This window comes from Bartonella sp. CM120XJJH, assembly GCF_042194715.1.
Lineage (GTDB): Bacteria > Pseudomonadota > Alphaproteobacteria > Rhizobiales > Rhizobiaceae > Bartonella.
On sequence record NZ_JBHINE010000001.1, the window covers coordinates 173,015 to 230,685 of the forward strand.

Consider the following 57,671-nt stretch of genomic DNA (forward strand, 5'->3'; position numbering starts at 1 on the left):
CCTAAAAGGTAAGCTCCTGCTACACCAGGAACAATCGAATGGGAAAGTGCATCACCAATCAATGACCAACCTTTTAACATCAAAAAAGCCGAAAGAAAGGCACAAACACACCCAACCAACCCAGAAACCCACATTGCATTCACCATATATTGATAGCTCAGTGGCTCAAGCAACCAAGAAATCATGCAACGTGCTCCACTCTTTCAATATCTTCACAAACTGCAGACTGCTTTCTTCCCATGAAAACATCATTTTTTTTTGTACTTTGAAGATCAAAAATATGGTGGTGTAAAGATCCTCCAAAAGTTTTCTCCAAATTTTCCTTTGTAAAGATTTTTTCTGTTAACCCGGAAGCTAAAACGGTCCCTTTTATTAAAACTGTATGATCACAAAATTCGCGAACAGAACCCAAATTGTGCGTTGAAACCAAGATTACTGCTCCTTCTTTACGAAGATCTTGTAACAAAGCAATGATTTTATCTTCTGTTGTAACGTCAACCCCTGTAAACGGCTCATCTAATAAAATCGCTTTTGCTTTCTGTGCAAGAGCGCGCGCTAGGAAAACACGCTTTTTTTGTCCACCAGAAAGTTCTCCAATTTGGCGCTTGGCAAAAGCCAACATATCAACGCGTTCTAAGGCAATACGAACGGCTTCATAATCTTGTGTACGGGCATAGCGAAAGAAATTCATATGACCGTACCGCCCCATCAATACAACATCTTCAACCAAGACAGGAAAATTCCAATCAACATCTTCACTTTGAGGAACATAAGCAATAAGATTTTTTTTCAAAGCTATATCAACGGGCAAATCAAACATGCGAATTTTTCCCTTTGAGGGGCGTACAAACCCCATAATCGCTTTAAATAATGTTGACTTACCGGATCCATTAACTCCAACCAATGCCGTAATAGAACCCTTTGGACTTTCAAAATTCACTTCGCGTAAAGCTGTATGTCCATTACGATACGTTACCGTTACTCCTTGGGCAAATATTCCACATTCCGTCATTGGCTTTTTACTCCCTCTAATAAAGCATTGCTAATACGCCCACTCGTGACACGTAATAAATCAATATAAGTGGGTACTTCACCATTTTTCTCACTTAAAGAATCAACATAAAGAACACCACCGTATTTAGCCCCTGTTTCTCTGGCAACTTGCTTAGCAGGAGCAGGGGAAATAGTGCTTTCAGAAAAAACAGCATGAATATTGTATTTTCGAACCATATCAATAACATGCTTGACCTGCTGTGGTGTTCCTTGTTGGTCAGCATTGATGGGCCATAAATAAAGTTCTTTTAGATCAAAATCACGCGCCAAATAGCTAAAAGCCCCCTCACTGGTCACAAGCCAACGTTTATCTTGCGGTACGGCTTCTAATTCAGCCCTAATTGGATCAATCGTTGCACGAATTTTCTGTTTATAAATTTCAGCGTTCTCTTTATAAATAGCAGCATGTTCAGGATCATATTTTACAAAAGCATCGCGAATATTATCAACGTAAATCAAAGCAGAGGTTGGTGACATCCACGCATGAGGATTGGGTTTACCGCTAAAGGGGCCATCACCAATTTTAATGGGTACAACACCTTTTGAAACAACAACACTTGGAACATCCTTGATATTTTGAAAAAACTTTTCAAACCAAAGCTCTAACTCTAATCCATTCCACAATACAAGGTTCGCTCCCTGAGCACGCATAAGATCGCGTGGGGTGGGTTGATATTCATGAATTTCCGCACCTGGTTTTGTAATGGATTCAACATCAGCGGCATCACCTGCTACATTGCGTGCCATATCAGCAATGATAGTGAATGTCGTAACAGCTTTAAATTTACCAGCACACAAAGCAAAATTGGGTGTGAAAAAAATAACACTTCCAAAAACTATGCTGAAAAACGTTCTTACGTTCATTGGTTTTCTCTTTCCTTTACATGCCTTCTTTTTATTGCAAATAATTTGCATTACCATTTAGCAATAGCAGTTATCTTTTACATTTGCAATGAAGGATTAAGAGAAAAAATAACTTTTCAAGATGTTTAAAAATAGTTTTTTCATATTGAAAAAATTGATGATTTAGGCAGCTTGTTTTGGTAAGGAGGTCCACTTTCAAGAAGCTCTATAGCTCTTGAATGCCAAGCAAAAAGGGAGCACTCAAAAATGCTCCCACTTCATGTAAAATATATCATAAAAAATGAGAATACTCAGTTGCGCAAATATGCACCTGTCATTTTGGTAACATTATCCACGATCTTTAAGGCAAGCTTTTCTAAATCTTCATCTGTTAGAGTCCGCTCTATGGGCTGAATAGTTACTTCAATCGCAACAGATTTTTTATCTTCACCAAAGCTTAAATCTTCAAAAATATCAAAAACCTGTACAGAATGAATAAGTTTTTTATCGGCTCCACTTGCCGCACGAATAATAAGAGAAGAGGCAACAGTTTTATCCGCTATAAAGGCAAAATCACGCCGCACCATTTGCAAAGGTGAGAGTTTCAAAGGAGGACGGCTTTTGGTCGTTTTTTTCTTTGATTCTGGAATTCGGTCTAGAAAAATTTCAAAGCCGCATAAAGGGCCACTGACATCTAATTTTTCTAATGTAGCAGGATGAAAAACACCAAAAAAACCAAGAATAACCTTTGATCCAAGTTTTATGACACCTGAACGACCAGGATGATACCAATCGGGCGCTCCAACTTCAATCTGCACTTTCCCAACATCTATATTGCATGCCTCTAAAATAGCTAAAGCATCTGCTTTGGCATCAAAAACATCAACGACGGCTGCATTTCCATTCCAAAAACGCCCAGCCCCTTTAAATTGCTCTGTTCCACGACGAATCCCACTAACAACACGGTATTGTTTATCAGGGGTATCGCCCTCATAAATACTGGAAACTTCAAACAAAGCAAGATCGGAAAAACCACGATCAGCATTTCTCTGTGCCGCCATAATCAAACCAGGTAAAAGGGAAGGACGCATCATTGACATATCAGCAGCAATAGGATTAACCAATTTAAGCTCTTCTTGACCTCCTCCAAAAGCAAGAGCTTGATTTTCAGAAATAAAAGACCATGTTACCGCTTCTTTCATACCACGTTGCACTAAAGCCAAACGTGCAGCACGTGAGCGAATTTGTGCGCATGTTAAAGTTTGATCTTTTCCTTCTGTGAAGTTGTCCAAAGGAATAGGTTTAATTTTATCTAACCCATAAATCCTCATGACCTCTTCCACCAAATCGGCTTTACCCATAATATCAGGGCGCCATGATGGTACTTTTACCGTAACGACATCTCCTTTTCCTTCAACGAAAAATCCAAGTTTTGTTAAAATAGAGATGACTTTTTCAGGCTCTATTTCCAAATTTGTTAAACGTTTAATTTCAGAAAAAGGAAAAACGATCTGTTTGATTTCTTGTTGCTGATAGCCAGCGATCCTTTTCTTAGATGCTTCACCACCACAAAGACTTAAGACCAATTCTGTTGCAATCTCAAGCCCTGTTTCCATAAAAGCCGGATCAACACCTCTTTCAAATCGATAACGCGCATCACTGATAAGACCTAACGCTCTTCCTGTTTGTGCAATGCTTTTCGCATCCCAAAGCGCCGATTCAATAATAACACGATGTGTTGTTTCATCACAACTCGTTCTTTCACCGCCCATGATACCGGCAATCGAAACAATCCCATCGTCATCTGCAATGACACAATTCTTAGCGCCCAAACGATAGATTTTTTCGTTCAGTGCTTGAAGCTGTTCTCCTTCACGAGCACAACGTACACACAAATTACCTTTAATTTTATCAGCATCAAAAACATGGAGTGGACGACCAAGGTCAAAACTGATGTAGTTGGTCATATCAACAAGCGCATTAATCGGTCTCAAACCAATTGCATTCAAACGCTGTTGCATCCACTGTGGCGATGCACCATTTTGAACATTGCGAACTTCACGCCAAGCAAAACCTAAACATAATGATGAATCTTGTGAAAAATCTAATGAAACATCGAGAGGTGTTTCAAAGGAAGGTTCAAATTTTGACAAGGATAATTCTTTTAATTTTCCCATTCCGGCGGCAGCAAGATCACGTGCAATACCACGAACACCTGTACAATCAGAGCGATTAGGGGTCAAACCAATATCAATAATCGGATCATCTAAACCAGCATAAGCTGCAAATGAATCTCCAATAGGTGCATCTTCTGGAAGTTCGATAATCCCGTCATGTTCATTTGATAATTCAAGCTCCGCTTGCGAACACATCATCCCAAAACTTTCAACACCGCGTATTTTTCCTACAGATAATGTCACATCGAGTCCTGGAATATAAGTACCTGGTAGTGCCAGAACACCAATAAGACCTGCACACGCATTTGGTGCTCCACAGACAACTTGAACAGGTGTAGAAGTTCCTGTATCGACGGACAGAATCTGGAGTTTATCTGCATCAGGATGTTTTATTGCTGTTAAAACTTTTGCAATCACAAAACCTTTTAAAGAAGACCGATCATCAACGTAATCAACCTCAAGACCTATAGCTGTTAGTTTCTCACAAATTTCATCCAAAGATGCATTTGTCTCTAAGTGATCTTTTAACCACGACAATGTAAATTTCATTTTAAAACCTCACATGAAAGCGATGACTAAGATCACACATTTCTATTAGGAAAAAAAGCAGGCATATCAAAGCAACGAAAGCCATAATGGTCTAACCAACGCAGATCGGCATCAAAAAAAGCTCGTAAATCAGGCATACCGTATTTCAACATGGCAATACGATCAATGCCCATTCCCCAAGCAAAGCCTTGATATTCATCGGGGTCTAAACCAACATTTTTCAATACATGAGGATGCACCATTCCGCATCCTAAAATTTCCAACCAATCCTGTCCTTCTCCGAACTTTACTTCTGAACCAGAACGATCACATTGAATATCCACTTCCATAGATGGTTCGGTAAAAGGAAAAAAAGAGGGACGAAAACGCATTTTTACAGAGGGAACTTCAAAAAATTCTTTACAAAAGGTTTCATGTAACCACATCATATGGGCAATGGTGGAGGTTTTATCAATGACAAGACCTTCTACTTGATGGAACATGGGCGAATGCGTCGCATCCGAATCCATGCGGTAAGTTTTTCCAGGAATAATGATCCGGATCGGTGCTTTTTGTTTTTCTAGTGTGCGAATTTGTACAGGTGATGTATGGGTCCGCAATAATTTTCGTTCTCCCATTTTATCGACATCAAAAAAGAAGGTATCATGCATTTCTCGTGCTGGATGCCCTTCAGGAAAATTCAATGCCGTAAAATTATAATAATCTGTTTCAATATCAGGCCCCTCTGCAAGAGAAAAACCCAACTTCGTATAAATGGCAATAATTTCCTCAATCACCTGTGAGATAGGATGAATGCGTCCCCGTTCTATAGGTGAAGAGCGAACAGGCAAGGTAACATCAACTGTTTCACGAGAAAGCCGAGCATCCATTGCCTGTCTTTTCAGAATATCACGCTTTTGTGCCCATAATTCTAAAATACGATTTTTTAATCCATTAAGAACTGGTCCAACTTTATGACGCTCGCCAGCATCCATTTTTCCTAATTCTTTTAATTTTTCAGAGATACTACCTTTTTTACCCAATGCTGCAATACGCACTTCCTCAAGTGCTTGTTCATCACCTGCTGCCTCTAAGGCTAAACAAATTTCTTGTTCCAGACGCTCAATATCATTCATATTTTTGCCTATTTTTTAATAAAGAAAAACCCGCACTCGCAATAGCCAGCACGGGACCTCGAATAAATGAATGCTTTAAGAGAACACGACTGGCTTATTTGACAGCGCCTTCGAAAGCATTAGGTGTCGTATCTTTTAAATATTCCAAAGCCTTTTTTGCCGAGGCAATTAAAGCAGAAAATGCTTCTGCTTCGTGGATTGCTATATCTGAAAGAACCTTACGATCAACTTCAATACCGGCTTTTGATAAGCCATCAATAAAACGTCCATAAGTTAAACCTTCTGCGCGAACAGCCGCATTAATTCTCTGAATCCACAAAGCACGGAAAGTACGTTTTCTATTTTTGCGATCACGATAAGCGTATTGCTTTGAACGATCAACTGCTGCTTTAGCTGCACGAATGGTATTTTTACGACGACCGTAAAAACCCTCAGCCTGTTTAAGAACTTTTTTGTGCTTAGCGTGTGCTGTCACACCTCTTTTCACACGTGCCATATTATAATCTCCTCAAAATCAAAAGCGTAAGCTTTAAATACCATTCGGCAAATAATGCTGAATGACTTTTTTAGCATCCTGTTCACACAAAACCATTGTTCCACGTGCATCGCGAATAAATTTATTCGAACGCTTAATCATGCCGTGGCGCTTACCGGCAGCTGCTACTTTAATTTTGCCTGACGCAGTGATTTTAAACCGCTTTTTAGCGGATGATTTGGTCTTCATCTTGGGCATTTTGCTACTCCATACATTAATTTATTCAATCAAACATCTTATTCACTCAAGCGGACCAACGCTTGAACAAGCATTTAAACAGCCACGGCATGCCCTGCCGGGCGGTCCTAATAGTGTTTCCATAAGCTAGTATACACAAAATAGCAAGACCGTATTACAAAAAAATCGGCGCTCCATTGCCTTGAAGCTCAACTAAAGGTGCCGGAATAGCATTTGTTTTGATGGCTGCTTTACATAAATCGGCAATAATGCATTGCCCACATTGTACTTTACGTGCTTGGCAAATATAGCGTCCATGTAAAATCAGCCAATGATGCGCATCACGAAGATAATGGATTGGTATAATCTTTAATAATTTTTTCTCAACAATCTCTGGTGTTTTGCCAGGTGCTAAACCAAGACGGTTGCTTAAGCGAAAAATATGTGTATCTACTGCCAATGTAGGCTGACCAAAAGCAACATTCAAAATAACATTAGCCGTTTTGCGCCCCACTCCAGGAAGGGCCATAAGTGCTTCACGCGTATCAGGTACTTGACCGCCATAACAATCAATTAAGCACTTACAAAGTGCATAAACATTGCGTGCTTTTGCTCGCCAAAGACCAATTGAACGGATATGATGTGCTATTTCTTCTTCTCCTAATGCGACCATTTTTTCCGGTTGATCAGCAAGGCGAAATAATTCTTTTGTCGCTTTATTAACGCTTACATCTGTCGCTTGAGCCGAAAGCACAACGGCAACCAAAAGTGTAAAAATATTTGTATAGATAAGATCACTCTTAGGCGCTGGGCGCTGCACAGAAAAACGGCAAAATATTTCTGCAATTTCATTTTCATTATATAATATACCAGATAAATTTCGCACTTTTGACAATTTTATGGTACGTTGAGGCATTGAACTCTCTTATCTCTTGAAGTTATCATTTATGCTCGCCATATGAGAGGAATGCAGCGAACGCTTTTATAGAGTTTGGTCAAGTAAAGCCGTTTTAAAGAGGATACTCATGAATGACACATGTGACACCTTTCTCCAATCCCTTTCTTTTAGGGTTTGAAACCGTAGAAAAAATATTGCAACGTATCGGTAAAGCTGATGAAGCTTACCCAGCCTATAACATTGAACGTTTACATAAAAATGATGACGCAAATCATATCCGGATAACTTTGGCTGTTGCAGGATTTAAGGTTAACCATCTTAATATTTTGCTCGATGATAATCAATTGGTTATTCATGGTAAACAAACAGACAACCAAAATCATCAATATTTATATCGTGGTATAGCTGCGCGACAATTCCAGCGAACCTTTGTTCTCGCGGAAGGGATGCATGTTACAAATGCAGAGTTGAAAAATGGTCTTTTATCAATTAATCTGTATCAACCAAAATTAAAAAAAGAAATAAAACAGATTCCAATTAAAGTCAGTAGTGGTGTGTCATAAAAGTTAAGGCGTAAAGGAACAGTGAAATGGGAGAACATAAACAAAACTTGTCGTTTCAGAACACGTCCCACTCTGATGCGGGACAGATTGCCTATTTAAAAAAAGTTTGTACAGATGATTTGGCTAAAAACTTTCCAGATCTTCCACCAATGACTCCAGGCATTACGATATGGGCTCTCTTTGGTGAAACAGGTTATCCTCTCATTTTATCCGATGAGCGTTCTATTGCCCTTGCTGGAGCCAATGAGCATGAACTACAAATTGTAACTCTGCACTAGATTACCTTACGACAAAAAGTTGTACTCTTTGTAAATTCTATCTGTTTTTTCGTAAAGGGTGTAATGTGAGTTATAATGAGATAAGTATTGACTTATATTCATAATTAATTTTTTACAACTGGAATGAGAGTCCCGAAAATCATAAGGTTCTCTCATTTTAGATCCTCTTATATTAAAACAATTAAAGTCACTTGCTTGTATGTCATAAGCAGGAAGAGCTGTGTGGATAAACACACTTGAAGAAAGGAATAAAAATATCTCGTGTGAATTGTCTTAATTACCAAGGACGTTCACAATATTGGGGGTGAAAAAATGTATAATGGTGTCCGTTTGCTTCTTCATAAGTGTGAAGATGCCCTCCATAGATTTATATTATTCACGGGGACTTTTATACCATTCATAGGCGCTATCGTGAAATGAGCTCGAGCGCATTGAAAGATGTTGCTTTAAAATGAGCCATAAAATGAGTATATGAAGGATGTACCAGTGTATTTTGTTTGGGGTATTCTGGTCTTCCTGAGAGGAGTAACTTCATTGAAGAGTGTAAAAACAAAAGCATGAGATAATGCGTCATCATTATTTAAAAGATATTGCTATGAATGCTTTTGAAAGGTGTAAAGCTGAATTGTAAGGAGATGATAGATTTTTACCATGATGCCTTATATTCTTTCCAAATGAGGCTGTCTTCTTGTTTCAGAAATTACGCAAACAGATAGATGCAATATACTTACCAAATCTTGCATACAAAAATATGGAACAGTTCGTGCCACACTGAAGCGTTTTGATATTTGTCTCAAACGTGGAATTGCACAGGGATTAGATGTTGATTAACAGGTAATAAAAACAAAGGCCTTATGAAAAAGTTTATGCAGAGTTTTTAATTTTGTGCTTCAAATGCCTCAGTACAAGGTATTTTTCTCTTTTGAATATTAAAGCTCTTGTTTTTATAATGAAGTTACAGCACAACAAGCAAAATGGAATTATTTGAGGGGAAAAAAATAATGCCTTCTTACCGTTCAAGAATATCGACCCACGGGCGTAATATGGCAGGAGCCCGCGGACTTTGGCGTGCAACAGGGATGAAAGATACTGATTTTGGTAAACCCATTATTGCGATTGCGAATTCTTTTACACAATTTGTACCAGGACATGTCCATTTAAAAGATCTTGGGCAATTAGTCGCACAACAGATAGCAGTTGTCGGTGGTGTTGCGAAAGAATTTAATACCATTGCTGTAGATGATGGAATCGCGATGGGGCACGATGGAATGCTTTATTCTTTGCCCTCACGTGAAATTATTGCTGATTCTGTAGAGTACATGGTTAATGCACATTGTGCGGATGCACTTGTCTGTATTTCTAATTGTGACAAAATTACGCCTGGTATGTTAATGGCTGCTTTACGGTTGAATATTCCGACAATCTTTGTTTCAGGCGGTCCTATGGAAGCAGGTAAGATTAAATGGAAGGATCAAGATCTAAGGGTTGATTTGGTCGATGCCATGGTTGCAGCAGCTTCAGAACAAAATTCAGAAGAAGAGGTTGCTGAAATGGAGCGTGCTGCTTGTCCTACATGTGGTTCTTGTTCAGGAATGTTTACGGCCAACTCCATGAATTGCTTAACGGAAGCATTGGGGCTTTCGCTTCCCGGAAATGGATCAATGTTAGCAACACATGCAGATCGACGGATGCTTTTTGAAGAAGCTGGAAGACAGATTGTTGCATTGGTTAAACGTTATTATGAACAAGATGATGAAACAGTTTTGCCGCGCTCTATTGCTTCACGCAAGGCTTTTGAAAATGCAATGACCGTTGATATTGCCATGGGGGGATCAACCAATACAGTACTGCACCTTTTAGCCGCGGCGCAAGAAGGTGAGGTGAATTTTACCATGACGGATATTGATCATCTTTCACGCCGTGTTCCTGTTTTATGTAAGGTTGCTCCTGCTGTTTCGAATGTACATATGGAAGATGTTCATCGCGCTGGTGGTATTATGGGGCTTTTAGGGGAACTGGATGCGGCAGGACTCATTGATACGTCAACTTATACGGTTCACGCAAAAACGTTGCAAGAAGCTCTTTACCGTTGGGATGTGAAACAAACTAATGAACCAACAGTTCGTGCATTTTATCGTGCCGCTCCAGGTGGTATTCCAACACAGATAGCTTTTAGCCAATCTTGTCGCTATGAGACTCTTGATCTTGATCGTGAAAAAGGTGTGATTCGTGATAGGGAACATGCATATTCACAAGATGGAGGATTGGCAGTTCTTTATGGAAATCTTGCAAAAGATGGCTGCATTGTAAAAACGGCAGGCGTTGATCAATCAATTTTAACTTTTAAAGGTCCGGCAAGAATTTTTGAAAGCCAAGATTCAGCTGTTTCAGCTATATTAACTGATAAGATTAAAACAGGTGAAATTGTTTTAATCCGTTATGAAGGTCCACGTGGTGGACCTGGAATGCAAGAAATGCTTTATCCAACAAGTTATCTCAAATCTAAAGGATTAGGAAAGGTTTGTGCACTTGTTACAGATGGACGTTTTTCAGGGGGAAGTTCAGGGCTTTCGATAGGACATATTTCACCAGAAGCTGCTGAAGGAGGAGAAATTGCGTTGGTGGAAGAGGGGGATATCATAGAAATTGATATTCCAAATCGTAGAATTCATATGTTGGTAGATGATGTTGAGATGAAGCAGCGCCGTGCTAAGATGGAAGCAAAAGGAAAAGATGCTTGGCAACCGAGTGAGAAGCGTCAGCGTAAAGTTTCAAAGGCTCTCAAAGCCTATGCAGCGATGACCACATCTGCTGCAAAGGGCGCAGTACGTAATATTTTATGAGTTGAATAGGGATAGCACTCTGATTTTTTACATCTTTTGCACGATATTCTAGGCTAATTATTTTATGAGTTTATGAACTTATCAGAATATTCGAGTCATGATGAGTATGATTAAAAAGCTATCAATACGACTAAAAGCTGCTGAGGATTGCTTATTTTAGCAGCTAGGTAAGACAGATAAAGATAGATATGGTATGATTACTTTTCATATCATATTCCAATTTTATACGAAATTACGATTTCCTGTTCTCATATTTATGAAAGATATTTATTGTACTGGTGGCATTATCTTGTTGTACCGTAAAACACTGCCATTTAGGGCTGTGATATATGGCATCCTTGTTAATATATTAAGTGTTCTTTAGTGCGTGGTGAATATTCTTAGACTTATTTGTAAAGCTTTGAGTTTAAGTGAATTACATGACTGATAAATCCGTTAGAATTTGGACTGTTCGCAGATTTGATTCGAATGAAAATCTTTATCCTTTGAAGTGCAGGAAGGAGTTCAAAGGATGTTTAGGAAAATAAAATGCTGCTGTGATATATCTGATTATATGTTTCATATGTAAGCAGTAAAAGAGCTCTTTATAACTTAAAATGTGAAGAAAATGCGAGACCCATTATCCATGAATTTATTATGCAAAATTGGGCGACATCCCAACACCAACAGCTTTAAACTAAAACTGTTGCTACGATAACAACAATATTGATCGTGAAAAAGCATAATTCATGAAATATTGCGTATTTGCAAGGTGGAGGAGATTTCATGACAATCTTTACAAAAAACGACTAGCTTGTAAAAATAGTCGATATTGACCATTTTTTCGTATACGGGCCAATATTGATCTAAGGAAATATGAAATATAATGCATAGGATTTTGCCTCTATGTGCATTACACTTATCAAAATATATTTGTGTAGAAAAGCGATGGGAATACGGTAAACAACAGTTTGTGCTGTAGCATATCAAAAAGGGATACTTTATCTCCTATTAAGAAAGCTTTTTAATAAAAAATAACATCCGTTTTCTATAAAGGGTTACTCTTTTCAAGCTGTTTGAGGTGGTAAATTGCTTCTAAAGCTTGTTTTGGAGAGAGTTCATCGGGATGAATATTTTTTAAAGCTTCGTGAAGTACACAATGTTTGTTTTTTGCTTCATTGCTAGAAGATGTTGCTTTAAGAGAAAAGAGTGGTAAATCATCAATGAGTTTATGTCCTTTTCCGGCCATTTCACCTTGTTCTAATTGATGGAGTACATCTGTTGCTCGTGTAATAACGGCTGGGGGAAGTCCAGCAAGTTTTGCGACTTGTACACCATAGGAACGGTCAGCAGCTCCTGGTGTGACCTCATGAAGAAAAACTACATCACCATCCCAATTTTTGACTTTCATGGTTACATTATGCAGTCTGTCAAGTTTTTCGGTAAGAGCAGTCATTTCATGAAAATGGGTAGCCAGAATAGCACGACAATGGTTAACTTCATGGAGATATTCAACAGCAGCCCAAGCAATAGAAAGTCCATCAAAAGTTGATGTTCCACGTCCTATTTCATCAAGAATAACAAGGGAATGGTGGCTAGCATGATTGAGAATCGTTGCTGTTTCAACCATTTCCATCATAAAGGTTGAGCGTCCCCGTGCAAGATCATCGGAAGCTCCGACACGACTAAACAAGCGATCAACGACACCAATATGTGCTGAAGTCGCTGGAACGAAGGACCCCATTTGCGCCATAATAGCAATAAGAGCATTTTGCCGCAAAAAAGTTGATTTTCCACCCATATTAGGTCCTGTCAACAGCCAAATTGCTGCATATTGCTGATTTTCTTGTACAGAGAGATCACAATTATTGGCAATAAAAGGTTCTGCTGCTTGTTTGCGAAGTGCTTGCTCGACGACAGGATGGCGCCCTGCTGTGATATGAAAGGTAAGTGAAAGATCAATTTTAGGGCGGCAATATCCTTGTTCTTCAGCAAGATATGCTAAAGCGACAGAGACATCTAAAATAGCAAGTGCTTCAGAGGCTTTACGAATAAAATCAACTTGGTCGGTAATTTCTTGAACGAGAATATCAAAAATCTCTAGTTCAAGTGTCAATGCGTGATTGGCAGCATGAGCAATACGGCTTTCAAGGTCAGCAAGCTCTGTTGTCGTAAAACGCATAGCGTTTGCCATTGTTTGCCGATGAATAAAACGTGCTTTAGCTTGTGGATTATTTGTAAGAGCAGATGCTTGTGTACTGGTTACTTCAATGAAATAACCTAGAATATTATTATGCTTTATTTTAAGCGTCTTAATATCTGTTTCTTGAGCATATTGCGCTTGAAGTTCAGCAATGACACGGCGCGATTCATCACGTAAAGCACGCATTTCATCGAGCTCTTCATGATAATTTGAACGAATAAAACCACCATCACGTTTAAGGAGTGGAAGGTCATCAGCTAATGCTTGTTCTAAATGAAAGTATAACGCTGTGGGTAAGTTTGAGAACACCTGTTGTACATCGCTTATTTCTTGAGGCAGAAGCTCATTATTAAGAAGTTGATGCAATTCACGAATGATTTCAAAGCCGCGCTGAATTGTCGCCATATCACGGGGACCTCCTCGTCCAAGAGCCAAACGTGAAACGGCGCGGGGCATATCTGGTCCCCCTTTTAAAATAAGCTTTATCGCTTCTGCAAGAGAAGGATTACGTAGAAAAAAATCGATAGAATCCAAACGCGTATCAATAGCTGAAGGAGTGGTGAGGGGAGCAATAAGGCGGTCAATAAGAAGGCGTGATCCTCCTCCTGTTACAGTGCGATCAATAGCTTTTAATAAACTTCCATCCCGTTGACCTGATGTCGTACGAATAAGTTCAAGGCTTAATCTGGTTGCGGCATCAATAAAAAGAGTTGCACTTTCATTTTGGCGCTCAGGCTGCATGAGGGGAGGGCGATGCGTGATTTGTGTTTTTTCGATATAACGAATAGCAGCTACAATTGCAGAGAGTTCTGAACGTGAATAATCGGCAACGCCTTCAAGAGTTGAGAGTTTAAAATAATTGCAAATATCGCGTTCAGCAGTCAGCGCATCAAAGAGACAAGCAGGTTGAGGTGAAACGATATGATCAAGAATATTAAAAAGTGATTTGTGAGATTTATCATGAAAAAATGAATCAGCGACAATGATTTCTTGTGGATCCACACGCATAATATCTGCTAAAAGTTTTTCTTGGCGGCTTTCTGTTACACGAAATATGCCTGTTGAGATATCAATCCAAGAAAGAGCAAATTCCTCTCCATCGCTAGTTTTTATACGGGAAAGTGTCATCAAATAATTTGCGCGTGTTGGATCAAGGAGTTTTTCTTCTGTTATCGTTCCAGGTGTTACAAGGCGAACAACATCACGCCGAACAACAGATTTTGAGCCACGTTTTTTTGCTTCAGCAGGATCTTCTATTTGTTCACAAACAGCAACACGGTAACCACAAGCAATCAGTTTTTGTAAATAATCATCTGCAGCATGAACGGGAACACCACACATAGGAATATCTTGTCCTAAATGTTTTCCGCGTGCTGTGAGTGTGATTCCTAAAGCCTGAGCAGCTTCAATCGCATCATTAAAAAATAATTCATAAAAATCCCCCATTCGGTAAAAGAGAAGGGAATCATGATGGACGGCTTTGATTTCTATGTACTGCTCCATCATAGGTGTCAGACGTTCTTGAGAGGAAGCAGATGAGGAGGCAGGCTGTGGAATTAAATTATTTTTATGGTTGTTTTTTTTATCCATTTGTACGAGGCCTGTTTCCTTTAAGTGAAGTTTTTACTCTTTTTTGTTTACTTCAATATCTATTTATCTCTAAATTGCAACGCATCATCAGATTTGCTAAGGCAAGAATAGCGATTTCTAATATATGAATCAAATTTAATGACTATACGCATTATCAAGCAACATTTACACTGTTTTTGGAGAAAATAAAGTGAGATGAAAAAAACCGAGCAGGATCAGAAAATGTCTCAAACTGTTTACAGTGCGAGTGAACGAGAAGCTCTAGATTTTCATAGTCGTGGTCGACCAGGAAAGCTTGAGATTGTTGCAACAAAGTCTATGGCAACACAGCATGATTTAGCACTTGCTTATTCACCAGGTGTTGCGGTTCCAGTGAAGGCAATTGCTCAAAATCCAGCGCTAGCTTATGATTATACAGCAAAAGGAAATCTTGTTGCTGTTATTTCAAATGGAACCGCTATCTTAGGGTTAGGCAATTTAGGAGCCCTTGCCTCTAAGCCGGTTATGGAAGGCAAGGCAGTACTGTTTAAGCGTTTTGCGGATATTGATTCCATTGATTTAGAAATTGATATAAACGATACAGAAAGTTTTATCAATTTGGTGCGTCATTTAGAACCTTCTTTTGGTGGAATTAATCTTGAAGACATTAAGGCGCCTGAGTGCTTTATGATTGAAAGCCGCCTACGCGAGGTGATGAATATACCTGTTTTTCACGACGACCAACATGGTACAGCAATTATTGTTGCTGCTGGTGTTCTCAATGCTTTGACTTTAACAGGGCGCGATATGCAAAATACGCGGTTGGTTTGTAATGGTGCTGGTTCTGCCGGGATTGCTTGTATTGAATTGATTAAAGCGATGGGCTTTCGTTCCGAAAATATCATATTATGTGATACAAAGGGTGTGGTCTATGAAGGGCGCAAAGAGGGAATGAATCAGTGGAAATCTGCGCATGCTATTCAAACAGATAAACGTACGCTTGTGGAGGCAATGGAAGGTGCAGATATATTTTTTGGGGTTTCTGCTAAAGGTGCTCTTACTCCTGAAATGGTAAGATCCATGGCCCCCCAGCCGATCATTTTTGCTATGGCTAATCCCGATCCAGAAATTACGCCGGAAGAGGTTATGCAAGTGCGTCATGATGCCATTGTCGCAACAGGACGTTCCGATTATCCAAATCAGATTAATAATGTTCTCTGTTTTCCTTATATATTTCGTGGTGCACTTGATGTGCGTGCAAGAGTTATTAATGAAGACATGAAGATTGCTGCGGCAAAGGCTCTTGCCAATTTAGCGCATGAAGAAGTGCCTGACAGCGTTGCAGAAGCTTATCGTGGAAAGCGATTAAAATTTGGTCCTGATTATATCATCCCTGTTCCTTTTGATCCGCGTTTATTAACGGTTGTTTCAATAGCGGTAGCAAAAGCAGCAATGGAAAGCGGTGTTGCGCAAAAGAACATAGATGATTTAGAGGCCTATGAGCGCGATTTGAATGCGAGACGTGATCCTTCGTCCTCGATGATGCGTGGGGTTTATAATCATGTTCGTCAAGCGCCAAAACAAATTGTCTTTGCAGAAGGTGAAGAAGAGCAAGTTATGCGGGCAGCCGTTTCCTATGTTCATCAAAAATTAGGACAAGCGATTTTGGTTGGTCGTGAAGAGCAAGTAAGAGAAGCGGCTGTTATCGCTGGAATTGATCTGGAGCGTGAAGGTATTTCTATTATGAATGCTAAGCTTTCTTGCCGTACAGATGCTTATGCGAATTATCTTTATAAAAAGATGCAGCGTCAAGGCTGGCTGTTGCGTGATTGTCATCGTCGTATCAATAATGATCGCAATTATTTTGCTGCGTGTATGGTGGCGCTAGGAGATGCTGATGCAATGGTTACAGGGGTGACACGCAATTATGAAACAGCGCTGATTGATATACGTCGTGCAATTGATGAAAAACCAAAAGAACGATTGATTGGTATCTCAATGGCCATTTGCCGTGGAAGAACTGTGTTTATTGCGGATACAGCTGTTTATGAAAATCCTAATGCTGAAGAACTTGCGGATATAGCGGAACAAACCGCTTCGTTTGTACGTGGATTTGGATATCAACCACGGGTAGCATTTTTAGCATTTTCTACGTTTGCTTATATGAAAGGGCAAACGACGCAGCAAATTCAGGATGCGATTAATATTTTGCATGAACGCAAAGTTGATTTTGAGTTTGATGGAGAAATGAGTGCTGATGTGGCACTCAATTCCAAATTGATGCAGCAATATCCATTTATGGGATTAACAGAGCCCGCTAACATTTTGGTTATGCCGGGATATCATGCGTCTTCCATTGCAAGCAAAATGTTACAAGAACTTGGTGAAGCAACCATCATTGGCCCTATTTTAATTGGATTAGAAAAATCTGTCCAAATTGTACCGTTTAGTGGAAGCGATACAGATGTTGTCAATATCGCAATGCTTGCGGCTTATCATGCCGCAAAAGTCGTCTAAAGGAAAATAGCCCCTAATATACCAATAATATATCAAGGGGCTTTTTGATAGCAAAAGAATAAATTTTTTAAGAGGGCTGTATTTGACTGTCTTTTTGTTCTTCAGCAAGACGCTTTTGGAAGAGTGCTGCAAAATCAATAGGATCAATCCACAAAGGTGGAAAACCACCATTTTGAGTAGCATCAGATATAATTTGGCGAGCAAATGGGAATAAAAGACGGGGACATTCAATAAAGACCAATGGCATCACATGTTCTTGTGGAATGTTTTTAAGGTGGAAAACACCACCGTAAATCAGTTCTACATGAAATAAGGTTTCAGTTTCATCATTGGCTTTGACGGAGAGAGACAAAACGACATCATAATTGTCATCACCAATTGGGTTCGCATTGACGTTAATATTGATATCAATTTGTGGTGACTTTTCACGTGCACGCAATGAACGAGGAGCACCTGGGTTTTCGAATGATAAATCTTTTAAATATTGAGTTAATACAGCAAAAACCGGCTCTCCACCACTGTTATTTATTTCACCTTCGGCCATACGACGAACCTCTCTCATTATAATATGTATATTTATTTAGATCTAAAGTCCGAATTGGTTATCACGCCTTGCAAAAGGTTGCAAGAAATGCGCTCTTTATCTTGAATATTTTTTTAGTTTGTTACAGATTTTTTAGGCATTTCAATGGTTATCATTATTTTTGCGCCATGGAGATTCTGTCGTATCATAAATTGTGTAATCTTCTGCGTTAAGATCAATTATTTTTTCAGAGTCATTTTTTCTTTTAGTATTGGGATTCATTTTGTTTTTTAATGATGTAAAGAAATGCCAAACAACAGAGCGAATTGGTTTAATAAGAAGTAATATTCCCAAGAGATCACTTACAAAGCCAGGAAGAATAAGTAAAATTGCACTAAACATGATGAAAGCATCATTAATAATATTATTCTCTAATGTGCGTCCTTGGATAAGTTCAGTTTGTATATTTTTTAAAAGGCTAATCCCTTGAATTCGCAATAAAACAACCCCAACTATGGTTGTGAGAATAACCAAACTCAAAGTTGCCAAAATACCAATTTCTTGACCAACAAAGATAAAACCAGCAATCTCGATTAAAAGAATGCAAAGAAAGATAACAACAAAAAAACGAGGGTTTATAGAATAAAGTTTTATCACATGAAAATTTCCTTCTGGATGAGGTGGGGAGAAATTCTTAAGAGCACTCCGTTTAATATAAAATCTATAAAAATATTTGAATGATAAGATTCCTTATTTTACATATTTATTGATAAATGGTATTGACTGCAATGTTTATTAGAGATTTAAGCTTTGGAGATTGACAGCGCCCATGGAATTTGACGTTATACTTGTCATAGCTCTTGTTGTTATGGTTGTTATTTTTGTGCAACTCCGTAATGTATTAGGGAAACGAATTGGGTTTGAAAAGCCCCCCTTTGATCCTTATTCACGTCGTTCTAAAAAACAGGTTGAAGCAGAAACGGCTGATAATATTGTTTCGTTCCCTCATCATAAAAATTCACAAAAAGATGACTTTAGTGAAATTGATAAAATTTCACCGGAGGGGAGTATTTTGAATAAAAATTTGCGGGAATTGCATAGAATTGATTCTCATTTTTCTCCTCAATTTTTTATAAAAGGTGCACAAATTGCTTATGAAATGATTGTAACAGCTTTTGCCAAAGGTGATCTCAATCAACTTAAAAGCTTGCTGTGTCAGGATGTTTTTGAGAGCTTTTGTGCGGCTATTGAGCAACGAGAAAAAAATAAAGAAAGAATAGAGTTCACTTTTGTTGGAATTAATAAGATTGAATTTGTTGCGGCGGCAATACAAGAAAAGGATGAACTTTTAACAATACGTATTGTCAGTGAGATGATTTCTGTTACTTATAATGAACAGGGCGAGCGTATAGACGGTGATCCTGATGCTATTGTAGAAATTAGGGATATTTGGACTTTTGTTCGCAATAGTTTGTCGTCAGATCCCAACTGGAAACTTTTTGCTACAGAAAATGAAAATTAAAATACTTTTTGTTTTTCTTCCATAAGCATTCAATGATTTATGAGAAATTAAAATGTCCTCAAGTAAATGGAGACAAAAAAGAGATTTATTGGCTTCACAAGATCGCCTTTTATGGGAGATGGTTTGTCGTACGATAACGCCGCTTCATGGTAAGATGCTGTCTTCTACTTCAGAAATGATTGCAAATATTAATGATAAAAAACAGCCTGTAACTCAAATCTCCACATTATCTCAGAAAAATCAACAATCCTCGACGATTAATAAAAGAGGAAAGAGGGCAGTTACACAAGCACAAAAGATTCATTTCTTTGATCATGTTGCACATCGTAAAATTTCCCAAGGTCGTTATCCTCTTGAGGCGCGTCTTGATCTCCACGGTTATATGCAGGAAGAAGCTTATTTTTTCTTAAAAAATTTTCTACAATCCTCTCAGCAGAGAGGATTGCGTTATGTCCTTGTGATTACAGGAAAAGGACGATCCGTTGGGAGCGATGGAGCTTTGTATAGGTTTGTTCCGTATTGGTTATCAACACCAGCTTTTCGATATTATGTCCACGCGTTTGAGCAAGCAGCGCGTCAGCATGGAGGAGAAGGTGCGCTTTATGTTTGGTTGCGCCGTTTTGTGTAGGGAAAAGGAAAGTGATGTTGTTGTGGTTGTTCTAGGTTTAATATTGATTTATACGTAATAATTTATAGTTTTTGTATGTTTCGTAAGAGCCTTGAATTACAATATCCCCTTATTTATAATTTTTTATAAAAAATTATAAATATATTATTTTACATTCTAGGTATTACTGCACGCTTTTGTTTATCGCATGCTTTAATGGGGTACATGCCTTACGTAAAACAGAATGCCATTGGATTGCATATATTCACGAGCTTGTTTTAAAGAAACATCTCTCAGCCGCTCCCAAGCTTATTTTGCGACAGCATCCGTGAAGGGTATAACGATAAATCCATGAAGCACTCCCTATCTTTATGCTTCATAAAAGAGCACGCTGGCATCATCATATACTTTACCAGCTCCCAATGTTGCGACACCCCTTGAAGCCCTTGGCACTTGAAAGCATTTATAAGAGGCATGCTCTTCTTTAAGTGTTTTTACTCTCCACAGCTCTCATCTCGCTCATGACGCCCAAACGAAAGATTTTGATTGATTCAACTATAAGAGGGTTTAAAACGAGAGAGGTATTAATGAATCTCATTCAGGTTGTAAAGCGGTAAATCATTTTTATAATACTGCATTACTCTATTAAATATACGAAGAATAAAAACATGAGAAATTGAGAAACTGTATTATTCAAAGATATTGCTATGGATAGTTTTTAAAGCAATACAACGAAATTAAAGAAAATCTTGAAAATAAACAGAAATATAACTTTACAACACATAGCTGCGCAATAGCAGCAAAAGATACAGTTTCATTGAATAGTTTCATGAAGAAACTTTTTCATTCATTAAAAGCTCCATCAAATTTCTTTCTCATAATAATTCGATAATTAAAATTTAATAACGAAGTGCAGAAGGCATAGAATATGAGATTCAATCGAGGATATTACACTCTTATCCGACGTCTTTCAGATATTGGTTGAAATGCTAGTTTAGCATGAAAGGCACAATAGGGGCTATTTTCATCAGAATCTGCACCACAAAAATGAAAATCTGCTGATAGTGGATCGCCAACCGGCCATCTACATGTATTTTCACTCAATTGTAGAAGATTAAGTTGACGTGATATAGGCACAACTACATTGGATTTTGTGGATACATCAACTTCTTTTACATCTTCCACTACAAATTCTGTCTTTAAAGCTGTTTCTTCAATACTTACAGAGCTTACAGATGATGTGTTTATTGGCGATACCGTGGACGTGTTGCGACGCACACGTGGAGATGGTGGGCTGCTTCCCATGGGAGTTTTTTGCGCACGTGCGCTTCCTTGTGCTGTCTTACCACGTCCTGGCAACTTTAATCGATGTACTTTGCCGATGACTGCATTTCTACTGACCCCACCTAATTGAGCAGCGATTTGACTTGCACTTAACCCTTCACTCCAAAGCTTTTTAAGAAGCTCAACGCGTTCACATGTCCAACCCATACCAGCACTCCATTCCGATTACGTCACTAAGATGCTCTCCCCCTTTGCATCTTCAAATGTTTTAATAATATTTTCATTACGCTGAATGAAAGAGTTTTACACTCTAAACGAGCATAAGAAAATCATCCAACCTGTGGACTTACAAATCAAAACACATCATATTGCTTATTATATAGTAAATTACAATATGCACTTACTCTATGACAAGAGTCTTTACCCCTTGAAGAGTTTATTTAGAATGTTTTCCCCAACTTGCAAATCAATCATATGTTAAACTGTCATTTTTGTTTAAGGCTTTTTCCCAGAAAAGCTTATTGGTAGAACCTTCATTGACTTTTTTTCAATTGGTGTAATGATCTATTCCATAGGTGCAATCATTAATCGTAATGAAATGTTGAAAGTACCGTAGCGAAATGTACCATGTTGTTTTATTTGTAGTGTTACTTTGTATATATATTGAAAAGGTTAAAATATAAAGGAAATTATGATGGGTGCCGTCTCTATACAACCACTTTATGAATGCTTCGCACGACGAAATTTGCATTTTAAACAGGGGCATGGTGTATGGCTTATTTCCGATAAGGGAGAGCGTTATCTTGATTTCACATCTGGTATTGCTGTTAATGCATTAGGGTATTCACATCCAAAATTGGTTGATACGCTCAAAATGCAAGCTGAAAAACTTTGGCATGTTTCTAATCTTTTTCAATCTCCTGAACAAGCATCTCTTGCCACGCGGCTTTGTGCAAATAGTTTTGCGGATAAGGTTTTTTTCTGCAATTCAGGCACTGAAGCATTGGAGTGCGCATTCAAAACGGCGCGTCATTATTACTATGCTGCGGGTCATTCAGAACGCATTGAAATAATTACTTTTGAAGGGGCATTCCATGGACGTACACTTGCAGCACTTGCTGCGACTGGGCATGAAAAATATCTTGAAGGCTTTGGACCTAAAGCTGGTGGATTTATTCAAGTACCTTTTTGTGATGAAATCGCTTTGCGTAACGCTATTAATAAAAATACCGCCGCTATTCTTATTGAACCTATTCAAGGAGAAGGAGGAATACGAACGGTCCCTCATGAATATTTAAGATTTTTGCGCAAAATATGCGATGATAATGGTCTGTTATTGATTTTGGATGAAGTCCAAACGGGTATAGGACGAACAGGAAAGCTTTTTGCTTATGAATGGAGTGATGTCTCGCCTGATATTCTTACCCTCGCAAAAGGATTAGGAGGAGGATTTCCATTAGGTGCTTGCCTTGCAACGGATAAAGTTGCAAAATGCATGACAATTGGGACCCATGGTTCAACCTTTGGAGGAAATCTTCTTGGAATGGCTGTAGGAAATAGTGTTCTTGATATTTTGTTAGAGCCAAATTTTCTCAACCATGTTCAGCGCATGGGAAATAAACTAAAGAGTGGACTTTTGCACATTCTCAATAGCTATCCTGATGTTATCTGCGCAGTTCAGGGGATGGGCCTAATGTTAGGTGTTCAGTGTGTTGTGCCTTCAAATCTTGTCGTTAATGCTTTAGAAAATGAATATCTCTTAAGTGTTGCTGCCAACAACAACGTTGTGCGCTTATTACCGCCTCTTATCATTAGGGAAGAAGAAATAGATGAAAGTTTGCATCGTATTGAAAAAGCAATAGCTTATCTTTCGCAAGTAAACAAAGAAAAACAAATATTACACACATGACAAAGGCTCTTCGTCATTTCACGGACTTATCCATTTTAACGCCAGCAATAGCACGCGCACTGATCGATTATGCAAAAATCCTTAAAGCATCATTTAAAGCGGGGAAAGGTTCAAAACCTTTTATGGGTAAAACACTTGCGATGATTTTTGAAAAACCATCCACACGAACCCGTATTTCATTCGATATCAGTATGCGTCAGCTTGGCGGAGATACAATCATGCTCACGGGTTCAGAGATGCAGCTTGGTCATAGTGAAACTATAGCTGACACGGCTCGTGTTTTATCACGTTTTGTGGATATCGTGATATTACGAACAACAAAACATCAACGTATGCTCGAATTGGCACAATATGCACAAATTCCTGTCATTAATGCCCTTACAGATGATACACACCCCTGCCAAATTCTAGCAGATATATTAACCTATGAAGAGCATCGGGGGCCAATTTCTGGCAAAATATTTGCGTGGATGGGGGACGGTAATAATGTGCTCCATTCCTTAATTGAGGCCGCAGCTCTTTTTGATTTTCATTTGCGTATTGCCACTCCAAAGGGCAGTGAACCACAAGAAAAATTTATACATTGGGCACGTGAACGAGGAGCGCACCTTACACTAACCCATAATCCCCAAAAAGCAGCTCAAGATGCTGATTGTATTATAACCGATACATGGGTCTCCATGGGACAAGAATTTCGTGCTCGCAGTCATTCTATTTTTCAGCCTTATCAAGTCAATGAATCTCTCATGAAATTAGCAAAATCTGATGCTCTTTTTATGCATTGTCTTCCTGCTCATCGTGGTGAAGAAGTTGTTGATTCTGTGATTGATGGACCGCACTCCGTTGTTTTCGATGAGGCTGAAAATCGTCTTCATGCTCAAAAAGCAATTCTTTCTTGGTGTTTACAAGATGCGTTTTTCTCTCCACAATAGCCTCCCTACAACAAATTATATAAAAAAGGCAAAGCTATGAGTGAACAAGCTAAAGATGAAGCCTCTCTTAACAACAACTTCTTGTATGAAGATGATAGTGTTATTCCCTTTCAAGTTGAAGAACTTGATATCCGTGGACGTGCCGTACAACTTGGGGAAACTTTAAATTCTATTCTTAACAGACATCAATACCCTGAACCGGTTTCTTATCTTCTAGCAGAAGCTTTACTTTTAACTGTTCTGCTTGGAACTTCTCTAAAGCTTACGGGAAAATTTATTTTACAAACTCATTCCGATGGGCCGGTTAATATGTTGGTGTGCGATTTTTCACCTCCGTCCAGTTTACGTGGATACGCTCGTTTTGATAAAGAACAGCTTAAACAAGCCATAGACAATAATCAAATCTCTTCAGAAACACTTTTAGGAAAAGGCACTTTAGCTTTCACAATTGATCAAGGTTCCCATATGCAACCCTATCAAGGGATAGTTGCATTAGAAGGATCAAATTTACAAGAAGCTTCTCGTATTTATTTTGATCAATCAGAACAAATTCCTACCGATATCCGCTTGGCTGTTGCTATATTAATTAATCGTGACCAACAAGGAAAAACGCAGAAAAGCTGGCGAGCTGGAGGTATTTTGGTCCAACTTTTACCCCAAGAATCGTCTCATCATAAAATAGATGCTCCTCATCAAAAGCGAGAAGAAACGAAAACCCATACCCAATTGGATAACCAATGGCAGGAAGCTAAAATACTCATGGCAACGATTGAAAGTTCAGAATTAACAGATCCCCAAGTCGGTAGTAAACAGCTCTTGTTTCGTCTTTTTCATGAACAAGGTGTTAGAGTTTTTAATCCTTTTTCTCTTGTTGATCAATGTTCTTGTTCACACGAAAAAATTAAAGGAATCCTAGAAGGGTTTTCTATTGATGAACGCAATAAAATGGTTAAAAATAAATATATTTCAGTCACATGTGAATTTTGCTCAAAAACATATTGTTTTACACCGCAAGAGTTTTTAGAAGAAAAAACATAATCAAATGTTTTTCATAAAAAATGATGATTGCAACTTTTATTTGCATCATAAAAGTTTACGCCTAAGCTCATATGGACTTCTAGAGTATTTCTTGTCTTAGAGTTTTTTAATGTATACGAGTGATCTTTCTGCTGAAATCAGCAATCACGTCATAGAGTGCTTAAAAAGAGTTCTCTGTACAATACATTTTCTCCTCTCGAAAAAGCTTCTTTTTTATTTTTTACATCTCAAAAGTTTATTTCTTACAATAAATTCTTTTATAATATTCATTGATAGATTGATTATATACTCATAACTTATTTTCTCTGTTAAATAAGATTTTTTGATTGTAGTCATATTTTCTTACTCGGATTTATCTTATTTAAGAGTCAAAAAAGCTCATTAGCTATAATCATAAGAGAAGTCATCGAAAGAATATATAATGTATAGACTCAATATTGACTTTATAGAGTCTATTACGAACAAATAGTGTAATGGGAATAAATATAACAATGATGCTGCGAAGGAACGGATTTGTTATTTTATAAAGATGAAAAAAGCGGTGAAGTCTCCTCATAACAATGTGCATTTCAGATAAAAAAGCGGAGACAGAACACTATATGATTTTGAAAATAATAGTTGGTTACTTTCACTAATTTAGCGATGTTTCTATAGCAATATTGTGTTGTCCAACTAATTAACAATAAAGCTCCTAAACAGATATTTAATCGCTAAAGAAAAATGAAAACTACTTAAATTTTTGTCATATTTTGGAGGTTTGCTCTACAGATATTTCTGTACATATGTTTTTGAATCAACAATGGTAATGCTCTTGTCAAATTTTCCTAAGAAGAATGAGGGGCCGCATAAATAAAATAGCATACATAGCATGCTAAAACGTTATGTTTTTACAAACCTGCATTATTATATTTTTCAACTTAAAATATTGCCAAGTATTTTCACATTTAGACAATTCATAAAAGGCATTTTTAATCTTTATCTTAAATGTTTTTTTGATTCAACATATAGAAATTTTGAAAAATCTCATAGTATACGGTATTTTCATTTAATAGATAAAAATGGTAAATTGTTATTTATAAATCAATATGTTGATATTTTATTTTTCTTCTGTCATGATCGCTTGTTCAATTTTTGGTAGAATTTTTTTTTGATAAATTTGCCATGTTAAGGGACCAATATGTTTGGCAATAATGATGCTCTCTTTATTCAAGAGAAAAGTTTCTGGGGGTCCATATATTCCCCAATCAATGGCTGTATATCCTGAAACATCAAAGCCAATAAATTTAAAAGGATTGCCAAAATTGTTTAAAAAGCGCAGGGCGTTAGTTTTGTTATCTTTATAATTAATACCAATCAGATCAAAACGTTTATCTTGTGCAATTTTCATAAGAGTAGGATGCTCTTCGCGACAGGGCAAACACCAAGAGCCCCAAAAGTTGACCAATGTGACACGTCCTTTAAACTGTTTTGAATTGAGATAACTTTCTTTATCAAGAAGAGGAAGATGAATATTAGGAGCAGATTTTTCAGCTAATGCGTTTGGGAGAAGAGAAGAATCTTGAAGGTGTTTTTTATCCATAAAGTTGAAAAAAAGCACCATGAGAAGAAGAAAAAGCACAAATGGTCCAAAAAAAACAATCAGAACAGGCAAAGATATATTTTTTTTAAGTTTTGGAGGGATGTTTTTCATTATACTTTTCTTTTTGTGAAAACTCTTTTTTGTTTAGCTGTTGGAGAATTTTTTTTTGGTATAGGGCTTTGCAAAGAATATATCCAATAAGACATAAGAGGGATATTGCAGAAAGAACATAGCTTAAAACAACAATTTGCTCGTGTTTAAGGGTGCTAAGGAAGAAATCAATTTTCTGAGATAGATTTCCTAAAAGTCCGCCCTGGATGCTATTTAGGTCGAGCATGATGAAGCGTCCTGTTGTTGTGCACGACGGGATTTTTTAATCTGAAGTATTCGGATATAATGACTATTGATTTCATTTCGCATAGCCATCAAATAGAGCGCAATAAACATAAAGATGAAACAAAATAGCATTGTTATAAGGGGCCATAACATAGCATTGTCGATTGTTGATCCTCCAGCACGTAACAATGATGCTGGTTGATGCAATGTATTCCACCAATTAACGGAAAATTTAATAACAGGAATATTAACAAACCCAACAAGTGTAAGAATTGCAGTAGCGCGAGCGGCTTTTACTTGGTTGTCAAAAGCACGTCCAAGCAGGATAATGGAAAGATAGATAAAAAGCAGAATTAAAACTGATGTTAACCGTGCATCCCAGACCCACCATGTTCCCCATGTAGGTCGCCCCCAAAGTGCTCCTGTCATGAGAGCCAAGGCAGTAAAAATTGCCCCAATAGGCGCCCCACATTTAAGTGCCACATCAGCAAGATGATATTTCCAAATCAGATTTCCTAATGCCGCTGCACTCATCATTACATAACAGAATGTAGACAACCACGCAAAGGGTACATGAAGGTACATAATCTTAACAGTAATGCCTTGTTGATAGTCATCAGGGGAATGCATCACCAGAATAAGCCCTAAGATAAGGGAACACAATGTTATGCCGGCCAACCAGGGTAAGACAATACTGCTTATTTTCATGAAAAAGGTGAAACTTGCAGGAAGCGATCTGATTTTATATGTACGAGATAGTTCATTCATGAAATTCATAATAGGCAGAGTTTTGCTATGCGGCAATCATCTTTTATTATTCTGATAAAAGTTTAAGCGTTATCGCAGCAACAAAAGAGCCAAAGAGACTCAAAAGAAGTGAAAAAGCGCTGAGAAGAGCCAAGGACGTGAGAAAAGAAATATTTGGATTTATTGGGGCTGTAGCAGCAGAAACACCAAAAATCATAATTGGAATGATCCACGGCAAGATAATGATAAAAATAAGCAGAGTACTGTGCAACAATGAGGTTGCGAGTGCAGCTCCTATGGCGCCAATAAAAATAATGGCTGGTGTTCCGCATAAAAGGGTAAGTATTGTTGTAAAAGTTATTGTTACATCTAAATGGAGCATGAGGGCTAAAATAGGTGTAGCAAAAATAAGAGGAAGCATTGTCCCTACCCAATGGGCAAGACATTTGGTAAAGACAATTAATGTAAAACTTTGTCTTTTCCCTGAAAGGATAAATTGGTCGAGATTACCATCATCGCGATCGATTTGGAAAAGTTTGTTCAGATTGAGGAGTCCTGCAAGAAAGGCTCCAAACCACAATATACCAGGCCCTATTTGTGCAAGAATTTTGGGATCTGGTCCAATGGCAAAGGGGGTTATGACAACAACAGCGATAAAAAACAATAGTCCTTTTAGTGAAGAGGCTTGTGGTGCTAATAATAGTTTAAGCTCACGCCAGAACAATGCTTTCATTTGATTCTCTCCTAGAGAGGTGAAAATTTTTCCAGAGCGATTTTATGGTTTTCTGGAATACCTAGGAAATTATGAGTTGCAGCGATAATCATACCACCTTGATTGAGATGACGCCGGAAAATACAAGTAAGGAGTTTTTGAGCATGGTTATCAAGCCCAGATATTGGTTCATCTAAAATCCAAAGAGGACGATAGGAGAGCAAAAGGCGAGCAATAGCTACACGTCTTTGTTGTCCAGTTGACAGAGCGTTAAAGGGTAAGTGTTCAAGGTTAGAAAGACCAATATCGGCAAGAGCTTCATGCACAAAGCGTGAATGTTGACCGTAAAAATGTGCCCAAAATTGCAAATTGTCCATAACAGATAAGAGAGGCTTCATAGCATTTTGAGGACCAAGATAATGACACGCAGTTGCAACAGGGTATATTTGATCATGGTCTTTAAGTATTATATGACCTTCAGCAGCTTCAAGAAGACCAACAATGATTCGGAGTAATGTAGACTTTCCGATACCATTGGGGCCGGTGATTGTCATCAGTTGCTGTGAAAATAAACAAAAAGAAAGACCTTTAAACAGAATTTCCTCATTTCTGTAAGCGGCTAAATCTTTGCCTGATAACATCATGTGATTGCCTATTTTGTTTTTATTTTCATATTCTTTATTGCATTATTGAATAAAAAACACATTTTTTATTCAATTGTACCTAGAATAGTTCTAGAAATAGTTCTATAAGGGATACCTTACATCAATATCTGGTGTAAAATGGTTTCTGGCGCTGATTTCCGCATTTGCCTATGAGAGGGTGGAGGGGGAAATGGATAGCGGAGGTAGTTGCGTCTGCGCTCAAGCTGCGACCTTGACTCGTAGTTTGTGTTGTTCATTCCTGGAAATTGGGTGGTTATAGTATGAGGGTGGACAGTCATGACTCAAATTGATAGCTTTAATTGTCGCAGAGTATTAAATGTTGGTGGCAAAGAATATACTTATTATAGCTTGATCGAAGCGGAGAAGAATGGCCTTGAAGGTGTTTCTCGTTTACCGTTTTCGATGAAAGTTATTCTCGAAAATTTATTGCGATTTGAAGATGGTCGCACAGTTAAAAAAGAGGATATCCTCAATGTTGCTAAGTGGTTAAACGACAAAGGGAGCGCTGGGGCAGAAATTGCTTACCGTCCTGCACGTGTTCTTATGCAGGATTTTACAGGTGTTCCAGCAGTTGTTGATCTTTCTGCAATGCGTGATGCTATGGTTAAACTTGGTGGTAACGCTGAAAAAATCAATCCTCTCATTCCCGTTGATCTCATCATTGATCACTCAGTTATTGTTGATGCTTTTGGTAATTCCATGGCTTTTAAGGAAAACGTTGAGCATGAATATGAACGCAATGGTGAACGCTATCGTTTCCTTAAATGGGGGCAGCAAGCCTTTCAAAATTTTCGCGTTGTTCCTCCAGGAACAGGGATTTGTCATCAGGTTAACCTAGAATATTTAGCACAATGTGTATGGATGAAGAATGAAGAGGGGGGTGAGACGGTTTATCCTGACACCTGTGTGGGAACTGATTCGCATACGACTATGGTAAATGGTTTAGGGGTTTTAGGTTGGGGTGTTGGTGGTATTGAAGCAGAAGCTGCAATGTTAGGCCAACCTGTTTCTATGTTGTTACCTGAAGTGATCGGTTTTCGTCTAACAGGTAAACTTAAAGAAGGTGTCACAGCTACTGATCTCGTATTAACGGTGACCCAAATGCTACGCCGGAAGGGTGTTGTCGGTAAATTTGTAGAGTTTTTTGGTCCTGGTTTGGAGCAGATGACGCTTGCTGATCGGGCAACGATTGGAAATATGGCACCTGAATATGGAGCAACGTGTGGTTTTTTCCCAATTGATAAGGAGACAGTGCGTTATCTCAATATGACAGGGCGTGATGAAAATCGGATTGCCTTAGTAGAGGCATATACCAAAGCACAAGGGATGTGGCATGACGAAATGGTAGCTCATCCTATTTTTAGTGATACAATTGAATTAGATATAGGAACTGTTGTTCCTTCGATGGCTGGTCCTAAACGTCCTGAAGGACGTGTTGCATTGGAAAATGTTGGGCAGGGTTTTGAAAAGGCATTGGTCGAAGGCTATAAGAAGACTTCTGGACAAGATAAGCGTTATCAGGTCGAGGGTGAAGAATATACGCTGGGTCACGGTGATGTGGTGATCGCTGCGATTACGTCGTGTACGAATACATCGAATCCAAGTGTTCTTATTGCAGCGGGTCTTTTGGCACGAAATGCTGTGGCAAAAGGTCTCAAGAGCAAACCATGGGTAAAAACTTCTCTTGCACCTGGTTCACAAGTCGTTGAGGCTTACCTTCAAAATTCGGGTCTGCAAAAAGATTTAGATGCATTAGGATTTAATTTAGTAGGATTTGGGTGCACAACATGTATTGGGAATTCTGGTCCTTTGCACCCAGCTATTTCCAAAACGATTAATGACAATGGTATAATTGCATCTGCAGTTCTTTCCGGAAATCGTAATTTTGAAGGGCGTGTTTCACCTGATGTGCAAGCGAATTATTTAGCTTCACCACCGTTAGTTGTTGCACACGCGCTCATCGGGACGGTGTGTAAAGATTTAACCAAGGAAGCTCTTGGTGAAGATTCAAATGGTCACCCCATTTATTTGAGAGACATTTGGCCAACTTCTCAAGAAATACAGGAGTTTATCGAAAAAAATGTCACGCGTAAGGTTTTTGCCGAAAAGTATGCCGATGTTTTTAAGGGAGATGAAAATTGGCAAAAAGTTCAGATTCCTACGGGTTCTACCTATTCTTGGGATGAGCAATCCACCTATGTACGCAATCCACCTTATTTCGATAATATGCAGAAAACACCTGATATCTTACCAGATATTAGAGATGCACGGATTTTAGGTTTATTTGGTGATAAAATCACGACGGATCATATTTCTCCTGCTGGTTCTATTAAAGCAGCTTCTCCTGCCGGAAAATATTTAATGGATCATGGTGTTAAAGTGGCTGATTTTAATCAGTATGGAACGCGTCGTGGGAATCATGAAGTTATGGTGCGTGGGACCTTTGCCAATATTCGTATTCGTAATTTCATGTTAGGGGAAAATGGTCGAGAAGGAGGTTATACGGTTCATTATCCGTCAGCGGTAGAACAAGCCATTTACGATGCGGCTATGGCGTATAAACAAGAAGGTATTCCACTCGTTGTTTTTGCTGGTATTGAATATGGTAATGGATCATCCCGCGATTGGGCAGCCAAAGGTACCAATCTTCTTGGTGTAAAAGCAGTGATTGTGCAGTCTTTTGAAAGGATTCATCGCTCTAATCTTGTTGGTATGGGCATTGTTCCCTTTGTCTTTGAGGAGGGTGTAAGTTGGAAATCTTTGGGCTTAAAGGGAGATGAAAAGGTAACAATTGAAGGAATTCATAACTTGAAGCCTCGTCAAAAGACAGTAGCAACAATTACTTTTTCTGATGGTACGGTAAAAACCGTTCCGTTATTATGTCGTATTGATACTGAAGATGAGCTAGACTATTTGCATCATGGGGGAATTTTGCAATATGTCTTGCGTAAGCTAGCCGTTTAAATTCTTTTGTTTGTTAAGGAATATCTGTTATTAAGCTATAAAGTTGCGGATCAAAGAGTTTGGCTTCGTTTTTTATAACTATCTTTGAAAATTTAATTGACGTTAGCTTTAGGATTGCGCTATAAGTCACACGAGTTATAGGCAGCTTTATAGTTTTGCTTGGGTTGGATTTATTTATATTGGTAGAGTTGTTCTTTAGATTCATTTTACCAAGGTGTTGAAAGAGAGATTATATTTATGGCGAATACACCTTCTGCTCGAAAAGCGGTGCGCAAGGTTGCGGCACGCACACAGGTTAATAAAGCCCGCCGTTCACGCGTTCGTACCTTTATACGTAAGTTTGATGATGCTTTAGCGGGTGGCGATAAGGCATCTGCAGAGATTGCATTTAAGAATTTTGAGCCTGAAATTATGCGTGCAGTTTCTAAAGGGGTTTTTCATAAAAATGCTGCTGCGAGGAAAGTATCGCGTTTAGCTAAACGTTTGAAGGCTCTCAGCGTTTAAGCTTTTTCTTCTTTATTGGGAATAAAGCCAGTATCCATGAGGATGCTGGCTTTTTGTTTATTATTTCAAAAAGTTTCTATTGAAAATAAGAATCGGTGATGATTCTCCACTTGAAAAAGGAGAGAAAGTTTATAGGGGGGGTATGGTTATCCACAAGCTTTGTGGATTTGTACAGAGTCTTTTTTGTCAAGCATTTTATTTTTTTTTTTAAATCTGAAGAGATTCTTTAATTATTGGTAAATTTAGAGAAAAAAAATGAATTGAATCAATATTTTTTTCAGTCCTCATTAATATAAGCATTTTTTTTGGGTTTTTTGATTTTATTTTGACCTCTTGCATTTTACCTCTGCTGTTTTGTATGGTTCTTATGAAGACTAAGACTAAAAGGCATGAAGGGGTTACATCAGCGCATTATTCTGTATTTTTTTGAATACAAGATGTCTTGATTTAGACTTTTCGAAACTTTTGTGTTGGAGAGGTTTTCTGACGGTTTTTTAGTTTTCTTAATGGATATGTTTACCATTTTTAGAAGGGTGGGTCATATCATGAGTGCAAGTAAATCTTATTGGTCATCTTTGTTAGTGGGGTTGTGATGAGGCTATCCTAGGGGAGGGTGAGTAATCTTATTTGGGGTAGGGCGTTTTGCCTTGGCTAGATTTATTTTAGCTGTTTGGCAGGACAAAATTTTATTTTTATCAGGATGGAAGATGGTGGATAAATTGAACTCTAAAGCTAGTTCCTTAAAAAGGGTTTCGGTAAATATCCTGTCGGCAGAGAACATAATAAAGAATAGGATGACGGAGAGTGATGAGAACGTTTGTAGAAATGCTTCTATAAGGCATTCTATTGTTTCAGAGGAGGAAAGTGCGGCGGCTTTTATACGTGTTATGGCGCAATTAAAGGTGCAGGTTGGTGTTGAGGCTTATACCAGTTGGTTTGGACGTGTGAAGCTTGCTGAATATAGTCATACTCTTGTAAAGCTTTCTGTTCCTACTGCCTTTTTACGCTCATGGATTAATAATCACTATGGTTCTCTTTTGACTCATTTATGGAAACAAGAGAATTCAGCAATTCTTCGTGTTGAGGTTATTGTTCGTGGTATGGAACGTGTTTCAAGAGATGTCGTTTGTAAAAGAAGTGTTCCTTCTGTTGTGTTAGAGGAGCAGGCGGCTTCATCTTTTGTTGAAAGTTGTGCAGAGCATTCAGCTAAGAGTCCTCAAACGGGAGTTTTTGGATCTCCACTTGATTCTCGCTATACTTTTGAAAGTTTTGTTGAGGGGGCTTCTAATCGCGTTGCTTTAGCAGCTGCGCGTTCAATTGCGGAGGGACATAAAAGTGCTTTACGTTTTAATCCTCTTTTTATTCACGCATCTGTTGGTTTAGGAAAAACACATTTGCTTCAAGCGATTGCTGCTTCTGCATTGAAGCGTTTAACGTCTGCGCGCGTTATTTATTTAACTGCTGAATATTTTATGTGGCGTTTTGCAACAGCTATTCGTGATAATGATGCTCTTTCTTTTAAAGAACAGCTTCGTGATATCGACCTTTTGATTATTGATGATATGCAGTTTTTGCAGGGTAAGTCGATACAACATGAGTTTTGCCATTTGCTTAATATGTTGCTTGATAGTGCAAAACAAGTTGTTGTCGCTGCAGATCGTCCACCAGCAGAATTAGAATCGCTTGATCTTCGCGTTCGCTCTCGTCTTCAGGGAGGGGTAGCCCTTGAAATTGAAGCACCAGATTATGAAATGCGTTTGCAAATGTTGCGCCAGCGGTTGAAGGTGGCACAACAAGATGATGGCATGGTATCAATTTCTGATGATATCTTGGAATATATTGCGAAAACGGTTTTAGGGTCGGGGCGTGATATTGAAGGTGCGTTTAATCAGCTCTTGTTTCGTCAATCTTTTGAGTCTGATTTATCTTTAGAGCGGATTGATGAGTTATTAGGTCACTTGACACGTCCTGGTGAACCTAAGCGTATTCGGATTGAAGAAATTCAGCGTACGGTAGCACGCCATTATAATGTTTCTAAACAGGACTTGTTATCTAATCGTCGAACACGTACGGTTGTGAAGCCACGGCAAGTTGCAATGTATTTAGCAAAAGTATTAACTCCTCGCTCATTGCCAGAAATTGGACGCCGTTTTGGTGGGCGTGATCATACAACAGTTTTGCACGCTGTGCGTAAAATTGAAGATTTGGTTTGTGGTGATCAGACCTTGGCTAAGGAACTTGAATTGCTTAAGCGGTTGATTGGAGAACAAGCTGTATAGTGTTTATCATTTCTTTTTGTGGGGATACTTTAAAGAATTTAATGAAAAGATTTATTTTTTCTTATGCAGGAGTGACTTGCCATTTTAAGAGAGGTTTAATAGACTCTAGCAGGCGATTCTTTAAAGAGGGTCTATTCTTTAATCCTAAAGAATTCTTATAGTTTTTAGTAAATCATACGGGGCTTTTATGCGTATTACAGTTGATCGCAGTCAATTTCTCAAGTCTCTTGGTCGGGTTCACCGTGTGGTAGAGCGCCGTAATACTGTTCCTATTTTATCGAATGTGCTGATTAATGCAGAAAATGGCCGTGTGCAGTTAAAAGCAACAGACCTTGATTTAGAGGTTACGGAATCTTTCGCAGTTAATGTTAAACAAGCTGGAGCAACAACTGTTCCAGCACATTTGCTCTATGATATCATTCGTAAACTTCCTGATAGCAATGAAGTTGTATTATCCGTCGATGAGAATCAAGCAGGTACAATGTCCGTTGTTTCGGGTTGTGCACATTTTCAGCTTCAATGTCTTCCGAAGGCAGATTTTCCAGAGTCGCTTCCTGGGCAGTTTGGTTATCGTTTTTCTCTATCGGCATCAGGCTTAAAACATTTACTTGATTGTACACAATTTGCTATTTCTACTGAAGAAACTCGTTATTATCTTAATGGTATTTATTTCCATATTATTAATGATGATGTTTTGAAATTGCGTTTGGTTGCAACTGATGGTCATCGTTTGGCACAAGTTGAGATGGAGGCTCCTTCAGGAGTTGAGGGAATGCCCGGTGTTATTGTTCCCCGTAAAGCTGTAGGAGAATTGCAAAAACTTCTTTCAGAAGAAAATGATAGCGATGTATGTATAGAGCTTTCAGAGACAAAAATTCGTTTTTCTATAGGTTCTGTGATTTTTACATCAAAATTAATTGATGGAACATTTCCGGACTATCAACGTGTTATCCCTCTTGGAAATGATAAAGAATTAATTGTTAATAGGCAGGACTTTTCTTCTGCAGTTGATCGTGTTTCAACAATTTCAAGTGATCGGGGGCGTGCAGTTAAATTAACGATTGAGCATGGACAGTTAAAGCTTGTTGTTAATAGCCCAGATTCAGGCAGTGCAGAAGATCAATTATCAGCAACTTATGCATCTGAACCGCTTGAGATAGGGTTTAATTCACGTTATCTTTTGGATATTGCTGGGCAGCTTTCAAGCGATGAGATGGTTTTTATGTTGGCTGAGGCCGGAGCACCAGCTCTGATTCGTGATAATGATGATGCGGATGTGCTCTATGTACTGATGCCTATTCGCGTTTAAGGGGCTATTGTTTTGCAATGCATGGTTAGTCATGTGCACAAAGTAGCAGTAAGGCAGCTGAAGCTTTTACGTTATCGCAATTATTCTTTTTTCAATATTCATTTTTCTGGTCAGCATGTGGTTTTTACTGGCCATAACGGTGCTGGTAAGACGAATCTTTTAGAGGCGTTATCTTTTCTGTCTCCTGGTCGTGGTTTGCGACGTGCTGTTTATTCCGACGTTAGCTTTGTAGATGGTAGTGGTGGAGGATTTGTTGTATTTGCGCGTCTTGAATGTGCCCTTTATGGTGAAGTAAAGATTGGTACAGCTTTTGAGGTTAGCGATAACAGTCGAAAGGTCCATATTAATGGTGTGAACGAGTCGGGTGATTGCCTAACAGATTATTGTCATATTAGTGTCCTAACACCATCTATGGATGGTCTTTTTACAGGTCCTTCGCTTGAGCGTCGTAGTTTTTTGGATCGTATGGTTTTGGCAATTGATCCTTTGCATAGGCGCCGCATAGCCGATTATGATAGAGCTATGCGCGCACGTAATCGTTTGTTTTTAGACGGAAATGAAGATTGCGCTTGGTTTGATGCTTTAGAAAAGCAGATGGCAGAACTGGCGACAGCTATTTCTGCGGCGCGTGTTGATGTTATTCGTCTTTTAAATGACATGTTTACACAAATGCCATCACAGATACCTTTTCCACGAGCTTTTTTGCAAATTGATGGCTTTTTGGAAACAGCTCTTAGTGAAATATCAGCAACTGAAGTTGAAGAACAATTTTGTGATCGATTACGGCATAATCGCGCAATGGATCGTGCTGCTGGTAGGACGTTAGAAGGACCACATCGTGCGGATTTACAGGTTTTTTATGCTGATAAAAATATGGGAGCTGCCTCTTGTTCAACAGGTGAACAAAAAGCGCTGCTGACAGGTTTAGTTTTGTGTCATGCACGTCTAACAGGTATGATATCGGAAAGATCTCCCATTCTTCTTCTTGATGAAATGGCGGCCCATCTTGATTCGCATCGACGTGCTGCTTTATTTGATATTCTTGATGATTTAGCTGTACAAACATTTATGACAGGAACAGATCGTCTTTTATTTGATGATTTAAAAGGACGCGCAGAATTCTTTGAGATTAAGGATGGAGCTTTATTGCCATAAAAACATGCTAAATATTTTTTTAATAAGTGATAGGTCTGAAAGAAAAGGCTTGCTATGTCTGAGATGATAACGATTTTAAATGGTCCTAATTTAAATTTTCTAGGTCAACGTGAGCCAGAAATTTATGGAACTGAAACTTTAGAAGATATTGAAAAAAGATGCAGAGAATGGGCAAAAAAAAATGATATTATAATAAATTTTTATCAAAGTAACTGTGAAGGGCAATTAGTAGCATGGATACAAGAGGCAATAGAGACAAGTTCTGGATTGATCATTAACCCAGCGGCTTACAGTCATACATCTGTTGCACTTCTTGATGCCCTAAAAATGTTTTCAGGGCCGAAAGTAGAAGTTCATTTATCTCATATTTATCAGCGTGAAGCTTTTCGTCACCATTCTTATACATCTGCAGGTGTAGACGCTATCATAACTGGGTGTGGAGGTGATGGATATTGGTTTGCACTTGAGTATATTGCAAAACAATTAAGCAAAACAAATTAAATTGTGATAGATAAAGAGTAAGCGTTTGATAAGAGTAATATAGGCATTGAATTCTCTTGATAATTATTTTCAAATCTGTACAATGTGAGGTGTGTATTTATGACAATTTTTAGTGCGTATGACGGGGGTAAGTGAAGGTGAAAAGCTTTGTTAGACAATTAGAAATGCTTGTGATTTTAGGGGGAGCACTGCTTTTGTCTGGTTGTAAAATTGATGTTATGCAGCCATCAGGTTATGTTGCACGTCAACAGCTCATTTTGATCGTTGTTTGTGTGGTGGTGATGCTTTGTATTGTCATCCCAGTTATGGTGAGTGTGGTATTTTTAGCTATAAAATATCGTGCATCGAATATGAAAGCGGACTATTCTCCTGATTGGGCGCATTCAAATAAAATTGAAGCATTGATGTGGGGTATTCCAGTTGTAATTGTAATGGTTTTAGGTTCATTAACAGCTTATTATACCTATAAGCTTGAACCTACAAATCCTCTTCCAGTGGAAGTTGTGGGTGAAGGAACGCCATTACAGATTGATGCTGTTGCTCTTGATTGGAAATGGCTTTTTATTTATCCTGAATATGGTGTTGCATCGATTAATGAGATTTATGCGCCTGAAGGACGTCAAGTTTTATTGCAATTGACGTCAGAGAATTCTGTTAATGCTTTTTGGGTTCCCAAATTGGGTACAGTTCTTTACGCTATGCCACAGATGAATGCTAAGTTGCATTTGGTCGCTGAAGAGCAAGGCGTATTCAAAGGAGCTTCAGCAAATTACAGTGGCGATGGTTTTGCGAGTATGCGGTTTAAGTGGCATTCCGTTTCTTCTCAGAACTTTGAAGATTGGATTGTAAAAGCTCGGGCTAATGGTCAAGTACTTAATCGCGCATCTTATCGTCAACTTTCTATTGCGCCTCGTATGGGTGATATTGCTGCGAAGGAAAAGGATGCTGAAGTTCGTTATTTTGCACCTGTTGAGAAGCGGCTTTACTATCGTGTTGTTAATCGATGTGTCGATGAAAAGACGGTATGTAATGAAGATTTAATGAAGCGTGCCGCTGCTCAGACACTGTGGGGTGCGCTATGTTCAGTATTTGATCCTGATGTTATTTAAAGAGTTAATAAAGTAAAGAGCCTTTTAACAAAGGTTTCTTTTAAACTTGAATTTCATTTGAAATGGGTTGAGAAATGTTTGGAAGACTTACAGATCCTACGGCAGGTGCTTTTCATGCGCTTGCACATGAACCGATCGTTTTGTATACATGTATTGCAATTGTTTTAGTTGGTTTAATTGCTGTTATTGCTCTAACAGCACTTGGGTGGTGGGGGATTTTATGGCGAAATTGGATCACAACGGTTGACCATAAACGCATAGGAATTATGTATATCGTGCTTGGCATTATCATGCTTGTTCGTGGTTTTGCGGATGCGATTATGATGCGGACACATCAAGCTTTTGCTCTTGGGAGTGAAACAGCGGGTTATTTACCTCCTGAGCATTTCGATCAAATTTTTTCAGCACATGGTACGATCATGATTTTTTTCATGGCCACGCCTATTTTATTTGGTCTTTTTAATTATCTTATACCGCTTCAAATTGGTGCGCGTGATGTTGCTTTTCCCTTTGCAAATAATCTAGGTTTTTGGATTACGGCTGCAGGGGCGATATTGATTAACATATCCTTAGGTGTTGGGAATTTTGGTCGTGGTGGTTGGTTGATGTATCCACCTTTTACAGAATTGCAAACGAGTCCAGATACAGGGGTAGATTATTATTTATGGTCACTTCAGCTTTCTGGTATTGCAACAACAATGGGATCAGTGAATTTTATTGCAACGATGATTAAAATGCGTGCTCCTGGAATGACAATGATGAGAATGCCTATTTTTTGTTGGAGTGCTTTTGTCAGCAATGTTCTTATTTTAGTTATTTACCCTGTCTTAGCTGTAGCATTTGCATTGTTGGCGTGTGATCGTTATTTGGGCATGAATTTCTTTACCAATGTTGCTGGTGGAAATCCAATGGTGTGGATTAACTATGTTTGGATTTTTGGTCATCCTGAAGTTTATGTTTTAGTTGTTCCTGCTTTTGGAATCGTTTCTGAGGTTGTATCAACTTTTTCTTCAAAACGTCTCTTTGGTTATACCTCAATGGTATGGGCAATGTTGGTTATTTTGATTCTTTCTATGCTTGTTTGGGGGCATCACTTCTTTACAATGGGTGGCGGTGAAGCTGTGAATACTTTCTTTGGTATTGCAACGATGATTATTGCGGTTCCAACAGGTGTTAAAGTCTTTAATTGGCTGCTGACCATGTATAAGGGGCGGATTCGCTTTGAGCCTCCAATGCTTTGGTGCATGGGAATGATTTTTACATTTGTTGGTGGTGGGTTGACAGGTGTTTTGTTGTCTATTGTGCCTGCTGATTGGCAGTTTCATAATTCGTTGTTTTTGGTAGCGCATTTCCATCATACAATTATTGGGGGGGTCGTTTTTGCGTACTTAGCGGGGATTGCATTTTGGTTTCCAAAAGTTTTCGGTTATAAACCGAATCGGGCATTGGGTATTGCATCTTTCTGGTGTTGGTTTATTGGTTTTTACCTTGCCTTTTTCCCAGTCTACGCACTTGGTTTAATGGGGGCGACGCGTCGTCTCCAGCATTACATGGAACCTAGTTGGCAACCAATGTTTATGATTGCTGCATTGGGTGCTATTATTATCTTGCTCGGTATCCTTTGTTTTGTGCTGCAAGTTGTTTTGGCGGTTTGGTACGGTATTAAACATAAAGGATGCTTACCGGTGATAATAGGTGATCCTTGGGGTGATGCACGAACACTTGAATGGTCTATCTCTTCACCGCCTCCTTCTTACAATTTTGCAATACTTCCAGAGGTACAATCTGATGATGCTTATTGGAATATGAAGAAGAATGGTTATCAGCGTCCGACAAGTGGATTTGCAAAAATTCATATGCCATCAAATACGTCCGCTGGAATTATTGCAGGATTCTTTTCATTGGTTGTCGGTTTCGCCCTTGTTTGGCATATTTGGTGGCTTGTTGCGATTGGATTGATTGGTTTTGTTGCAACGATTGTGTGTCATTCGTTAACAGGCGATCATCATGGTTACTATATTCCAGCTGAAGAAGTGCAGAAAACAGAGGACGCTTTTACAGCTGTTCTTAAAGAACAAGGAGTAGCAGTATGAGCGCGGTGACAATGAATAACGCGAGTACTATAGATGAACTTCACCACGATAGTAGTTCGGTAATGACGTTTGGTTTTTGGGTCTATATTCTTTCAGACTTGATCCTGTTTTCAACACTGTTTTCAAGTTTTGCTGTATTTTCTGCTTCTTATGGCGGTGGTAAAGCGGGCAATGAGTTTATAGATTTAAAGTTTGTTTTGGTTGAGACTGCTTTCTTGTTGTTTTCATCCGTCACTTATGGCTTTGCAATGGTACAAGCACATAAAAATAACATCAGTGGTGTTCGTTTATGGATGGCTATTACCTTTGTATTGGGGTTTTGCTTTATTGGAATGGAAATTTACGAATTTCATGAACTTTTGAACGAGGTATTCTATTACGATCCTAATGCTTATGCAGGTATTGATCCTGCAACAGGTTTACAGCTTTTTGGACGAGAAGTTCTATCTGCATATTGGTCAGCGTTTTTTGCTTTAGTTGGTACCCACGGTCTTCATGTAAGTGTTGGTCTTCTCTGGATGATAGTGATGTTTTTTCATCTTCGTCGTAATGGTTTGGATCAGAACAATAAAACACGTTTAGCATGCCTTTCCATTTTTTGGCATTTACTTGATATTGTATGGATTGGTGTTTTCACCATGGTTTATCTATTAGGAGCGTTGTGATGAGCGTGCAAAATGAAACACATGGTCCCAGTACTGGTTCCTATTTAGTTGGCTTTATTCTGGCTGTATTTTTCACTTTGGGTTCTTTTATTCCTGTGATGTATGGGATGATGGAAAGTTGGGCAGTTAGTACGAAGGTTGCGTATCTTATTGGGATGGCGATTATTCAGATTATAGTACAAATTGTTTTCTTTTTGCACTTGAATTCTGGTCCAGATGCCAAGTGGAATTTAAGCGCGTTGTGGTTTGCTGCTATTTGCGTTTTTGTTATTATTGGGGGAACTTGGTGGGCTATTTCTCATTTGAATTATAATATGATGGGTGGTTCAGGACGTGTTATTGAACCGGAAATATCAAGTGGAGATGATTCTTCAGTATCTGAGCAGTTATCAGACAAAGACATATCCGTAAGAAAACAGCCAGAAAAGATACAGGGCTCAGAAGTTTCGATTGAGCAAGGTGCAAGTATGCAAACTCCTGTAGATCAAGTTCCTGGTTCAGAAATGCCCATGGGGCAGGGTCTAGGTACGCAAACTCCTGTAGATCAAGCACCTGGTTCAGAAATGCCTATGGGGCAGGGTCTAAGTACGCAAACTCCTGTAGATCAAGCACCTGGTTCAGAAATACCTATGGGTCAGGGTCTAAGTACGCAAACTCCTGTAGATCAAGCACCTGGTTCAGAAATGCCTATGGGTCAGGGTCTAAGTACGCAAACTCCTGTAGATCAAGCACCTGGTTCAGAAATGCCTATGGGGCAGGGTTTAAGTACGCAAACTCCTGTAGAAGAGTAGTGGTTAGAAATATCTGTGGAGCTGATGCGGCATGTATCAGCTCTTACAAGAAATTCGTGGGATATTAAAGAGGGGGTAGGTACAAGATATCAATGAAATGAGTAGTATCATTATTTTGAATGTACTTTTATTTTATAAAAGAGAAATTCCATGGGGTATTGAGTTAAGCTTTAATTTTTGAGACAAATAGCTCTTTGTAGAATATACAAAAAGTGATATTTATACAATTCACTACAAAGAGAGAGAATGTGAAAAACAAGTTTTTATGTTGTATAAGATAAAAAAAGCTACGAAGCAGTAACGTTTTTATGATTTACAGGATTTATATTAAAGATACCATTAAAGTTATTTGCAATAATAATATGCCATTTAAATCAAAAATTTAGAGAATAATCAGAAACATAATGAAAACCGTTGCAATGACAATTATTGGTGCCGGTTCTTTTGGTACTGCATTAGCGATTGCTCTTGCCCGTAATGGTCATAATGTTTTACTTTGGGGATATAATGCTCAACATATCCAAGAATTACAAGAAAAGCGCTGTAATCAAGTATATTTACCCGATATTCAATTTCCTGAAAATTTATTACTTGAAGCTTCGCTTGAGACTGCAATAGCAGCAAGTCACAATATATTAATCGCTGTTCCAAGCCATGTATTTCATCAAGTTTTGTATAATATTCAGCCTTATTTAGATCAGCATTCACGTGTTATTTGGGCAACAAAAGGTTTAGAACATGGTAGCGGACGTTTCTTACAAGAGGTTGCTCGTGAGGTTTTAGGTGAAAAAATTCCTTTAGCTGTTTTTTCTGGACCAACTTTTGCTCAAGAACTCGCTATTGGTTGGCCTACTGCAATGACGATAGCAGCTTCTGATGTTGAGTTTGGTAAAGAATTGCAGCAACTTTTTCATTGTGACAAAAGTTTTAGAGTTTATAAAAGTTCAGATATGATTGGTGTTCAATTAGGGGGAGCAGTTAAAAATGTTATTGCTATTGGTGCAGGAATATCAGATGGCATGGGATTTGGGGCAAATGCACGAATAGCTCTCATCACACGAGGATTAGCTGAAATCAGTCGTTTAGGGGGGGCTATGGGTGCTGAGCTTTCCACATTTATGGGAATGACAGGCTTAGGTGATCTGGTTTTGACATGTACTGATAATCAGTCGCGTAATCGCCGTTTTGGAATACTTCTTGGTAAAGGAATAGATATAAAAGAAGCGGAAAAACAAATTGGTCAGGTTGTGGAAGGGTACTTAAATACTAAGGAAGTACATACGTTGGCGCAGCGTATTGGGGTGGAAATGCCCATTGTAGAACAAATTTATCAAATTCTCTATTGTGGTAAAAACATAACTGAAGCGGCAAACACATTACTAAGCCGCGCCCTCAAGGATGAAATACAATGATGTCTTGTTTTTTAAAAAATAATTCCAATCGTAAAAAATAGAAACATGCTATGATAGACATATAAAATAAATTGTATTGATGGTTGTATAAGGCAGTCATATTCCAGCAAATTATAGATTCATATCATTCGATTCTTTATAAAACATGGCTGAAATATAAAAGTTTTAGCTTTTGTCTAAGAGCTATTTCTTTGAAAATAGATTATCGTTTCCACTTACGCATGTTTATGTAATGTAATGAACAAGATATTTTGATTGTCTCTTAAATTCATCTCACAATGATATTTGCAAACAAAATAATACAAGACTCATTAGGTAGAAGTATCTTATTTATGTAACGTATAAGCTAAGAATATCAGGGCAGGGATATTGTGTATCTCTGTTTTTGTAATTCTTTAAAACAAGAAGACAATCTAATTTGGGAAGAAGATGAAATTTTAAAGATAAAAACCAATTCTCATCTTTACAATTATTTTTAAATTCAGTTTTACGCTATCGAAAGCAATATCTTTTAAATAATGGAGATTATCTCACACCTTTATTTTTTCATTTTCTAATGAAAGCATTTCTCTGATGTGTCAGGTAAAATAGAATGCCCAAAAAACCCGATTGTTGTTGTATATTCACGCGTTTATTTTAAAGAGACCTCTCTTAAAACTCTAAAGCCCAATTCGTGACGGGGACCGTGAATAGTGTAGCGATAAAGCCATTGTGCGCATCCCCATCTTTACGTTTATGAAGGAGGAAGCCGAGCATCATTACCCCCTCGATGTTGAGACAGTTCTTGGCAATTGAAGTTGTTCAGTAGAGATATTTACGCCTTTTATTTTCTCACATGTCAATTCTGTTTTTTATATGCAAGAAATGATTTTTGGAATTACAACTTTAAAAGTCTAAGATTGAAAAAATGTTATTGTACTTGTTTGTGGCTGTCATCTAAACTGAAAAAAATGTGATTATAAAGATAACAAATTGATTTATATGAATAATTCATTTTATTTTTGTATTGAGTTAATTAAAAAATATGTGTTTTCTTGTCACAAGCGGGTTAGTATGTGGATAAAAATTATTAAAAATACTTCTAATGGATCATCTCACGTATCAAGAGTTGTTTCAACATTAGAATATGGCAAGTAAAATGATGGTGTCGGTTTGTCATCTGTATAAACATTAAAATGGTGGTGCAAAAAGGATTTGATGTACTTCACAGGGATTTTTTATACGTATCTACAGATACCATTGTGAAATGGAATGGCGTGCATTGAGAGATATCTTTAAAAAATGCATGAAGGAGCAACAACTGTAGTGTTTTTGGGCGTTCTCTTTTATCTGACACATTAGAGAAATGCTTTCATTAAAAAATGAGAAAAATAAAGGTGTGAGGTAAAGCGTAACCTCTATTATTAAAAAAATATTGATGCGGATGCTTTGAAAACCGTAAAGCCTCATTAAAGAATAATAGTAAGGCTAATGATTGATTTGTTGACGCCTTCATATTCTTCCTAAATTAGATTGTATTTCCGTTTCAAGAATAAACCAAACGGTAGGCAATATTTTTTTCAATTTGGTATACAAAAGCTGAGACTAAGGATTTTAATAATTCTCTAATCTCTGTTTCAAACTGCGGTGGCATGAGGGCTGGATATTGATTTATAAGCAACGGCAAAAGCATATGCTTTAGTAAAGTAAATAACGTCCTAAAATACAAAATTTATCAACCATGGATTGAAAAAATATTCGGATTTTTTATAAAATAATTTGCAAAACAAGGCATCATATATCTGGTTTTGTATTACACTTATTCTTATAAAGCCCCCCACAGGTGACTTACGTCATATTTTTCTAAGTGCGATGATTTTTATCCTTCCTGAGTATCATCACTTTTTTTCAGTTCTTCAAGTATTGGCATAGACATGATGTTATAGCCTGAATCAACATAATGGATTTCACCTGTAACACCTGATGATAAGTCAGAGAGTAAATAAAGAGCAGATTTTCCAATTTCATGAATATTTACGGTACGCCGTAATGGGGCATTACGGCGTTGATGTGAAAATATTGCCCGTGCGGCTGCAATACCATTACCTGCTAAAGTTCTAACAGGACCAGCGGAAATCGCATTGACACGGATATTTTGAGGACCAAAGTCCGCTGCTAAATAACGGACCATAGCTTCTAAAGCTGCTTTAGCAACACCCATGATGTTATAATTAGGCACAACTTGCTGTGAAGCACCATAGGTAAGAGTTAAAAGTGTTCCTCCATTGGGCATAAGCTTACTCGCACGCTGAGCAATTTCAGTAAAGGAATACGCTGAAATAACCATCGTACGTTGAAAGTTTTCACGTGTTGTAACATCAACGTAACGCCCTTTTAGCTGATTTTTATCTGAAAAACCAATGGCATGGACAATAAAATCAATAGTTTCCCATTCTTTTTCAAGTTGCTCAAAGACGTAGTCAATATTTTCACTTTTTTCAACATCACACTCTAGCACTAATTTGCAGCCAAGTTTATCTGCTAGAGGCTGAACACGTTTTCCAAAAGCATTTCCTTGATAAGTCAATGCTAGTTCAGCTCCTGCTTGTGCGAGCTGACAGGCAATGCCCCAAGCAATTGAATGGTCATTCGCAATTCCCATAATAAGGCCACGTTTGCCCTCCATCAAACCTTTCATATTATTCTCCGTAAGACCGTGCTTTTTTCAATTACTAAGAACTTTTGTTTATTCATAGCGTTGGAAAACAAGCGTTGCATTGGTACCGCCAAAGCCAAAAGTATTTGACAACACGGTATTAAGTTGTTGATGATCGCGGCGTTTACGAACAATTGGCATATCGGCAAAAGCTGGATCAAGTTCTTCAATATGAGCACTTTCACAAATAAAATTATGATTCATCATTAACAATGTATAGATTGCTTCTTGAACACCAGCTGCACCCAAGGAATGTCCTGTTAGAGATTTGGTAGCGGAAATTGGGGGGCATTGATCACCTGCTCCAAAGACACGACGGATAGCTTCTATCTCAGGAGGATCACCAACAGGAGTTGCTGTCGCATGGGGATTGATATAATCAATTTTATTATTGACTGTTGCAAGGGCCATGCGCATGCACCGTTCCGCTCCCTCTCCTGATGGGGCAACCATATCATGCCCATCGGATGTCGCACCGTATCCAACGATTTCTCCGTAGATCTTTGCACCGCGTGCTTTAGCAAGTTCTAAATCTTCAAGGACTAAAACACCAGCCCCTCCAGCAATGACAAAACCATCACGATTAACATCATAAGCACGTGAAGCTTTGTGAGGGATGTCATTATATCTGCTGGACATAGCGCCCATAGCATCGAATAAAACAGATAGTGTCCAATCCAGATCTTCGCAGCCACCCGCAAAGACGCGTTTCTGCTTACCATATTGAATCATTTCGTAAGCATTACCAATACAATGATTTGAGGTAGCACAAGCTGAAGAGATTGAATAATTGATCCCCTTTATTTTAAAGAAAGTTGCAAGTGTTGCGGATGCTGTAGAACTCATCGCTTTAGGGACAACAAAAGGTCCAACACGTTTTGGACCTTTTTGGCGTGTAATATCAGCAGCCTCAACGATTGAATGTGTTGAAGCACCTCCAGAACCCATAATAATACCCGTGTGTTCATTCGATACTTCATGCGGTTCTAGACCCGCATCAGCAATTGCCTGATCCATGGCGATGTGATTCCATGCTGTTCCACGCCCATGAAAACGTAGAGCGCGTCGATCTACAAGTTCTTCTATATTAATATCGGGTTTGCCATAAACTCTGCTACGAAAGCCTAATTCGGCATATTGAGGTGCGTAAGAAATTCCGGATTTTGCTTCACGTAAACTGGTTAAAACAGCTCCAGGGTTATTTCCAATCGCGGAGACAATTCCCATTCCGGTTACAACAACTCGACGCATTCATACCTCCTCGTTCCATACAGAATAGTGAAAAGTTCTTTCTAATGGAAATAACGTTCAATCTTCTTTGAATAAAGCAACGCGTAAATCATTCGCCTTATAAATAGTCTCTCCATCTGCTTTTAACCACCCATCAGCTATTCCTAAGACTAAATTTCCACGTCGAATACGCTTAAAATCTATTTCATATTCAAGAATTTTGGTTTGTGGAGTTACCATCCCTGATAACTTTACTTCACCTGTTGATATCGCTCTTCCTTTTCCTGGTTCGCCTAGCCAACCAAGAAAAAAGCCTGTTAATTGCCACATACCATCCAGTCCGAGACATCCTGGCATGACGGGATCGCCTATAAAGTGACAATTAAAGAACCACATGTCAGGTGTAATGTCAAATTCGGCGCGAACCATCCCTTTATCGTATTTACCATCAGTTTCACTAATTTGAGTGATTCGATGAATCATCAACATTGGCGGTGCTGGCAATTGCGCATTACCTCTACCAAACATTTCGCCGCGAGCGCAGCTTAGAAGCTCTTCATAAGTGTAGCGAGACTTTTGTTCAGCCATTGTTACTCCATTTATTTGCATATATCTTTATTTCTGCGCTTTTCTCAACCTACTTTTAGAGCAAATTTTAAAGAGAGGGAAATGATTTTATATCATTTTTAATGACAAAAGCCTTTTTTTATGTATTCTACATAGGTAATTATTTAAAAATGGAATACAAGATTACACCATACTATTCCCATTTTTTTGTATTTTGATCTTATTTAGCAGGAATATATTTGGGTTTGTAATATGTCAGTGAGTGCAGACAATTTAGATATCAATGAAGAGCAACAGTTCACAAAAGAGTGTGGAAAAATTGTGCAATATTATTCCATTTCTATGTTAGAAAAGCGTTTGCGTCAAAATGGTTTGCGTCCAACACGTCAGCGGTTGGAACTTGCGCATATGATTTTTTCCCAAGGAAATCGTCATATTACTGCTGAAGAGCTCTATGAGGAAGCTGTGAGGGCAGGTGTACCTGTATCTTTAGCAACGGTTTATAATACGCTTCATCAATTTACGGAAGCGGGATTATTACGGATTATTGCCGTAGAAGGCTCAAAAACTTGGTTTGATACCAATACCTCTGATCACTACCATTTTTATATAGAAGGCGAAAATCGTATTCTTGATATTCCTTACAATTTGGAAGAAGCTCCCATTATTAGAAATTTGCCTGAGCCACCAGAAGGTATGGAAATTTCACATGTTGATTTGATCGTGCGATTGAAACCAAAAAATCAATCTTGTGATAGGCAGTGAAGATATTCAATGAGGAATAAAAATTAAACTTGATGAGTTTGAGCGTTCACCAACCTTTTACTTTTTCATCAGGATAGATTCCCCATAACTGGGGTTGCTGAAGCCATCCGCGCGTATTATTAATGTTTAGTTCGCACCATTGTCCATCACATTGGCGGATATTACCAATGACATTAGGTTCTACTTCCGCCACAAGTTCTGCGTTGTCGGTGGGGTTTTTTCGTAGCATCAGCCTTTTTGTTTTATCTTTTTGCCATGGAATAGTTATAGCGGTTCGCTTTCCCGATAAAAGCGATTGATACACCCATCCCTCATCGCCTTCTGCATCACGAATTTTGCGCCATTGATCATATTCTTGAATGATTTCAATAGGTAATCCCTTCTTTTTGTAGGTAAAAATGATAGAATAGTTGCTTCCTGGTCCGACGCGTACATTAACGCTGGTGGGTTTAATAGAAGCAAATCGCGGAAGTGGTAAACCACTAGGCCCTAAATTTTGATTAAATGTTTGTGCATGCAACAAATGAGGTGAACCCAATACAATGACTGTTGTTATTAAGATACATGATGCGAGTATTGAAATACGAAACCAACGAGAATTTTGCACACCGAACTCCTTTATTTCGTCATATATTGGAAATTTAAAATCTGAAAGATAAGACTGGAAACTGATAAAAAGTATGACACACTGCTCGTTAAAGAGATCTAAACGATGAGCAAATTGCTACAAAAATATCAAAATAAGGAAAACAAAAGTTTGTATTTCTTAGTGCTTATTTTGTTTATGAGGGGATAGATATAAATAAACATTGGATTTTTATGTAGCTGTACGCGCGATAAAACAGTAAAGCATACTGGAGCCGTCTGGAGCCGTAGCAGTTTTTGTACAGGAAATTAGGGCTAACGTATTGCATCTCTTTTCTAAGTTTGTTTCTCGAAGTAAAAGTACATGTATGCATATTATGAACAAAGCTGTTCAGTAAAGGGGGTATCGTGTGGCATGAAAAAAGTTTTGAATGGACAAAATAATACGATAAATAAAATATTTAAGCGTAAAAATATGAGCAACATTATAGAGTAGGTTGATATGTGAAGGGCTAATTTTAACAGGACACTTTTTCGTGATAATCCATTTTATAAAATTTGCTATACCATAATCTTATACCATGATAATGCTTATCTGTATGGTAGATAAGGTGGCTCCATCGTTCTATTTATCAGCTTTCAATGTTATGCAGTTCCTATTATTTAGGGTGTTCATAAGAAGCATTTTTGTTTTTTCTTAAATAGCTTTTATTCCATTTGCATACGAATTCCGCTTATGATGTACAAGAAAATAATCTTCATTGATTCAATATGAGAAGGTGTTGAGAAACTTTACGTGATTCAGAATTATTACTTAATATGAAAAACGATTACTTATAGTGATAAATCAATGCGTTAAAAACTTTAACTCGCTATTTAAATTGTAAAAATATTTCCATCAAAAATGGTAATAAAAGGCACATTCATCCATATTAAAATACAGTGGTTTCTCTGTTTATTGTCAATTTTCTTTTTCTCTAACTCTGTATAGAAGAAAGTTGAATGAAATAGAAGGGCTTATTCGATACACTTATGAGGGTAATTACATAAGTGATAAATAGAAGACATTTAGCAAGAAAAAAGAATCTGTAGTGCAGTGGTTGAAATTCGTCATCCTCTAGAGAGACAGAGGCAAGAGATATAAAAAGTTATGGAAGTATATCGTTTTGTTACATAACTGAAGGGAAAGAGGATTATGCATTTGATATAATATTTTTACACACAACCGCATATTGCGATAGTTATTTTTGTTTTGCAATCTGATCTAGGATGTTCGAAAGATGTAGAATATTTAAAGACAAAAAAAGAAAATCATCATGAAATTTTCACATAAAAACAGTTATTTAAGAGATATCCAGAAAAAGAAAAGTTATAGCGAAAAGTGATAATAAAACACCTCACACTCAATTCACAGAGGAACAAGTCACTTAAATATCTAAAGTGTAGTTTGTTATCTATTTTTGAAATATAAGAGTGAAATAAAAGCCACCTCTATGATAGAAACCTTATTATTTTCAAATAACTAACATACTATACAACATTGCACAAGAAAACCTACACAAAAGCAATTTATTAAAACCACCTATGAAAATAAAATCTTCTAGTAGCTTATTATCTATTGCTTATGCAATTATATAATATCATAAAGTATATTACTTCGCCGCAACAGTTCGTCCGTTACTAACAAAACCTTCTCTTTGCGCACGCTTACGAGCAAGCTTACGTGTACGACGAATAGCCTCAGCCTTTTCACGAGCACGCTTCTCAGATGGCTTCTCATAATAACTACGCATTTTCATTTCACGGAAGATACCTTCACGCTGCATCTTTTTTTTCAACGCGCGGAGCGCTTGGTCAACATTATTATCACGAACGAGTACTTGCACTATCTATCCTGCTTTTTTCAGTGTCATAAATGATAGGAAAAACCTACGTCCTTTTAAAGGCATATCCAAAAGGACAAACACCTATATCATATAAAGAAGGCATTTGTCTATATCGCTTTTTAAAATTCTATTCTTTTTGCAATAAAACGCTTTTTATAATGAATGATAGAATTTACGGTTATAAATTTATGAAAGTCCTTGTATTTGATCATTTTCGTCAAGATGAATTTTTTCAGCTGTGGGATAATGGGGTAGTCCCGGCATGGTCATAACATCTCCACAAATGACAACAATAAAGCCGGCTCCCGCACAGAGACGAACTTCTCGTACGGGAATTTCAAAATCAACAGGAGCACCATATTGCTTGGGATCAGAAGAAAAAGAATAAGGTGTTTTTGCCATACAAATAGGGTAGTCCCCAAAACCTTCTTTTTCCCAAGATTCAAGTTGTTTGAGAATAGGGGTTGGGATGACGGCGCCACGCCCACCGTATAGTTTTGTTATAATACAATTAATTTTTTGAACGAGTGGAATATTATCTTGATATAAAACTTTAAAATGAGAATGTGTTTCTTCAATCAAGGTAACGAGTTCTTGTGCAAGTTCTATAGCGCCTTTTCCACCTTGTTCCCAATGCTTACAGATAATAGCTTTGTGTCCAGTTGTTGCAACTATTTTTTGTAATGTTTTTATTTCAGCATCGCTATCGCTGTTAAAATGATTGATAGCCACAACACAAGGAATACCGTAGTGCTCCATATTTTTTATATGTCGTAAAAGATTGGCTGTTCCTTTTTCTAAAGCGGTGATATTTTCTTCTGTCAGGTTATTTTTATCCACACCACCATTCATTTTTAATGCACGAATAGTTGCGACGATCACTGTAGCATTTGGTACAATACCTGCTTGTCTACATTTGATATTGAAGAACTTTTCTGCTCCAAGATCTGCTCCAAACCCTGCTTCTGTGACAACATAATCAGCAAGTTTTAAAGCAGTTTTTGTTGCTATAACTGAATTGCAACCATGAGCAATGTTGGCAAAAGGTCCTCCATGAACGAGAACAGGGTTATTTTCAATTGTCTGTACGAGATTGGGTTGTATAGCATCTTTGAGAAGAACTGCCATTGCACCTTCCGCATTGAGATCAGAAACGGTGATGGGCGTTTTATCATAACGATAAGCAACAATAATTTTTTTGAGTCTTTGTGTAAGGTTTTCTAAATTTTCAGAGAGACAAAGAAGTGCCATAATTTCTGACGCAACAGTAATATCAAAACCTGTTTGGCGTGGAAAACCATTTGTTATGCCCCCCAATGAAATAACAATATCGCGCAATGCACGGTCATTCATATCAAGAACGCGTTTCCAAACAATGCGACGTGGATCAATGTTTAGAGTATTGCCCCAATAAAGATGATTATCTATCATCGCGGCAAGAAGATTATGAGCAGCTGTAATAGCATGAAAATCACCGGTAAAATGTAAATTAAGGTCATCCATTGGAACGACTTGCGCATAACCACCACCAGCAGCACCACCTTTTACGCCAAAACAGGGACCTAAAGACGGTTCTCTCAAGGTAGCGATTGTTTTTTTACCAATAAGATTAAGAGCATCATTTAGTCCAACTGTTGTTGTTGTTTTGCCTTCTCCGGCAGGTGTGGGATTGATAGCTGTGACGAGGATAAGTTTACCATCTGGATTTTTATTAAGCGATTTTATGTATTCAGAAGAAATTTTAGCTTTATCATGGCCATAGGGAATAAGATTTTCATGTGAGATACCAATTTTTTGTGCAATTTCAATAATATGTTGTTTTTTAGCAGTGCGAGCAATTTCAATATCTGTTTTAAGCATGGAAAAATTCTTTAAACTTAACTTTTATTAATGTTCGGGATCTGTACCCCATGAATTAATTAGAAGAATTCATAGAGAACAAAAAATGTTAAGATATCATAGAAGTCGATGATATGCCATGCAAGAGATAATGCTAAAGAAGCACAAGAAGAGTTTTATTGTTTTTTAGGAAAAGAATCTCTCTGCTTTTAAGCAGTAAAAATACGTTTAATTCAATTAAAAATATTTCGAAAAGAAGCTTTGGTTTGCAACAAAATTCTGATGATATTAATGGATACCATAAGTGTTTGATGGTGGTACGTTTGAGAAGTAGTTTATTTATTCTTTCCAACAACACACTGAAAAAGTTTTATATGGTGATAAACCGGAATTTATGGTGGCACATCTGAAGTGCCTCTTAAGTTGGAACTGCTAGAAATAAAATATTCAGAAATATCCAGTTATGGAAAAATTAGAAATCAGCACGTGAAAAATTACCTGACTGATTAGAGAGTATAATCCGGAAGAGACCAAAAACAAGCGCATAGATTGAAAAAAGAAAACAACAACACACGCTACTCACGCAATCGCTATGATTATTAGCTAACAAAAGCACCTTGGGGCTGCATTGAAGGACTCGTAACATCCTATTCTAGCAAAATAGCTAAAGAAACGACTCACAACAGAATGAAATAACAAAATGCAAAAAAATCAAAGATAGGTAAAAATAAATCACAAAATAAAGAATTTAAAAAGCCTGACTTTATAAGTAAGGTATTATATTGATAGATGGCGCACCCGAAGAGATTCGAACTCCTGACCCCCAGATTCGTAGTCTGGTGCTCTATCCAGCTGAGCTACGGGTGCATACACTTCAATTTTTTACATTGTCTAAGACAAAAGGTTCCTAATCGTTTCATTCAAGAAATGCAAGTGAAACTTGGGGCGTCATAAAAAAATCTCTCTTTTTTATGAGATATTTTAAAAAAGGATATAATATATTATTGTTTCAGTTGGTTTTGATTTGATCATTTTTTTGTTTTGACCGTACAAAGCAATATGAACGATAGTTAACTTGACGTTTTAATCTATGAAAGATAGTCAAGCAGGGATGAGATGTGTTTTTTGCGGTGGGGGTAAGATATATACACCCGCTGTATGGTTTTTGTGTAAAACGCCGATATTACTGTTGAAAACTATTTCAGATGAACATGACACAGCAAGGATGGGTGTATGGCGTTATTAAAAAAGAGCTTTCCATTAGTGTTTTTAATCGTTGTTTTAACGGTTACTTATTGGGCTGGAAAAAAGAGTGCAGAACAACCCATTTCTATAGTGGATAAAACAGGAGTATCCCATAAAGCTTCAAAGGAAAAAATGGGACGACCACCGGTGAATGTTGTCGTTGATCTTGTAAAAGTTCAAGATCTTTATGAACAACTTAACGTGCTTGGGAGTGGAAAAGCTCTTGCAGAAGTCGATCTTACCCCTTTATCCTCAGGTGTTATTGATAAGCTTTTTGTATCAGCTGGCACAAAAGTACAAGCCGATGATGTGATTGCAAAGCTTGATTCTAAAAAAGAGGAAATAGCGGCTGCAAAAGCAAAAGTACAACGTGATAATAATGCGTTAACGCTTTCGCGCATTCTTAAATTACGCGCCAGCAATACAGCAACGGAAGTTCAAGAAATTATGGCACGCTTAGAGTTGGATAACGCAAATTTAGTTTTGCGTAATGCTGAATTAGAGCTCGATAGGCGAACAATTCGTGCACCGATTCCTGGAGTTGTTGGTATTTTGCCCGTTGATGCGGGGAATAATGTAGCCCTTAATACTGTAATAGGCCGTATTGAGAATAGAGAACGTATTTTGGTCGATATATGGGCCCCTGAACGATATGTGTCGCGCATCCATAAAGGAGATGAGGTAACGGCAACGTTAACAGCGCAGCCAGATAGATCTTTTGTTGGTCATATTTATGCGATTGATAATATCGTTGATCCAGAAAGTCGCACACTTCATGCTCAGGTTGAAATTAATAATGAAAAAGATACGCTCATGTCTGGTATGTCCTTTTCTGTTGTCTTGCAATTTCATGGTGGTTCTTTTCCTGTCGTTAATCCTCTTGCTGTTCAATGGAACAGTAAAGGGTCATTCGTTTGGCGCGTGAGAGAAGGAAAAGTAGAGTCTATACCCGTATCAATTATTCAGCATAAAGCGGATCAGGTTTTCGTGAAAGCTGCCCTAGAAAATGGTGATCAGGTTGTCATTCAAGGGGTGCAAATGCTTTATCCAGGAAGTAAAGTAACTATTGATGATCCAAAGTCCCATCAACAGCAATTATCAGCAGGTTATGGAATGGATATACAATGAGCCAAGAATTGAGCACAAAACAGCCTACGTCAAAGGTGGAGCAAGGTGGTCTCATTACCTTATTTATTCGCAGACCGGTTTTTACTCTTGTTTTGAATGCTATGATCATCATTGCAGGATTTGCAGCATGGTTAAATGTTGATGTAAGAGAATTACCCGATGTTGATACTCCCGTAACAACGATTGTGACGATGTTTTCTGGTGCATCGGCAGAAACAATTGATCGTGAAGTTACAAAAGTTATAGAAGATGCTGTTTCTCGTGTTTCAGGTGTTAAGACGATTTCTTCAACGTCTTCTTTTGGACGCTCCCGTGTGCAGATTAATTTTAATGTCGGTGTTGATTTGAATGTAGCGGCATCTGATATTCGTGATGCTCTCTCCCGTGTTACCTATTCTTTACCGAAAGATGCGGATTCGCCTTTGATTATTAAAGCAGATTCGAATGCTGCTGCCATGATGTATTTGGTTGTGACGTCACCAACAATGAGTGTTGATGATTTAACCACGATTGTAAACGATCAGATTGTTGATGCTATTTCTGCTGTTGATGGTGTTGGTGATGTACAGGTCGATAGTGCTCGCACAAAGATTTTTCAGATTGATATAGATCAAGCAAAACTTGCAAGTTATGGATTAACTGTAGCAGATATTTCACGTGTTCTTGCTGATATGACAACAGATGTGCCAGTAGGGTCATTACGCAATTCTAAGCAAACTTTAGTTGTACGTGCTACTGCACGTTTAACAACACCAGAATCTTTTGAACAAGTTGTTTTAAAGCCTCATGTGCATCTTGGTGATGTTGCGCATGTTACTTTATCGCCGGATATAGAAACGGTTATTCTTCGTATCAATGGAAAGACAGGTATTGGATTAGGTATCGTACGTAAAGCACAATCCAACACTCTTAATATTTCTGAAGGTGTGAGAGCTGTTGTTGATAATCTCAAAAGTATTGTTCCTTCTTCTGTACATATAGACGTTATTAATGACGATGCAATTTTTATTAAAAGTGCCCTTCATGAGGTTGAGGTTGCGTTGGTCATTGCTATTTTGAGCGTTGTCTTGGTCATTTTTCTTTTTCTCAAAGACATTCGTGTAACACTGATACCTGCTTTATCTCTTCCTGTCGCTTTGATTGGTACCATTGCAGCTATTTATCTTGTAGGATTTTCATTGAATATTCTCACATTTTTAGGACTTGTTTTAGCAACAGGGCTTGTTGTGGATGATGCCATTGTTGTTCTTGAGAATATTGTTCGGTGGCGCAACATGGGATTAGGTTCCAGAGCAGCGGCGGTGATAGGAACACGTGAAGTATTTTTTGCTGTTTTAGCAACAACATTGACATTAGTGGCTGTGTTTGTTCCTATTTCCTTTCTTCCTGGGCAAGTTGGAGGACTTTTTAGAGAATTCGGTTTTGTTTTGGCAATTTCTATTTTGCTTTCTTCAATTGTTGCTTTAACACTTTGTCCCATGTTGGCTTCACGTTTTCTCAAAGAACATATTGAGGATAAAGAGGAAAAGTCCCATCATTATTTTACTTTTTTATATAAATTAGGTACTTTTTTTCATAAGGCATATACTTACAGTTTGCATAAGTGTTTAGAAAAGCCTTGGGCTGTTGTTTTTGCTTCACTTATTTTTGGGGGTCTTTGTGTTGGAGGCTATACGAAGCTACAACAGGAATTAACGCCAGCAGAAGACAGAGCTGTGATCTTTTTGGTCATTAATGGACCACAAGGGATTTCGACACAATATTTGAACGAGCAGGTAGAGCAAATTGAAGCAAGT

46 protein-coding genes and 1 tRNA gene (2 of these 47 running past the window's edge) are annotated in these 57,671 nt (G+C 38.0%); 23 read left to right on the forward strand and 24 right to left on the reverse strand.

What is annotated here, in order from left to right; genetic code table 11:
* The 8 genes from ACFIKU_RS00645 to nth form a co-directional block, all read right to left on the reverse strand.
* Positions 1 to 185 carry the 5' end (the start) of a metal ABC transporter permease gene (locus ACFIKU_RS00645; RefSeq protein ID WP_273722439.1) on the reverse strand. It extends 682 nt beyond the left edge of the window, so only the first 185 of its 867 coding nucleotides appear in the window; its start codon is at positions 183 to 185; its stop codon lies off the left edge, out of view.
* A complete protein-coding gene (locus ACFIKU_RS00650; protein ID WP_375656384.1) occupies positions 182 to 1,012 on the reverse strand; it encodes a manganese/iron ABC transporter ATP-binding protein in 831 nt (276 codons plus the stop codon). Before ACFIKU_RS00650 ends, ACFIKU_RS00645 begins: the two co-directional genes overlap by 4 nt.
* Positions 1,009 to 1,917 (reverse strand): metal ABC transporter substrate-binding protein, encoded by a 909-nt coding sequence (locus ACFIKU_RS00655; protein ID WP_375656385.1) that lies wholly within the window; start codon positions 1,915 to 1,917, stop codon positions 1,009 to 1,011. The genes ACFIKU_RS00650 and ACFIKU_RS00655 overlap by 4 nt, the downstream gene beginning before the upstream one ends.
* Before the next feature lie 290 nt (positions 1,918 to 2,207).
* Positions 2,208 to 4,622, reverse strand: coding sequence for a phenylalanine--tRNA ligase subunit beta (pheT, locus tag ACFIKU_RS00660; protein WP_375656386.1), 2,415 nt, complete (start codon positions 4,620 to 4,622; stop codon positions 2,208 to 2,210).
* Between the two features lie 32 nt (positions 4,623 to 4,654).
* A complete protein-coding gene (gene pheS, locus ACFIKU_RS00665) occupies positions 4,655 to 5,737 on the reverse strand; it encodes a phenylalanine--tRNA ligase subunit alpha (RefSeq protein WP_375656387.1) in 1,083 nt (360 codons plus the stop codon).
* Positions 5,738 to 5,831: 94 nt separating this feature from the next.
* Positions 5,832 to 6,233, reverse strand: coding sequence for a 50S ribosomal protein L20 (gene rplT / locus ACFIKU_RS00670; RefSeq protein WP_142416222.1), 402 nt, complete (start codon positions 6,231 to 6,233; stop codon positions 5,832 to 5,834).
* Positions 6,234 to 6,266: 33 nt separating this feature from the next.
* Positions 6,267 to 6,470 carry a 50S ribosomal protein L35 gene (rpmI, locus tag ACFIKU_RS00675; protein WP_183193590.1) on the reverse strand — a complete coding sequence of 68 codons (204 nt, stop codon included), beginning with the start codon at positions 6,468 to 6,470 and terminating at the stop codon, positions 6,267 to 6,269.
* 154 nt (positions 6,471 to 6,624) lie between these two features.
* Positions 6,625 to 7,365, reverse strand: coding sequence for an endonuclease III (gene nth, locus ACFIKU_RS00680; protein WP_375656388.1), 741 nt, complete (start codon positions 7,363 to 7,365; stop codon positions 6,625 to 6,627).
* Positions 7,366 to 7,478: 113 nt separating this feature from the next.
* Between nth and ACFIKU_RS00685 the strand changes: the two genes are divergently transcribed.
* The 3 genes from ACFIKU_RS00685 (at position 7,479) to ilvD (ending at position 11,031) form a co-directional block, all read left to right on the forward strand.
* The gene (locus tag ACFIKU_RS00685) at positions 7,479 to 7,910 is read left to right on the forward strand and encodes an Hsp20 family protein (protein WP_273722447.1); all 432 of its coding nucleotides are present in this window, start codon (positions 7,479 to 7,481) and stop codon (positions 7,908 to 7,910) included.
* Positions 7,911 to 7,936: 26 nt separating this feature from the next.
* Complete coding sequence (locus tag ACFIKU_RS00690) at positions 7,937 to 8,188, forward strand: DUF1150 domain-containing protein (protein WP_273722448.1); 252 nt, start codon at positions 7,937 to 7,939, stop codon at positions 8,186 to 8,188.
* Positions 8,189 to 9,189: 1,001 nt separating this feature from the next.
* Positions 9,190 to 11,031 (forward strand): dihydroxy-acid dehydratase, encoded by a 1,842-nt coding sequence (ilvD, locus tag ACFIKU_RS00695; protein WP_375656389.1) that lies wholly within the window; start codon positions 9,190 to 9,192, stop codon positions 11,029 to 11,031.
* Between the two features lie 1,027 nt (positions 11,032 to 12,058).
* Here the strand turns inward: ilvD and mutS are convergent.
* A complete protein-coding gene (mutS, locus tag ACFIKU_RS00700; RefSeq protein ID WP_375656390.1) occupies positions 12,059 to 14,803 on the reverse strand; it encodes a DNA mismatch repair protein MutS in 2,745 nt (914 codons plus the stop codon).
* A gap of 195 nt (positions 14,804 to 14,998) precedes the next feature.
* Here mutS and ACFIKU_RS00705 point away from each other — a divergent pair, with 195 nt between their 5' ends.
* Positions 14,999 to 17,299 (forward strand): NADP-dependent malic enzyme, encoded by a 2,301-nt coding sequence (locus tag ACFIKU_RS00705; protein ID WP_375656391.1) that lies wholly within the window; start codon positions 14,999 to 15,001, stop codon positions 17,297 to 17,299.
* 67 nt (positions 17,300 to 17,366) lie between these two features.
* Here ACFIKU_RS00705 and secB read toward each other — a convergent pair whose 3' ends face one another.
* Together secB and ACFIKU_RS00715 are read right to left on the reverse strand one after the other, a co-directional pair.
* Positions 17,367 to 17,843 carry a protein-export chaperone SecB gene (gene secB / locus ACFIKU_RS00710; RefSeq protein WP_375641381.1) on the reverse strand — a complete coding sequence of 159 codons (477 nt, stop codon included), beginning with the start codon at positions 17,841 to 17,843 and terminating at the stop codon, positions 17,367 to 17,369.
* Between the two features lie 141 nt (positions 17,844 to 17,984).
* A complete protein-coding gene (locus ACFIKU_RS00715; protein WP_375641382.1) occupies positions 17,985 to 18,479 on the reverse strand; it encodes an FxsA family protein in 495 nt (164 codons plus the stop codon).
* Positions 18,480 to 18,651: 172 nt separating this feature from the next.
* Between ACFIKU_RS00715 and ACFIKU_RS00720 the strand changes: the two genes are divergently transcribed.
* A complete protein-coding gene (locus ACFIKU_RS00720) occupies positions 18,652 to 19,344 on the forward strand; it encodes a Tim44/TimA family putative adaptor protein (protein ID WP_375656392.1) in 693 nt (230 codons plus the stop codon).
* Between the two features lie 52 nt (positions 19,345 to 19,396).
* A complete protein-coding gene (locus ACFIKU_RS00725) occupies positions 19,397 to 19,972 on the forward strand; it encodes a Smr/MutS family protein (protein WP_375641385.1) in 576 nt (191 codons plus the stop codon).
* A gap of 927 nt (positions 19,973 to 20,899) precedes the next feature.
* Here ACFIKU_RS00725 and ACFIKU_RS00730 read toward each other — a convergent pair.
* Positions 20,900 to 21,442 (reverse strand): GcrA family cell cycle regulator, encoded by a 543-nt coding sequence (locus ACFIKU_RS00730; RefSeq protein WP_375641386.1) that lies wholly within the window; start codon positions 21,440 to 21,442, stop codon positions 20,900 to 20,902.
* Between the two features lie 487 nt (positions 21,443 to 21,929).
* Here ACFIKU_RS00730 and ACFIKU_RS00735 point away from each other — a divergent pair, with 487 nt between their 5' ends.
* Genes ACFIKU_RS00735 through ACFIKU_RS00745 form a run of 3 tightly spaced genes read left to right on the forward strand, consistent with a single transcriptional unit; the run spans position 21,930 to position 25,114 of the window.
* Positions 21,930 to 23,144, forward strand: coding sequence for an aspartate aminotransferase family protein (locus tag ACFIKU_RS00735; protein WP_375656408.1), 1,215 nt, complete (start codon positions 21,930 to 21,932; stop codon positions 23,142 to 23,144).
* Positions 23,141 to 24,076 carry an ornithine carbamoyltransferase gene (gene argF / locus ACFIKU_RS00740; protein WP_375656393.1) on the forward strand — a complete coding sequence of 312 codons (936 nt, stop codon included), beginning with the start codon at positions 23,141 to 23,143 and terminating at the stop codon, positions 24,074 to 24,076. Before ACFIKU_RS00735 ends, argF begins: the two co-directional genes overlap by 4 nt.
* A gap of 36 nt (positions 24,077 to 24,112) precedes the next feature.
* Positions 24,113 to 25,114 (forward strand): Hsp33 family molecular chaperone, encoded by a 1,002-nt coding sequence (locus ACFIKU_RS00745; protein ID WP_375656394.1) that lies wholly within the window; start codon positions 24,113 to 24,115, stop codon positions 25,112 to 25,114.
* 1,096 nt (positions 25,115 to 26,210) lie between these two features.
* Here the strand turns inward: ACFIKU_RS00745 and ACFIKU_RS00750 are convergent.
* The 5 genes from ACFIKU_RS00750 to ccmA are packed head-to-tail and all read right to left on the reverse strand — an operon-like array spanning position 26,211 to position 29,132.
* Entirely contained in the window at positions 26,211 to 26,804 is a 594-nt protein-coding gene (locus tag ACFIKU_RS00750; protein WP_375656395.1) for a DsbE family thiol:disulfide interchange protein, read from the reverse strand.
* Positions 26,779 to 27,030 carry a hypothetical protein gene (locus tag ACFIKU_RS00755; RefSeq protein ID WP_375656396.1) on the reverse strand — a complete coding sequence of 84 codons (252 nt, stop codon included), beginning with the start codon at positions 27,028 to 27,030 and terminating at the stop codon, positions 26,779 to 26,781. Before ACFIKU_RS00755 ends, ACFIKU_RS00750 begins: the two co-directional genes overlap by 26 nt.
* On the reverse strand, positions 27,018 to 27,797 hold the full coding sequence (locus ACFIKU_RS00760; RefSeq protein WP_375656397.1) for a heme ABC transporter permease: 780 nt from the start codon (positions 27,795 to 27,797) through the stop codon (positions 27,018 to 27,020). The genes ACFIKU_RS00755 and ACFIKU_RS00760 overlap by 13 nt, the downstream gene beginning before the upstream one ends.
* A 46-nt stretch (positions 27,798 to 27,843) precedes the next feature.
* Positions 27,844 to 28,509, reverse strand: coding sequence for a heme exporter protein CcmB (gene ccmB, locus ACFIKU_RS00765; protein WP_375656398.1), 666 nt, complete (start codon positions 28,507 to 28,509; stop codon positions 27,844 to 27,846).
* A gap of 11 nt (positions 28,510 to 28,520) precedes the next feature.
* Positions 28,521 to 29,132, reverse strand: a complete 612-nt coding sequence (gene ccmA / locus ACFIKU_RS00770; RefSeq protein WP_375656399.1) for a heme ABC exporter ATP-binding protein CcmA — start codon at positions 29,130 to 29,132, stop codon at positions 28,521 to 28,523.
* Between the two features lie 297 nt (positions 29,133 to 29,429).
* Here ccmA and acnA point away from each other — a divergent pair, with 297 nt between their 5' ends.
* From acnA to gpsA, 11 genes are all read left to right on the forward strand, one after another.
* Positions 29,430 to 32,117: an aconitate hydratase AcnA gene (gene acnA / locus ACFIKU_RS00775; protein ID WP_375656400.1), complete on the forward strand. Its 2,688-nt coding sequence runs from the start codon at positions 29,430 to 29,432 to the stop codon at positions 32,115 to 32,117.
* Positions 32,118 to 32,354: 237 nt separating this feature from the next.
* Positions 32,355 to 32,621 carry a 30S ribosomal protein S20 gene (rpsT, locus tag ACFIKU_RS00780; protein WP_273790272.1) on the forward strand — a complete coding sequence of 89 codons (267 nt, stop codon included), beginning with the start codon at positions 32,355 to 32,357 and terminating at the stop codon, positions 32,619 to 32,621.
* Between the two features lie 707 nt (positions 32,622 to 33,328).
* A complete protein-coding gene (dnaA, locus tag ACFIKU_RS00785; RefSeq protein ID WP_375656409.1) occupies positions 33,329 to 34,900 on the forward strand; it encodes a chromosomal replication initiator protein DnaA in 1,572 nt (523 codons plus the stop codon).
* A 187-nt stretch (positions 34,901 to 35,087) separates the two neighbouring features.
* On the forward strand, positions 35,088 to 36,209 hold the full coding sequence (dnaN, locus tag ACFIKU_RS00790; protein WP_375641400.1) for a DNA polymerase III subunit beta: 1,122 nt from the start codon (positions 35,088 to 35,090) through the stop codon (positions 36,207 to 36,209).
* 21 nt (positions 36,210 to 36,230) lie between these two features.
* The gene (gene recF, locus ACFIKU_RS00795) at positions 36,231 to 37,364 is read left to right on the forward strand and encodes a DNA replication/repair protein RecF (protein ID WP_375641441.1); all 1,134 of its coding nucleotides are present in this window, start codon (positions 36,231 to 36,233) and stop codon (positions 37,362 to 37,364) included.
* Positions 37,365 to 37,418: 54 nt separating this feature from the next.
* On the forward strand, positions 37,419 to 37,865 hold the full coding sequence (gene aroQ / locus ACFIKU_RS00800) for a type II 3-dehydroquinate dehydratase (protein WP_375641401.1): 447 nt from the start codon (positions 37,419 to 37,421) through the stop codon (positions 37,863 to 37,865).
* 137 nt (positions 37,866 to 38,002) lie between these two features.
* Complete coding sequence (gene cyoA / locus ACFIKU_RS00805; RefSeq protein ID WP_375641442.1) at positions 38,003 to 38,974, forward strand: ubiquinol oxidase subunit II; 972 nt, start codon at positions 38,003 to 38,005, stop codon at positions 38,972 to 38,974.
* Between the two features lie 74 nt (positions 38,975 to 39,048).
* Positions 39,049 to 41,067, forward strand: coding sequence for a cytochrome o ubiquinol oxidase subunit I (gene cyoB, locus ACFIKU_RS00810; RefSeq protein WP_375641403.1), 2,019 nt, complete (start codon positions 39,049 to 39,051; stop codon positions 41,065 to 41,067).
* Positions 41,064 to 41,732 carry a cytochrome (ubi)quinol oxidase subunit III gene (locus ACFIKU_RS00815; RefSeq protein ID WP_375641404.1) on the forward strand — a complete coding sequence of 223 codons (669 nt, stop codon included), beginning with the start codon at positions 41,064 to 41,066 and terminating at the stop codon, positions 41,730 to 41,732. Before cyoB ends, ACFIKU_RS00815 begins: the two co-directional genes overlap by 4 nt.
* Positions 41,732 to 42,523: a cytochrome o ubiquinol oxidase subunit IV gene (gene cyoD, locus ACFIKU_RS00820; RefSeq protein ID WP_375656401.1), complete on the forward strand. Its 792-nt coding sequence runs from the start codon at positions 41,732 to 41,734 to the stop codon at positions 42,521 to 42,523. The genes ACFIKU_RS00815 and cyoD overlap by 1 nt, the downstream gene beginning before the upstream one ends.
* 404 nt (positions 42,524 to 42,927) lie before the next feature.
* Positions 42,928 to 43,935, forward strand: a complete 1,008-nt coding sequence (gpsA, locus tag ACFIKU_RS00825) for an NAD(P)H-dependent glycerol-3-phosphate dehydrogenase (protein ID WP_375656402.1) — start codon at positions 42,928 to 42,930, stop codon at positions 43,933 to 43,935.
* Between the two features lie 1,858 nt (positions 43,936 to 45,793).
* Here gpsA and fabI read toward each other — a convergent pair.
* The 3 genes from fabI to fabA are packed head-to-tail and all read right to left on the reverse strand — an operon-like array spanning position 45,794 to position 48,448.
* Entirely contained in the window at positions 45,794 to 46,612 is an 819-nt protein-coding gene (gene fabI, locus ACFIKU_RS00830; RefSeq protein ID WP_375641408.1) for an enoyl-ACP reductase FabI, read from the reverse strand.
* A 48-nt stretch (positions 46,613 to 46,660) separates the two neighbouring features.
* Positions 46,661 to 47,881: a beta-ketoacyl-ACP synthase I gene (fabB, locus tag ACFIKU_RS00835; RefSeq protein WP_375641409.1), complete on the reverse strand. Its 1,221-nt coding sequence runs from the start codon at positions 47,879 to 47,881 to the stop codon at positions 46,661 to 46,663.
* Positions 47,882 to 47,938: 57 nt separating this feature from the next.
* A complete protein-coding gene (gene fabA / locus ACFIKU_RS00840) occupies positions 47,939 to 48,448 on the reverse strand; it encodes a 3-hydroxyacyl-[acyl-carrier-protein] dehydratase FabA (protein WP_273722474.1) in 510 nt (169 codons plus the stop codon).
* A gap of 231 nt (positions 48,449 to 48,679) precedes the next feature.
* Here fabA and irrA point away from each other — a divergent pair, with 231 nt between their 5' ends.
* Positions 48,680 to 49,192, forward strand: coding sequence for an iron response transcriptional regulator IrrA (irrA, locus tag ACFIKU_RS00845; protein WP_375641410.1), 513 nt, complete (start codon positions 48,680 to 48,682; stop codon positions 49,190 to 49,192).
* Between the two features lie 46 nt (positions 49,193 to 49,238).
* Here irrA and ACFIKU_RS00850 read toward each other — a convergent pair whose 3' ends face one another.
* The 4 genes from ACFIKU_RS00850 to ACFIKU_RS00865 form a co-directional block, all read right to left on the reverse strand.
* Positions 49,239 to 49,799 (reverse strand): SH3 domain-containing protein, encoded by a 561-nt coding sequence (locus ACFIKU_RS00850; protein WP_375641412.1) that lies wholly within the window; start codon positions 49,797 to 49,799, stop codon positions 49,239 to 49,241.
* Positions 49,800 to 51,429: 1,630 nt separating this feature from the next.
* A complete protein-coding gene (gene rpsU / locus ACFIKU_RS00855) occupies positions 51,430 to 51,663 on the reverse strand; it encodes a 30S ribosomal protein S21 (RefSeq protein ID WP_273722477.1) in 234 nt (77 codons plus the stop codon).
* Between the two features lie 186 nt (positions 51,664 to 51,849).
* Positions 51,850 to 53,523 carry a formate--tetrahydrofolate ligase gene (locus tag ACFIKU_RS00860; protein WP_375641413.1) on the reverse strand — a complete coding sequence of 558 codons (1,674 nt, stop codon included), beginning with the start codon at positions 53,521 to 53,523 and terminating at the stop codon, positions 51,850 to 51,852.
* Between the two features lie 769 nt (positions 53,524 to 54,292).
* Positions 54,293 to 54,369 (reverse strand) — tRNA-Arg (locus tag ACFIKU_RS00865).
* 366 nt (positions 54,370 to 54,735) lie between these two features.
* Between ACFIKU_RS00865 and ACFIKU_RS00870 the strand changes: the two genes are divergently transcribed.
* Entirely contained in the window at positions 54,736 to 55,875 is a 1,140-nt protein-coding gene (locus ACFIKU_RS00870) for an efflux RND transporter periplasmic adaptor subunit (RefSeq protein ID WP_375641414.1), read from the forward strand.
* A protein-coding gene (locus tag ACFIKU_RS00875) for an efflux RND transporter permease subunit (RefSeq protein ID WP_375641416.1) crosses the window boundary here: on the forward strand, positions 55,872 to 57,671 show its 5' portion. The gene runs 1,338 nt beyond the window's last position; the window shows 1,800 of its 3,138 coding nt (coding positions 1–1,800); the start codon lies at positions 55,872 to 55,874; its stop codon lies off the right edge, out of view. The genes ACFIKU_RS00870 and ACFIKU_RS00875 overlap by 4 nt, the downstream gene beginning before the upstream one ends.

What these genes read in the sequence shown, in the direction of transcription:
- ACFIKU_RS00650 (WP_375656384.1), bottom strand. Translation starts at nt 1,012, where the DNA reads ATGACGGAATGTGGAATATTTGCCCAAGGAGTAACGGTAACGTATCGT.
- ACFIKU_RS00655 (WP_375656385.1), bottom strand. Translation starts at nt 1,917, where the DNA reads ATGAACGTAAGAACGTTTTTCAGCATAGTTTTTGGAAGTGTTATTTTT.
- pheT (WP_375656386.1), bottom strand. Translation starts at nt 4,622, where the DNA reads ATGAAATTTACATTGTCGTGGTTAAAAGATCACTTAGAGACAAATGCA.
- pheS (WP_375656387.1), bottom strand. Translation starts at nt 5,737, where the DNA reads ATGAATGATATTGAGCGTCTGGAACAAGAAATTTGTTTAGCCTTAGAG.
- rplT (WP_142416222.1), bottom strand. Translation starts at nt 6,233, where the DNA reads ATGGCACGTGTGAAAAGAGGTGTGACAGCACACGCTAAGCACAAAAAA.
- rpmI (WP_183193590.1), bottom strand. Translation starts at nt 6,470, where the DNA reads ATGCCCAAGATGAAGACCAAATCATCCGCTAAAAAGCGGTTTAAAATC.
- nth (WP_375656388.1), bottom strand. Translation starts at nt 7,365, where the DNA reads ATGCCTCAACGTACCATAAAATTGTCAAAAGTGCGAAATTTATCTGGT.
- ACFIKU_RS00685 (WP_273722447.1), top strand. Translation starts at nt 7,479, where the DNA reads ATGACACATGTGACACCTTTCTCCAATCCCTTTCTTTTAGGGTTTGAA.
- ACFIKU_RS00690 (WP_273722448.1), top strand. Translation starts at nt 7,937, where the DNA reads ATGGGAGAACATAAACAAAACTTGTCGTTTCAGAACACGTCCCACTCT.
- ilvD (WP_375656389.1), top strand. Translation starts at nt 9,190, where the DNA reads ATGCCTTCTTACCGTTCAAGAATATCGACCCACGGGCGTAATATGGCA.
- mutS (WP_375656390.1), bottom strand. Translation starts at nt 14,803, where the DNA reads ATGGATAAAAAAAACAACCATAAAAATAATTTAATTCCACAGCCTGCC.
- ACFIKU_RS00705 (WP_375656391.1), top strand. Translation starts at nt 14,999, where the DNA reads ATGAAAAAAACCGAGCAGGATCAGAAAATGTCTCAAACTGTTTACAGT.
- secB (WP_375641381.1), bottom strand. Translation starts at nt 17,843, where the DNA reads ATGGCCGAAGGTGAAATAAATAACAGTGGTGGAGAGCCGGTTTTTGCT.
- ACFIKU_RS00720 (WP_375656392.1), top strand. Translation starts at nt 18,652, where the DNA reads ATGGAATTTGACGTTATACTTGTCATAGCTCTTGTTGTTATGGTTGTT.
- ACFIKU_RS00725 (WP_375641385.1), top strand. Translation starts at nt 19,397, where the DNA reads ATGTCCTCAAGTAAATGGAGACAAAAAAGAGATTTATTGGCTTCACAA.
- ACFIKU_RS00730 (WP_375641386.1), bottom strand. Translation starts at nt 21,442, where the DNA reads ATGGGTTGGACATGTGAACGCGTTGAGCTTCTTAAAAAGCTTTGGAGT.
- ACFIKU_RS00735 (WP_375656408.1), top strand. Translation starts at nt 21,930, where the DNA reads ATGGGTGCCGTCTCTATACAACCACTTTATGAATGCTTCGCACGACGA.
- argF (WP_375656393.1), top strand. Translation starts at nt 23,141, where the DNA reads ATGACAAAGGCTCTTCGTCATTTCACGGACTTATCCATTTTAACGCCA.
- ACFIKU_RS00745 (WP_375656394.1), top strand. Translation starts at nt 24,113, where the DNA reads ATGAGTGAACAAGCTAAAGATGAAGCCTCTCTTAACAACAACTTCTTG.
- ACFIKU_RS00750 (WP_375656395.1), bottom strand. Translation starts at nt 26,804, where the DNA reads ATGAAAAACATCCCTCCAAAACTTAAAAAAAATATATCTTTGCCTGTT.
- ACFIKU_RS00755 (WP_375656396.1), bottom strand. Translation starts at nt 27,030, where the DNA reads ATGCTCGACCTAAATAGCATCCAGGGCGGACTTTTAGGAAATCTATCT.
- ACFIKU_RS00760 (WP_375656397.1), bottom strand. Translation starts at nt 27,797, where the DNA reads ATGAATGAACTATCTCGTACATATAAAATCAGATCGCTTCCTGCAAGT.
- ccmB (WP_375656398.1), bottom strand. Translation starts at nt 28,509, where the DNA reads ATGAAAGCATTGTTCTGGCGTGAGCTTAAACTATTATTAGCACCACAA.
- ccmA (WP_375656399.1), bottom strand. Translation starts at nt 29,132, where the DNA reads ATGATGTTATCAGGCAAAGATTTAGCCGCTTACAGAAATGAGGAAATT.
- acnA (WP_375656400.1), top strand. Translation starts at nt 29,430, where the DNA reads ATGACTCAAATTGATAGCTTTAATTGTCGCAGAGTATTAAATGTTGGT.
- rpsT (WP_273790272.1), top strand. Translation starts at nt 32,355, where the DNA reads ATGGCGAATACACCTTCTGCTCGAAAAGCGGTGCGCAAGGTTGCGGCA.
- dnaA (WP_375656409.1), top strand. Translation starts at nt 33,329, where the DNA reads ATGGTGGATAAATTGAACTCTAAAGCTAGTTCCTTAAAAAGGGTTTCG.
- dnaN (WP_375641400.1), top strand. Translation starts at nt 35,088, where the DNA reads ATGCGTATTACAGTTGATCGCAGTCAATTTCTCAAGTCTCTTGGTCGG.
- recF (WP_375641441.1), top strand. Translation starts at nt 36,231, where the DNA reads ATGGTTAGTCATGTGCACAAAGTAGCAGTAAGGCAGCTGAAGCTTTTA.
- aroQ (WP_375641401.1), top strand. Translation starts at nt 37,419, where the DNA reads ATGTCTGAGATGATAACGATTTTAAATGGTCCTAATTTAAATTTTCTA.
- cyoB (WP_375641403.1), top strand. Translation starts at nt 39,049, where the DNA reads ATGTTTGGAAGACTTACAGATCCTACGGCAGGTGCTTTTCATGCGCTT.
- ACFIKU_RS00815 (WP_375641404.1), top strand. Translation starts at nt 41,064, where the DNA reads ATGAGCGCGGTGACAATGAATAACGCGAGTACTATAGATGAACTTCAC.
- cyoD (WP_375656401.1), top strand. Translation starts at nt 41,732, where the DNA reads ATGAGCGTGCAAAATGAAACACATGGTCCCAGTACTGGTTCCTATTTA.
- gpsA (WP_375656402.1), top strand. Translation starts at nt 42,928, where the DNA reads ATGAAAACCGTTGCAATGACAATTATTGGTGCCGGTTCTTTTGGTACT.
- fabI (WP_375641408.1), bottom strand. Translation starts at nt 46,612, where the DNA reads ATGAAAGGTTTGATGGAGGGCAAACGTGGCCTTATTATGGGAATTGCG.
- fabB (WP_375641409.1), bottom strand. Translation starts at nt 47,881, where the DNA reads ATGCGTCGAGTTGTTGTAACCGGAATGGGAATTGTCTCCGCGATTGGA.
- fabA (WP_273722474.1), bottom strand. Translation starts at nt 48,448, where the DNA reads ATGGCTGAACAAAAGTCTCGCTACACTTATGAAGAGCTTCTAAGCTGC.
- irrA (WP_375641410.1), top strand. Translation starts at nt 48,680, where the DNA reads ATGTCAGTGAGTGCAGACAATTTAGATATCAATGAAGAGCAACAGTTC.
- ACFIKU_RS00860 (WP_375641413.1), bottom strand. Translation starts at nt 53,523, where the DNA reads ATGCTTAAAACAGATATTGAAATTGCTCGCACTGCTAAAAAACAACAT.
- ACFIKU_RS00870 (WP_375641414.1), top strand. Translation starts at nt 54,736, where the DNA reads ATGGCGTTATTAAAAAAGAGCTTTCCATTAGTGTTTTTAATCGTTGTT.